This window comes from Streptomyces sp. NPDC058525, assembly GCF_042719495.1.
In the GTDB taxonomy this organism is placed as follows: domain Bacteria; phylum Actinomycetota; class Actinomycetes; order Streptomycetales; family Streptomycetaceae; genus Streptomyces.
Genome location: NZ_JBHXNP010000007.1, coordinates 55496 through 113166, shown reverse-complemented (window position 1 = coordinate 113166; position 57671 = coordinate 55496). Strand labels below are relative to the sequence as shown.

Sequence of the window (57671 nt, the reverse complement as noted above, 5' to 3'; positions counted from 1 at the left end):
CGCTGCGCACCCAGCAGGTCCTCGCGTACGAGACGGACGTGCCGCACACCGTGGACCCCTTCGCCGGGTCGTACGCGGTGGAGCGGATGACGGACGACCTGGAGGCGGCCGCGCTCGACCTGATGGGGCAGGTCGAGGCCCGGGGCGGTGCGGTGGCCGCGATCGAGGCCGGGTTCCAGAAGGCGGAGATCGAGCGCAACGCCTACCGCATCGCGCGGGAGACCGACGGCGGGGAGCGGGTGGTGGTCGGGGTCAACCGCTTCGCCCTGGAGCGGGAGGAGCCGTACGAGCCGCTGCGCGTGGACCCCGAGATCGAGGCGCGGCAGTGCGCGGCGCTGGTCCGGCTGCGCGCGGAGCGGGACGCGGAGGCGGTGGGGGCGGCGCTGGCCCGGCTGCGGGAGGCGGCCGCGGAGCCGTCGGTGAACGTGCTCTATCCGATGAAGGAGGCGCTGCGGGCGCGGGCGACGGTGGGGGAGGTGTGCGGGGCGCTGCGCGAGGTGTGGGGCACCTACACCCCGGCCGATTCCACCTGGTGACACCTCCCTTCTGACAGGTGCGTCCTTATGGGACACTCCTGCGCATGCTGGGTGTGACAGATCTTCCGACTTATCTCGCCGGCCTGGTGCTGATCGTTCTGCTGCCGGGGCCGAACTCGCTCTATGTGCTGTCCGTCGCCGCGCGCCGCGGGGTGAAGGAGGGCTACAAGGCCGCCTGCGGGGTGTTCACCGGGGACACCGTGCTGATGGTGCTGACCGCGGCGGGCGCGGGGGCGCTGCTCCAGGCGAGCCCGCTGCTGTTCACCGTGGTGAAGTTCCTCGGCGCCGGCTACCTGGCGTGGCTGGCCGTGGGGATGATGCGGGCCGCCTGGGGGATGTGGCGGAACCGCAAGGCGCGGCAGGAGGAGCTGCTCACCGGCGCGGAGCCGGCCGGCGGCCTGGAGCGGCCGTACCGGCGGGCGCTGGTGGTGAGCCTGTTCAACCCGAAGGCGATCCTGTTCCTGCTGTCCTTCTTCGTGCAGTTCGTGGACCCCGGCTACGCCTACCCCGCGCTGTCGTTCCTGCTGCTGGGCACGCTGTCCCAGCTGGCGAGCTTCCTCTACCTGTCCACGCTGATCTTCACCGGGACCCGGCTGTCCGCCGCGTTCCGCCGCCGCAAGCGGCTGTCGGCCGGGGCCACCTCGGCGGCGGGCGTGCTGTTCCTCGGGTTCGCGGCCAAGCTCGCCGTCAGCTGAGGCCGGGGGCCCGGCCCGGCCGGGCCCCCGGCCTCAGCGCAGGACGCGGCGCAGCCGGCGGGCCATGCGCCGCACCGCCCGGCTGCGGGGCAGGAACGACAGCTGGGCGGGGATGCCGCCCGGCAGCCCGAGCGCGGTGAGCCGGCGGCGGGTGAAGTACCGCCAGGTGCGGCCGGTCAGGTGCCGGGACAGGTAGGCCTCGGCCGCCGGCCGCCGGGCGGCGAGGATCTGCGGCTGCATGGTGAACCCGACCGCCGTCAGCAGCCCGGCCGGCTCCGCGCGGACGTGCTCGGGCGTCGGGGGAGTCCAGGCGCGCACGGCGTCCGCGTCGGCCAGGTCGGGGAGCAGGGCGTCCACCAGGGCCAGCGGTACGCGGTTGCTGTTGGGGTACGGGGTGAGGCGGGCCAGTATGGCGTCCGTGCCGGTCCGCGCCACCGGGAGCCCGTACAGCGTGGCGGCGGTCAGCAGGCCGGTGGAGAAGCAGCCGACGACCAGGGCCGGGCGCAGCCGCTGGTAGAGGGTCTCGGCCAGGAACGGAGTGTCGACCACCGTCATCCGGGCGCCGAGCCGCCCGGCCTCCTCCTCCGCGCGGCGGGAGTAGGCGACCGGGGCGCTGGGGTGCGGTTTGAAGACCAGCTCGGTGTGGCCCAGGGCGTGGGCGCCGCGGACCATCGAGACGTGCAGCTCCTCCTCCTGCTCGGGGGTCATGAGGTCGAGCGCCGACAGGTACTGGCCGAGCAGGAGGGCGGGGGACTCCCCGATGCCGTCCAGGGCGGTGTCCTGCGAGGGCAGCTCCGCCAGCACCTTCAGGAACGCCTCCGACGGCACCAGTTCGACCCGCACCCCGAACTCGGTCAGGAGCAGCGGCTCCAGCCCGGGTACCAGGTCCAGGTGCAGGACGCGGCGCACGCGCATCCCGAGCTGCGGGTCGAGGCGGATGCGCGTGGGGCCGTAGCTCATCAGGCCGTCGGCGTACACGTCGACGGCGGCGCCGGGGAAGATCCGGCACAGGGCCTGGGCGGGCGGCACCTGGAGGGACTCCACGATCAGTTCGACGCGGTCCTCGCCGAGGCCCCACAGGGCGCGCAGCTGCCGTTCCCACAGCGGGACGTCCTCCGCGCGCGGGTTCCAGGTGCTCGGGTGCTGCGGCTCGATGACCCGGTTCCAGTCGAGGACCTCGTCGAAGCGGGGGCGCAGGGCGTCGAATCCGGGCATGTCCGCCACCCCGGGGCTGACCTCGGCGGTGACGGAGTGGTTGCTGGTCAGCAGGATCCGGCGGGCGGAGGGCGGGAAGACGCCGGCGTCGATGCCGGCGGCGAGGGTGGCGGCTCCGTAGAGGGTGGAGGCCAGGAAGAGCTGGGTGGGCATCAGGCGTTCGCCCCCGGGGCGGTCGTGCGGCGGCGGCCGCGCACACGGCGCAGCAGGGTGGAGCGCTCCACGTCCATCGAGTCCAGGACCAGGTCGAGCACGTCCTGCGGCATGCGGCCGAGCGCGTCCGTGCTCATGGAGCGGAGTTTTCTGGCCACGTCCGGTTCGAACCTCTCGATGGATCCGAAATGATGCGCGATAATCGCGCAATATGTTCGGACGGCTTTCGGGAGCAGCAGGTCGGATTCTACGTCCGCCGCGGTATCCGAGAGCACTTGATCAAATGCGCGAATGAAATCGAGCTGCCGTTCGTCGCCGATCTGCGTCAATGAGGTGGCAACCCCGCGCCGGTAGAAGATTCCGGGCATTCCGACCGCGGCGAAGGATTCCGCCTCCCGGTGCAGCCGCCAGATCCACGGCCGGTCCTCCGCGGTCCGCAGGCCGTGGGTGAAGTGCAGCAGCCCGCGGTCCAGCAGCCGCCGGTGGTACATCCCGGCCCAGGCGTACGGGTAGTCCACCGAGGTGGCCCGGTCGGCGGGCAGGATCGCGGTGCGCGGATCGGCGACGACCGCCTCCGGGCCGTACGGGACGCGCTGCACGGTCCTCGACCTGCCGGTGCACTTCACATGGTCGGTGCGGACGAAATCGCAGTTCAGGGCCTCTATGGCGGTCAGGGTGCGGGCCAGGTGGCCCGGGGCCAGCCAGTCGTCCCCGTCCAGGAAGGCGAGGTACTCGCCGCTCGCCGCGTCCAGACCGGTGTTCCGGGCGGTGGCCAGGCCGCCGTTGCGCTCGTGTCTGAGGAGCACCGCCCCGGGCAGCTCGCGCACCGCCCGCTCGAGCAGGCCGGGGGTCCCGTCCGTCGAACAGTCGTCGACGAGCAGGAATTCGAAATCGTCCCGGGCATTGAGTTCGAGACTCTTCAGGGCATCTGGTGCATATGTCTGCACGTTGTAGAACGGCACGACAACAGAGAGCTTGGGCACCCGTGAGACATTAGGACGCCGCCCGGCATTCACTGTGACCCCGACTCGGATTCCACGTGAACGGCGTGCGGCGGGCGCGTTAACCCGCGCGCTTTCGCATTCCGTCGACGCGTTGTTAACCCGCTGTTGTGCGTTCGTTGGGCCGATCACCGAATTTGCGGAATAGCTTCTGCCGCGTGCCAGAACGCAAACGCGTCGCCGTTATCGCCGATTCCGACACGCGATGGAAATGGGGCGCACTCACCGCCCGCCGTCTCGTGCCCGACCACCAGCTCGCCGGATTCCTGCTGCGCGGACGTGCCACACCCACCGCGCGCCAGCTCGGCGAAGTGGGTGTCCAGGGTGACCGGCCGACCGAGGTGACCTGCGCGGAGTTCCTGACCGAGATCGGCCGGGAGCGCTACGACGTGGTCGTCCTCGCCCTCGTCGGCGGGGCCGTCCAGGCCGTCCTGCACGGGGCCCGCGCCCTGTGGCCCGAGCCGGCCGGCCGCCCCGTCCTCGTCACCGGGTACGTGGGCGTCGTATACGAGAAGCTCGCCGACGGCCTGCTGCTGCGGCACGGCGCCGACCTCGTGCTGGCCAACTCCCGCCACGACGCGGAGCGGTTCCGGGCCGTGTACGAGGGGGTCGGCGCGGACGCGGGCGCCGTCACCGAGACCGCACTGCCCTTCCTCGGCGGGGCGCCGTACGAGCCGGCCGGACCGCGGACCCACACGGTCGTCTTCGCCGTCCAGCCCTCCGTGCCCGACAGCCGCGCCGACCGCACCTACCTGCTGGAGCGGGCCGCCGGGCACGCGCGGCTGCACCCGGACCGCGAGGTGCTGATCAAGCTGCGCAGCCGCCCCGGCGAGCACACCACGCACCTGGAGGAGCAGCCCTACCAGCGGCTCGCCGCCAAGCTCCCCGGCGGCCTCCCGCCCAACTGCCGCCTGGTGTACGGGAACATGGGCGAGGTCCTGGACGGCACCGACCTGCTGGTCACCGTCTCCTCCACCGCCGCCCTGGAGTCCCTGCACCGCTCCATCCCGACGGCCGTCCTCACCGACCTCGGCATCCGCGAAGCCCTCGGCAACCACCACTTCCTGGGCTCCGGCTGCCTGGCCTCCTGGGACCAGCTCGACGCCGGACTGCTCCCGCGGGCCGACGCGGACTGGCTGGCGGCCCAGGGCGTCACCGGAGCCGGGGACCCGTACGCGGCCGCCCGGGCGAAGGTCGCCGCGCTGCTGGCCGAGCCCGTCCTGCCGGCGCCCGACCCGTACTACACGCTCACCACCGCACCCCGGTACCTGCCCGGGATCCTCGCCCGGCAGCACCTCGCGCCCGACGGCACCCCGCTGCCCGGCGCGGTGCGCGAGACGGCGGGACAGTCCCGCCTGCGCCGCAGGCTCCGCGCCCATCTGCGCGACGCCGCCCGCGGGGCCTACCGGCACGGAGTGCAGCGCGTGGCCCCCGTGATCCGCCGGATGGGGGAGCTGTGAGCCCCCGCGTCCTCGCCGTCATCCCGGCGCGCGGCGGCTCCAAGGGGGTCCCCGGCAAGAACCTCGCCGAGGTCGCCGGCACCCCGCTCGTCGCCCGCGCCGTCCGGGCCTGCCTCGCCGCGCCGACCGTCACCGACGTGGTGGTCTCCACCGACGCCGCCGGCATCGCGGCCGCGGCCCGCGCCGCGGGCGCCGGCGTGATCACCCGCCCCACCGCGATCTCCGGCGACACCGCGAGCAGCGAGGCCGCCCTCCTGCACGCCCTCACCGCCTTCGAGGAACTGCACTCCGTGTCCGTGGACGTGGTCCTCCTCGTCCAGTGCACCAGCCCCTTCCTGGCCGCCTCCGACGTCGAGGCGGTCGCCGCGGCCGTCGCCTCCGGCGCCGCCGACTCGGCCCTGACCGCGGCCCCCTTCCACGGCTTCCTCTGGCGCGAGGACCCCGACGGCTTCGGCACCGGGGTCAACCACGAGACGACGTACCGCCCCCGGCGCCAGGACCGGCCCCAGGACCTGCTGGAGACCGGCGCCGCCTACGCCATGGACGCCGCCGGCTTCCGCACCGCCCGCCACCGCTTCTTCGGACGCACGCTCCCCGTCGCCACCGACCCCGCGCGGGTCCTGGAGATCGACGACCCGCACGACCTGGAGCGCGCCCGCCTGCTCGCCCCCCTCCTCGACGTACGACCCGACCCGCAGCGCACACCCCACGCGGCACCCGGCACACCCGCCACACCCGCCACACCCCACGCCACACCCCACGCCGCACCCGAAACACCCGCTCTCGTACCCCCGCACCGAAGGACGTCACCTGTCATGACCGCCTCCCCCAACACCCGCCTCCGTACCTTCGGATCGCGCACTGCGGGCCCCGGCCGGCCCGTGTACGTCGTCGGCGAGATCGGCATCAACCACAACGGCGACCTCGGCAACGCCTTCGCCCTGATCGACGCCGCCGCCGAAGCCGGCTGCGACGCCGTGAAGTTCCAGAAGCGCACCCCCGAGATCTGCACCCCCCGCGACCAGTGGGACATCGAGCGCGACACCCCCTGGGGCCGCATGACCTACATCGACTACCGCCACAAGGTGGAGTTCGGCGAGGACGAGTACCGCGCCATCGACGAGCACTGCGCCACCCGCGGCATCGACTGGTTCGCCTCCCCGTGGGACACCGAGGCCGTCGCCTTCCTGGAGAAGTTCGACCTCCCCGCCCACAAGGTGGCCTCCGCCTCGCTGACCGACGACGAGCTGCTGCGCGCCCTGCGCGCCACCGGCCGCACCGTCGTCCTGTCCACCGGCATGTCCACGCAGAAGCAGATCCGCCACGCGGTGGAGGTGCTCGGCAGCGACAACATCCTTCTCTGTCACGCCACTTCGACGTACCCGGCCAAGGCCGAGGAGCTCAACCTGCGGGTCATCAACACCCTCCAGGAGGAGTACCCCAACGTCCCGATCGGCTACTCCGGCCACGAGACGGGCCTGCAGACCACGCTGGCCGCCGTTGCCCTCGGCGCCACCTTCGTCGAGCGCCACATCACCCTCGACCGCGCGATGTGGGGCTCCGACCAGGCCGCCTCCGTCGAGCCCGGCGGCCTCACCCGCCTGGTCCGCGACATCCGCACCATCGAGACCGCCCTGGGCGACGGAGTCAAGCGCGTCTACGAGTCCGAGCTCGGCCCCATGAAGAAGCTCCGCCGCGTGCAGGGTGAGCTCGCGGCCGTCTGACCTGCGGTCCGCCCCGCGGTCCACCCTGAGATGAGGAGTACGCGGTGACCCCTTCCGGCCCCACGCTGGCTTTCGTCGAGAGTCCGGTCCAACTGCTCAACGTGCTGGAGTGGATCCACGCGCGCGCCGCCGCCCCGGCGGACGGCCGTCCGCTGCTCGACGGCGTTCCCAGCCAGGTCCGCAGCGCGGGGCCGGTGCGGATCGTCGTACTGCCGCCCACCGACCCCATGTCCCGCGGCCAGCTGCGCCGGATGGCCGCGCTCGCCCGCGACGAGGGGCACGAGGTCCGCTGGCAGGAGGCCCGCGGCGGCCGGCTCGCACCGCTGAAGGCGCTCGCCGCCCTGGCGGGCGACGTCCGCGCGGCGCACACGGTCGTCGTGGGCGACCCCTTCTCCCGCTACGTCCAGCTGCTGCTCACCCTGGTACGGGCCGAGCGGCTCGTGGTGGTCGACGACGGCACCGCCACCATGGAGTTCATCGCCCAGACCGCCCGCGGCGAGCGCCTGGTGCGCTGGCACCGGGTCGGCGGCGGCGGGCTCGCGGGCCGGGTGCGCGAACTGGCGTACGCACCGGTCTCGGCGACCGCCCGGCGCCGCTTCACGGCCGCCGAGGCCACCGGCACAAAAGCAGCCCGGCACGTCGAGGTGTTCACCTCGATGCCCGTGACCGCCCACGGCGCCATGACGCTGCGGATCAACGACTTCGCCTGGACCCGGGCCCGCTTCGGCCCGCCGCGCCTGACCAAGGGCACCGACCTGGTCGGCACCTCGCTCGTGGAGACGGGCGTGGTGGACCCGGCCTGCTACCTGGACGCGGTGCGCACCCTGACCCGTGTGCACGGCGCCACCCGCTACTTCGCGCACCGCCGGGAGTCCCCGGAGAAGCTGCGCACGCTGAGCGAGGCGACCGGGCTGGAGATCGTACGTCCCGACCTGCCGCTGGAGCTGATCGCACGGCGCGGTCCGGTCGGCCGCACCATCGTCAGCTTTCCGTCCACCGTCGTCCACACCCTGCCGTACGCGCTCACCGGCACCGGTGTGACCGTGGCCGTATGCGATATCGACCCCGACTGGCTCACCGGGTCCGCCTCGCCGCGCGCCCGCGGCTTCCTCGCGGGGGTCACCGACAGCGCCCGTGATGTGCGCAGACTGCCCGCTCAGGCCGCTCCCGCGGCCGGATGAGCGGGCGAGTGTACCCCCGGGCGCATCCGGTCATGCGTCCAGAGGCCGGGTTTCTTTCCCCTAACGGCATGAACTTTTCGTGATCCTCAGCCAGTTGGGCCATTGGTGCGCCTACCCTTCAACAGGTGAACCAGTTGATGTCCCGCGAGTCCCAGACCGCCCAGCCCGCCGTGTCCGAGCGGCCCGAGCTGCCCGGCAAGCTTCCGGACCACCTGCGTGCCGAACTGATCGCCTTCCGCCGGGACTTGCACATGCACCCGGAGCTCGGACACCAGGAATTCCGCACCACGGCGGCGATCAAGGCCCGGCTCGAGAAAGCCGGCCTGCGCCCACGGGTGCTGAAGTCCGGAACCGGCCTGATCTGTGACGTGGGGACCTGGGAGTCAGAAGGGGCGCGCAGCTCGTTTGAGGGTGGTGGTGGGCGACGGGCGGGCGTGCGGCCGATGCTGGCCCTGCGCGCGGACATCGACGCCCTGCCCATCCCGGATGCCAAGACGCACGTCTCGTACCGCTCGACCTTCCCGGACCGCGCCCACGCCTGCGGGCACGACGTGCACACCGCGATCGTGCTCGGCGCCGGACTGGTCCTCGCCGAGCTCGACCGCCAGGGCCTGCTGCCCCGTCCCGTGCGCCTGCTCTTCCAGCCCGCCGAGGAGGTGCTCCCGGGCGGGGCGACCGAGGCCATCGAGTCCGGGGTGCTGGACGGCGTGGGCAAGATGATCGCCGTGCACTGCGACCCCCGGGTCGACGCCGGGCGGATCGGGCTGCGGCCGGGCCCCATCACCTCCGCCTGCGACCGGCTGGAGGTCACCCTCTCCGGCTCCGGCGGGCACACCGCGCGCCCGCACCTGACCACCGACCTGGTGACGGCCGCAGCCCGGGTGGCCGTGGACGTCCCGGCGCTGCTGACCCGGCGGATGGACGCGCGCTCGGGGATGTCGGTCACCTGGGGCCGGATCGAGGCCGGGCACGCCTGCAACGTCATCCCGATGCACGCCGAGCTGTCCGGAACCGTACGGTGCCTGGACCTGAACGCCTGGCACGAGGCGCCGGACATGATCCACGCGGCCATCGACGAGGTCGCGACGATGCACGGGGCCAAGTTCGAGATCAACCACGTGCGCGGGGTGCCCCCGGTCGTCAACGACCCGGTGGTCACCGAACTGCTCCGCGAGGCGATGACGGTCCGCTGTGGCGCGGGGTCGGTCGAGGACACCGAGCAGAGCCTGGGCGGCGAGGACTTCTCCTGGTACCTGGAGCACGTCCCGGGTGCCATGGCCCGCCTCGGCGTCCGCCGGCCCGGGGACACCGCCAAGCACGACCTGCACCGGGGCGACTTCGATGTGGACGAGTCCGCGATCGCCGTCGGCGTCGAGTTCTTCACGGCCGCGGCGCTGCTGGACGCGCGGCGTGCGGGGGTCGTCAGGTAACGGCCGTGAGCACGTCACCCGGGCTTCCGGTACAGCATCCGCACTGATCGCGGCGGAGGTGTCCAGCCCTTGGTACACAAGGGCTGGGCACAAGACCAGTTACCGATTGGTCACTGTCCGGTTCGCGACGATCCGATAACGACTCATGAACGGGCCTTTAACTGACATCTACGCGCGTTACGATCGCCGCGAAACCAGCGCCGGTCGTGGCGCTTCGGTCAGGTTTTGAAGGAGCCTCCCCTTGCGCCGGATCACCAGGATCGCCACCGTGGGCCTCGCGTCCGCCGCGCTGGCCCTCTCGGCCACCGCCTGTGGCGGTAAGAAGTCGTCGGACACCGGATCTTCGGACTCGAAGGAAGCCAGCGCCGCCATCGCGTACGACATCGGTGGCCGCGGCGACCAGTCGTTCAACGATGCCGCGTACGCCGGCCTGCAGAAGGCCGAGTCGGAGCTGAAGATCAAGGGCGCCGAGGCGGAGCCCACCGACGGCGAGGGCGAGGCCGACAAGGTCCAGCGCCTCACCGAGCTCGCCCGCAAGGGCAACAACCCGGTCATCGGCGTCGGTTTCGCGTACGCCCCGGCCATCAAGAAGGTCGCGCCGAAGTTCCCGGACACCACGTTCGGCATCATCGACGACACCTCGGTGACCGGCCCGAACATCGCCAACCTCGTCTTCAACGAGGAGCAGGGCTCCTACCTGGCCGGCGTCGCCGCCGCCAAGGTCTCCAAGACCGGCACGGTCGGCTTCATCGGCGGTGTCGAGGTTCCGCTGATCAAGAAGTTCGAGGCGGGCTTCACGCAGGGCGTCAAGGACACCAACCCGAACGCCAAGGTGCTGTCCCAGTACCTGACCCAGCCGCCGAACTTCGACGGTTTCGCCAAGCCCGACCTCGGCAAGGCCGCCGCGCAGGGTCAGCTCGACGCGGGCGCCGACGTGGTCTACGCCGCCGCCGGTCTGGCCGGCTCCGGTGCCATCGAGGCCGCCTCGGCCAAGGGCAAGTGGGCCATCGGCGTCGACTCCGACCAGTACAACCAGGCGGGTCTGGCGAAGTACAAGGACGCGATCCTGACCTCGGTCACCAAGGACGTCGCGGACTCCGTCTTCGACCTGATCAAGTCGGTCAAGGACGGCAAGCCGACCACCGGTGAGATCCGCTACGGCCTGGACAAGAACGGCGTCGGCCTGGCCGACTCCAACCCGAAGTACAAGGAGATGACCGACGTCATCGCCGCGGTGGAGAAGGCCAAGGCCGACATCATCGCCAAGAAGATCAACGTCAAGACCGCGCCGTAAGGCCTTTCCTGACAGGTAGTTCTGGTCTCCGGGGTCCGGGAAGCGGTCTCTATCGCTCCCGGGCCCCGAGCCGTGTTCCGTGTCGCTTGTGGCCGGTCGGCCTCAAGTTTTCACTTCCGACAGTGCTACGCGCGTAGAAGCATCGTGGACGCGATACTTTCACTCCCCGCCCTGTCCCCCTGCCTCCCGCTCCTTCCGCGCCAAGGAGAGTGCGTCATCAACGCGTCCAGCCCGCCCCCCGCCGTAGAACTGCACGGCATCACCAAGCGCTTCCCCGGCGTCGTCGCCAACAAGGACATCGCGATCACCGTCCGCAAGGGCACGGTCCATGCCTTGATCGGCGAGAACGGCGCCGGCAAGTCGACCCTGATGAAGATCCTCTACGGCATGCAGAAGCCGGACGAGGGCACCATCGCCATCGACGGGGAGCAGGTCTCCTTCAGCAGCCCCGGCGACGCCATCGCCCGCGGCATCGGCATGGTCCACCAGCACTTCATGCTCGCCGACAACCTCACCGTCCTGGAGAACGTGGTTCTCGGCGGCGAGAAGCTGTACGGCATCGGTGCCAAGGCCCGTAAGAAGATCCAGGAGATCTCGGACGCCTACGGCCTCGGCGTGCGTCCCGACGCCCTGGTCGAGGACCTGGGCGTCGCCGACCGCCAGCGCGTGGAGATCCTCAAGGTCCTCTACCGCGGCGCCAAGATCCTCATCCTCGACGAGCCGACCGCCGTGCTCGTGCCGCAGGAAGTGGACGCGCTCTTCGACAACCTGCGCGAGCTCAAGGCAGAGGGCCTGACGGTCATCTTCATCTCGCACAAGCTGGGCGAGGTGCTGAAGGTCGCCGACGACATCACGGTCATCCGGCGCGGCACCACGGTCGGCACCGCCGACCCGAGGACGGCCACCACCAAGCAGCTCGCCGAGCTGATGGTCGGCGCCGAACTCCCCTCGCCCGAGACCCGCGAGTCCACGGTCACCACCACGCCGATGCTGGAGGTCAGGGGCCTGACCCTGGCCGAGACGGGGGTCCCGACCGCGCCCGTGGCGATGACCCCGGCCGACGGTGCGACCGACGACACGTACGTGCACGAGAACGTGCCCGTGGGCCGGCTGGTGCTGAACGACGTCACCTTCACCATCCACAAGGGCGAGGTCCTCGGCATCGCCGGTGTCGAAGGCAACGGCCAGACCGAGCTGATCGAAGCGCTGATGGGCATGAACACCCCCGACGCGGGCGTGGTCAGGCTGGACGGCGCGGACATCACGAGCGAGCCGGTGCGCAAGCGCCGCGTGGCCGGCATCGGCTACATCCCCGAGGACCGGCACCGGCACGGCCTGCTGCTGGAGTCCCCGCTGTGGGAGAACCGCATCCTGGGCCACGTCACCGAGGCGCCCAACTCCAAGCGCGGCATCCTCGACATCAAGGCGGCCCGCAAGGACACCGAGCGGATCGTGCGCGAGTACGACGTCCGCACGCCCGGCATCGAGGTCACCGCGGCCTCGCTCTCCGGCGGCAACCAGCAGAAGCTGATCGTCGGCCGCGAGATGAGCCACAACCCGAAGTTCCTGATCGCCGCCCACCCCACCCGCGGTGTGGACGTCGGCGCGCAGGCGCAGATCTGGGACGCGATCCGCGAGGCCCGCCGCGAGGGCCTGGCCGTCCTGCTCATCTCCGCGGACCTGGACGAGCTCATCGGCCTGTCCGACACCCTGCGGGTGATCTACCGCGGCCGCCTGGTCGCGGACGCCGACCCCGCGACCGTCACCCCGGAGGAGCTCGGCACCGCCATGACCGGCGCCGCCTCGGGGCACCTGGAAGCAACCGACAACCACTCCGCCGCCGGTACCGAGCCCGGTACCGATGCACCGGAGGACGAGGCCCGATGAAGAAATTCGACAAGGACCGGCTGCTCCTCGGCTTGGCCGGGCCCGTGCTCGCCCTGGTCAGCGCCTTCCTGCTGACCGTGATCGTGCTGGCGGCGACGGGCATCGACCCGATCGAGCCGCTGCGCCTGATGGTGGAGAACGCCGGCTACGAGGACGTCCAGGTCCTCATCGTGAACCAGGCCGGCACGTACTACCTGGCCGCCCTGGCCGTGGCCATCGGGTTCAGGATGAACCTGTTCAACATCGGCGTCGACGGCCAGTACCGCCTCGCGGCGATGCTCTCCGCCGTGGTCGGTACGGCCGTGGTCCTGCCCGGCCCGCTGCACCTGCTGCTGATCATCCTCGTGGCGATGCTCGTCGGTGCCTTCTGGTCCGGCATCGCCGGTGTCCTCAAGGCCAAGCGCGGGGTCAGCGAGGTCGTCTCCACGATCATGCTGAACGCCATCGCGACCAGCCTGATCGCCTGGCTGATGCTGCCGAAGAACCTCGGCGTCCAGCTCGAGGGCTCCAACGACCTCACGACCGGCGACATCGCCGAGTCGGGCTGGTTCCCGGCGGTCTCCCTCGGCGACGGGCTGGAGATCTACGGCTTCACCTTCGTGGCCTTCGCCCTCGGCATCGTCTACTGGTTCGTGCTCAACCGGACCCGCTTCGGCTTCGACCTGCGCGCCACCGGCGCCAGCGAGTCCGCCGCGCAGGCCTCCGGCGTCGACGCCAAGAAGATGATCATCACCTCGATGCTCATCTCCGGCGCGGTCGCCGGCCTCGCCGGCATGCCGCAGCTGCTCGGCGAGACGCACACCTACAACCTGGCCTTCCCGGTCGGTGTCGGCTTCACCGGCATCACCATCGCGCTGCTCGGCCGCAACAGCCCGGTCGGCATCCTCTTCGCCGCGTTCCTGATGGCCTTCATCGACAAGGCCTCGGCCTCGCTCGACCAGGCCGGCTACGCGAAGGAGATCGGCACGATCATGAAGGGCCTGATCGTCATCGCGGTCGTCGTCTCGTACGAACTCGTCCGCCGCTACGGCATCCGGCGCCAGCAGCAGAAGGTCGGCGAGGAGCTCGCCGCCGGGCACGCCATCAAGACCGACAAGGAGGTCGCGGCGTGAGCACCAGCACTGTCTCCGCGACGGCCGCCGCCCCGAAGAAGTCCGGCGGCCGCAAGAAGCTCACCCTGCCCTGGATCATGCTGATCATCGCGGGCGGCCTCGCGCTGGTCTCGCTGGTCCGCCTGATCAGCGGGGCCAACGACCTGACCTCGGTCGGCCAGGTATCCGGCGCCCTGTCCCTCGCCGTCCCGATCGGCCTCGCCGGCCTCGGCGGCCTGTGGGCCGAGCGCGCGGGCGTCGTCAACATCGGCCTCGAGGGCATGATGATCCTCGGCACCTGGTTCGGTGCCTGGGCCGGCTACCAGTGGGGTCCCTGGACCGGTGTGCTCGTCGGCATCGCCGGCGGCGCCCTCGGCGGCCTGCTGCACGCGATCATCACCGTGACGTTCAACGTCAACCACATCGTCTCCGGTGTGGCCATCAACATCCTGGCGCTGGGATTCACCCAGTACCTGTCGAACTTCACCTTCGCCGAGGCCCCGGGTGGCTCCTCCAAGCAGTCCCCGCAGGTCGAGCCGATCTACAAGATCACCGTGCCGGGGCTGTCCGACTGGATGTCCGATCTCCAGGGCAAGCACTGGTTCTTCGTCTCGGACCTCGCCGGCGTCATCGGCGGCCTGGTCACCGAGCTCTCGCTGCTGACCGTCGTCGCCCTGCTGCTCATCCCGGGCACCTGGTGGGTGCTGTGGCGGACCACCTTCGGCCTGCGGCTGCGCTCCTGCGGTGAGAACCCCATCGCGGCGGAGTCCCTCGGCGTCAACGTCTACAAGTACAAGTACATCGCCGTGATCGTCTCGGGCGCCCTGGCGGGCCTCGGCGGCGTGTACCTGTCCGAGGTCGCCAGCCCCATCTACCAGGAGGGCCAGACCGGCGGCCGCGGCTACATCGGCCTCGCCGCCATGATCTTCGGCAACTGGATGCCGGGCGGCATGGCGCTGGGCGCGGGCCTGTTCGGCTTCATCGACAGCCTCAAGCTGCGCGGTGGCGCGACGAACGTCCACGCGATGCTGCTGCTGATCGCGATCCTGCTGGTGCTGGTCTGCGTCTGGCAGCTGTACAAGAAGAAGCACCTCCAGGCCGGCATCTCGGCGGTCTGCGCCGCGCTGCTGTTCCTCTGGTACGCGGTCACCGACTCGGTGCCCAGCCAGTTCGTGGACGCCGCCCCGTACGTGACCACCCTGCTGGTCCTCGCACTGTCGGCGCAGCGGCTGCGGATGCCGAAGGCGGACGGCATGCCGTACCGCAAGGGCCAGGGCAAGTGACAAGCGCGCCCACCGTCGACTGGGAGGCCCTGCGCGAGGCCGCCCGGGACGCCATGTCCCGGGCCTACGCCCCGTACTCGGGCTTCCCGGTCGGTGTCGCGGCCCTGGTCGAGGACGGCAGGACCGTCGTCGGCTGCAACGTCGAGAACGCGAGCTACGGACTCAGCCTGTGCGCCGAGTGCGGCCTGGTGTCCTCCCTCCAGGCCACGGGCGGCGGCCGGCTGACGCACTTCACCTGCGTCGACGGCCGGGGCGAGATCCTCGTCCCGTGCGGCCGGTGCCGGCAGCTGCTCTTCGAGTTCGGCGGACCGGAACTGCTGGTGGAGACCCCGAAGGGGATCCTCCCGCTGGCGGAGATGTTGCCGCAGGCCTTCGGGCCGGACCACTTGAGATAGCCGTGCCGACGGCCCTCCGCCCTGCCGGGCGGAGGGCCGTCGTACTTCCGCAAACCCCTCTCTCTATGCGCGTAGAAGGAAGCACCACATGGACGTCATCTCCGTCATCCGGACCAAGCGGGACCGCGGTGAGCTGAGCCCCGAGCAGATCGACTGGGTCATCGACGCGTACACCCGCGGTGTCGTCGCCGACGAGCAGATGTCGGCGCTGGCGATGGCCATCCTGCTCAACGGGATGAACCGGACCGAGATCGCCCGCTGGACGGCGGCGATGATCGCCTCCGGCGAGCGCATGAACTTCGACTCCCTCTCCCGCCCCACCGCCGACAAGCACTCCACCGGCGGTGTCGGCGACAAGATCACGCTGCCGCTGGCCCCGCTCGTCGCCGCGTGCGGCGCGGCCGTGCCGCAGCTGTCCGGCCGCGGGCTCGGCCACACCGGCGGCACCCTGGACAAGCTGGAGTCCATCCCCGGCTGGCGCGCGCTGCTGTCCAACGAGGAGATGCTGCACGTCCTGGACACCACCGGCGCGGTCATCTGCGCGGCGGGCGACGGCCTGGCCCCGGCGGACAAGAAGCTCTACGCCCTGCGCGACGTGACCGGCACGGTCGAGGCCATCCCGCTGATCGCCTCCTCGATCATGTCGAAGAAGATCGCCGAGGGCACCGGCTCGCTCGTCCTCGACGTCAAGGTCGGCAGCGGCGCCTTCATGAAGAACATCGAGGACGCGCGCGAGCTGGCGCGGACCATGGTGGGCCTGGGCACCGACTCGGGCGTCAAGACCGTCGCCCTGCTCACCGACATGTCGACCCCGCTCGGCCTGACAGCCGGAAACGCGCTGGAGGTCCGCGAGTCGGTGGAGGTCCTCGCGGGCGGCGGCCCGGCGGACGTGGTCGAGCTGACCATCGCCCTGGCCAAGGAGATGCTGGACGCCGCGGGCATCAAGGACGCCGACCCGGCGAAGGCCCTGGCCGACGGCTCCGCGATGGACCACTGGCGCCGGATGATCGCGGCCCAGGGCGGCGACCCGGACGCGGCCCTGCCCGTGGCCCGCGAGCAGCATGTGGTCACCGCCTCCGCCTCCGGCGTCCTGACCCGCCTCGACGCGTACGCGGTGGGCGTCGGCGCCTGGCGTCTGGGCGCGGGCCGCGCCCGCAAGGAGGACCCGGTGCAGGCGGGCGCGGGCATCGAGCTCCACGCGAAGCCGGGCGACACGGTGACCGAGGGCCAGCCGCTGATGACCCTGCACACGGACACCCCGGAGAAGTTCGACTACGCCCTGGCCTCCCTGAAGGGCTCGTACGACGTCGCCCCGGCGGGCACGGCCTTCACCGCCACGCCGATCGTGCTGGACCGCATCGCCTGACCTGCGGCTTCCCTTTCGAGTGAACGGGACCGGTAGACCCTTGCCGGTCCCGTTCGGCATGCTGGGATCGGTGACGAACCGATAGGAGCACACCATGAGCGCACTCGCAGTCGAGCACCAGCCCCCGAGCGGTGACGACTGGGACGCGGTTGTCCGTCTTTGGGAGGAGACGGACGTGCCGGAGGGCTGCAAGGTGGAGATCATCGAGGGGATCGTCACCGTGGCACCACCGCCCGCCAACAACCACAACTTGATCGCTGTGTCGGTGCAGCGACGCCTGTTCACCGTGATCCCCGACGACTGGGAGGTCTTCCAGACCCTCAACGTGGCCGTCCCGAGCCGCATCGGGCTCTACGTCCCGGACCTCGTGGTGCTACCGAGCGAGGTGATCCCCACGGGGGAGAACTACGTTCCCGCAGGAGCCGCCGAGCTGGTCGTCGAGATCACATCGAAGTCGAACGCGGTCAACGACCGCGTCTCCAAACTCAACGGGTATGCCGCGGCGGGCATCCCGCTCTACCTGCTCATCGACCCGCACGCCACGGGCAGCCCCACCATCCACCTGTACGGCGAGCCCAGCGACGGCAAGTACCGCCTGCTGCACGCGGGCAAGTTCGGCGAGGCCGTCCATCTCCCCGAGCCGTTCGACCTGACCCTCGACACCTTCGGCTATCCCCGCCCGTAGGCGGATGCCGCCCTGCCGATGAGTTCCGGGCGGCGGGCGAGTCATCCCCTCGTGGAGATCCGACGACTCGTGCTGCCCAGGCCCGCCCCGACCCCGCAGGACGCCGCGCGGCTGTGCGCGCGCCTCGCCCGGCTGTACGAGGACGGGGCCGTGGCCGTGGAGTGCGACGTGGGGGCCGTCACCGCGCCGGGGCTCGGGACCGTCGAGGTGCTGGGCCGGCTCCGGCTGGCCGCCGGGGACCGGGCCTTCCGGATCGTCGGCGCCGGCCCCGCCCTGCGCGCGCTACTGGACCTCGTCGGCCTCGTCGAGCTGCTCGGGGAGACCGAAGAGGGGGAACCAGCGGGCGGTGTCCAGGAAGGCGTTGAGCCCGACGATCCTGCCCTCTGAGATCTCCAGGACCTGGAGCGCCCACGGGGTGTGGCCCTTCCCGGAGGCGGCCGGGCGGTACTGGCCGAAGGCCGGCATCCCGTTCGCCGTCGTCGGGACCAGGCGGGAGCCCTTGCAGCCTATGCCCTGGTTCAGGTGCCAGGCCGCGATGTCCTCGTGGCCCCGCAGCCACAGGTCGAACGGCGGCATCGACAGCACCGCGTCCTCGTGCAGCAGCGCGGTCAGCCGCGAGATGTCGTACGCCTCGAAGGCGGACAGGTACTGCTCCAGCAGCTTCGCCTGGTCCGCGTCCAGCGGGTCCGCCGGGTCGCTGTCGCGGACCCCGTGCGCGGCCATCGTGGCCCGGGCCCGCTGCAGCGCGCTGTTCACCGAGGCCACCGTGGTCTCCAGCAGCGCCGCGACCTCGTCGGCCTTCCAGGCCAGCACCTCGCGCAGGATCAGCACCGCCCGCTGCTTCGCCGGCAGGTGCTGGAGGGCCGCGACGAAGGCCAGCCGGACGGACTCCTTCGCCAGCGCCATCTCCGCCGGGTCGGCGGTCTGCGGAAGCACCCGGCCGTCCGGGACCGGCTCCAGCCAGGTCACCTCGGGCCGCTCGTTCAGCACGGCGGAGGCCTGGTGCTGCGGGGCGGTCAGGTCCATCGGCCGGGCCCGCTTGTTCCCCGCGTTCAGCAGGTCCAGGCAGACGTTGGTGGCGATCCGGTACAGCCACGACCGCAGCGAGGAGCGGCCCTCGAACTTCTCGAAGCTGCGCCAGGCGCGGATGTACGTGTCCTGCACCGCGTCCTCGGCGTCGAAGGACGAGCCGAGCATCCGGTAGCAGTACCCCGTCAGCTCGACCCGGTAGCGGTCCAGCGCGGTGTCCAGGTCCGTCGGTGTGGTCGCGAGGTCACTCATGGCTGTCGTCGCCCCCAGGTAGGTCCACTCCTTCGGAACCTACCGGAGGGGTCTGACAACGGCAGCCGGAACGGCCGCGCGCCACGGGTCACGTGCCCGGCTTGCGCCCATATACGTAGACGTCCTCGCCCTTGCCGAGCAGGTTCCAGTACGCCTTGGCGTCGGCGGACCGCATGTTCACGCAGCCGCCCGAGCCGGGCGGGTTCCACATGCTCTTGGTGGTCGAGTGGAAGGCGATGCCGCCGTCGAAGAACTGCGCGTACGGCATCGAGACTCCGTAGACCGTCGACCAGTGGTCGATGCTGCGGTGGTAGATCTTCTTCGGGCCGGTCCGGGTCTCCGTGCCGTTCTTGCCGGTGCGGACCGGCACCGGACCGTACTTCAGGACGGCGCCGTCCTGGATCCAGCTGAGCTGCCGCGTCAGGTCGACGCAGGCGATCCGCCCCCGGTTCACCGGGCAGTTGCCGGCCTTGTTGGGGGTCTTGCCCGCCGCCCGCTGGGCCAGCATCGTGCTCATCGTCTGCCAGGTCAGCGGCCCCGCGTACCCCTGCGTCGGGGTGATCCCGTGGCGCGCCTGGAACGCCCTGGTCGCCGTGCAGTCGGCGGCCGACTGCCGCCCGTCCACCGGCCGTCCCAGGAACTGCTCGACCTGCCGCTGGTACGGCCCGGTACCGAGGTTGCAGGAGGCCGCGCCGGCCGGCCCGCCCCCCGCGACCGCCAGCGGCAGCGCCAGCACGACCGCCCCTGCGAACACCGCCGCCGCGCGCCTGCGCGTCCCCATGGCACCCTCCCCTTTCGCCCCGCATTGCGTTCTCCGTGTTGAATGCCCGGAAAAACCTGCGAGTTGCGTGCGGGGGAGACGTATTTCCGACTGGTCACTCAGCGCGCGGCAGCGGCCGAGGCCGGCACGCGCCGCTGCGCGCGGGCCGCGTGGGACCCGTACAGCGTGATCGAGACGACGCCGAGCACGGCCAGCAGCGCGATGCCCACCGTGGCCGCCCACCCCGCCGAGTGGTAGGCGAGCGCGCCCAGGGTGCCGCCCGCGCTGGAGCCCAGGTAGTACGCCGACTGGTAGAGCGCCGAGGCCTGCGCACGGCCCGTGCGCGCCGTCCGGCTCACCGCGGCCGAGGCCACCGCGTGCCCCGCGAAGAAGCCCGCCGTGATCAGCACCAGCCCGAGCAGGATCGCCGCCAGGGACTCCGACAGCGACAGCAGCAGCCCGAGCGCGGTCGTGGTCACGGCCAGGTACAGCGCGCCGCGCCGCCCCATGCGGGCCACCAGCTGCCCGGCCGCCGCCGAGGAGACCGTACCCACCAGGTAGATCAGGAAGATCGACCCCACCACGCCCTGCCCGAGCGAGAACGGCTCGTCCACCAGCCGGTAGCCGATGACGGTGTACACGGCGCCGAAGACGGTCATGAACAGCGCGCCGATCCCGTACAGCCGCAGCAGCAGCGGATCGCGCAGGTGACCGGCGACGGTACGGCCCACCGCACGGGGGTTCAGCGACGCCGGGCGGAAGAACCGGGCCTTGGGCAGCAGCACCAGGAAGGCCACCGCGCAGGCCAGCGCCATCAGCCCGACGGCCAGCAGGCCCACCCGCCAGCCGCCGAACTGCGCCCCCCAGCCGGTCACGAGACGGCCGCTCATGCCGCCGATGGAGTTGCCCGCCACGAACAGCCCGATCGCCCCGACCAGCGCCTTCGGCCTGACCTCTTCCGCCAGGTACGCCATCGCGGAGGCCGGGATGCCGGCGATCGCCGCGCCCTGGACGGCCCGCAGGGCCACCAGCCACTCCAGGTTCGGCGCGAAGGGCACCAGCAGGCCGACGCCCACGGCCACGACCATCGACCAGGTCATCATCCGGGTGCGCCCGAAGCGCTCGGACAGTGCGCTGAGCGGCAGCACGAACAGGGCGAGCGCCCCGGTGGCCGCGGACACCGTCCAGCTGGCCTGACCCGCCGTCACCCCGAACCCTTCGGAGATCGCGGGCAGCAGCGCCTGGGTGGAGTAGAGGAGGGCGAAGGTGGCGAGTCCGGCGGCGAAGAGCGCGAGGCTCATCCGGCGGTAGCCGGGGCGGCCGGGGGAGTGCGGTTCGGGCTGCGGCGACGACGGGGTGGAGGCACCTGTGATCACAGGTGCCCCGGTATGAACGGGAGGCATACGTCGAAGGTAGGCAGGTCTTTTTGATGCGTCCAATGCACGGATTCGCGATAATCGATCCACTCACGCATCACCACAGCTCAGAGCGGCGCCTGTCAATGAACCGTTACGAAGAAGACGCGTCCGTGACACGTCTGCTGGCTCCTCGGCTCGCGTACTTCGCGGCCGTGGCCCGGCACGAGCACGTCACCCGCGCCGCCCACGAACTGGGCGTCCCCCAGTCGACGTTGTCCCGGGCCATGGTCCGCCTCGAACAGGACCTCGGCGTCACGCTGTTCGCCCGCAAGGGCCGCAACGTCGCCCTCACCACGGCCGGCCGCACCTTCCTGGCCTCCGCCGAGCAGGCCCTGGAGGGCATCGCCCGCGCGGCCGAGTCCGTCCAGCAGGACGCCGACCCGGCCTTCGGCAAGGTCGCCTTCGGCTTCCTGCACACCCTGGGCCCCGAGACCGTACCCGGCCTCATCCGCGCCTTCCGCGCCGACCATCCGCGCGTGCGCTTCTCCCTGGTCCAGAACTACGGCGAGGCCATGCTGGAGCGGCTGCGCGCCGGCGAGCTCGACCTCTGCCTCACCTCGCCGCTGCCCGACGCCCCCGACCTGGTCGCCCGCCGGCTCGACGAGCAGCGGCTGCGCCTGGTCGTCCCCGACGACCACCGCCTCGCGGGCCGCAAGCGCATCCGCCTCGCCGAGGCCGCCGAGGAAACCTTCGTCACCCTGGAACCGGGCTACGGCCTGCGCCGCATCACCGACGACCTGTGCGCCGAGGCCGGATTCACCCCCAGGGTCGCCTTCGAGGGCGAGGAGGCCGAGACCCTGCGCGGCCTGGTCGCCGCCGGGCTGGGCGTGGCCCTGCTGCCCCCGCCGGCCGTGGCCCGCCCGGGCGTCGTCGAGCTGACGGTCACGGCCCCGCGCGCCGTCCGCGAGATCGGCCTCGCCTGGCTGGACGGCCACCCCGACACCCCGCCGGTGGCCGAGTTCAAACGCTTCCTGCTGTCCCGCCGGGGCCGCCTGATCCCGGAACTCGAACCGCCCGCCTAGTCCCCGGAGCCGTCCCCGGAGCCGTCACCGGCGTCGTCCCCGGCGTCGTCCCCGGCGTCGTCCCCGGCGGGGGCCTGCGGCGGAGGGGCCAGCAAATACCCCGCCTGGAAGCGGGACTTGGCCCCGATGGCCCGCATGATCTCCGCGATGTGCCGCTGGCAGGTCCGCTCCGACATGCCCAGCCGCCGCGCGATCACCTTGTCCTCCAGCCCCTCGGACAGCAGCCGCACGATGGTCTGCCGCAGCTCGTCCGAGATCGACCGCGCCGCCTCCGGGCTCACCGTCGTGGAGAACGGCTCCGCGCCCAGCCAGGACCGCTCGAAGGCGGCCCGCATGAAGTGCACGACGTTCGGCTCGCGCACCACCAGCGCCGCCCCGCGGCGGTCCGGGACCGCCATCAGGCCCGTGTGGTCGTCGAAGACCAGCATCCGCATCAGCCCGTCACCCAGCGTCCGTACCTGCGCGCCCAGGGCCGTCACCCGTTCGACGTACGCAGCCGTGGGCCGCGAGTACCGCGCCGTGTGCTGGTAGAGCGTCCGCATCCGCACCCCGCGCGCCAGCAGCGACTCGTCCCGCCCGATCGACTCCTCCAGCGTCTCCAGCGGCCGCCCGCCGCCCGGCTGCGAGGTCAGCAGCTCCCGCTCGCACGTCGCGACCAGCTCCGCGATCAGCCCCCGTACCGCCCCGAGGTCCGTCACCAGCTCCAGGCGGTCCGAGCCGCCCAGGTCCCGGTGCGCGGTCCCCGCCTCGTACGCCGGCACCAGCGCCTCCAGCCGCCCCCGCAGCCGGTCCATCTCGTCGTGGGTCTCCCGTACGAGCTGGGCCAGCGGGGCGAGCGCCCGCGCCGCGGCGGCCCTGGGCGCGACCGCGCTCCACCGGTCGGGCTCGCCGCCGGGCGCCCGCTGGAGCAGGTGCGCGGCGGCCAGCTCCGTGATCGCGGCGGCCGCGCGCACGCCCAGGGCCTCGGTGGCCTCGGCGGCGTCGAAGGCGTGCCGCTCGACGGCGTACGCGTAGAGGCGCCGGGCCGCGGGGCTCAGTGCTTCTTCTTGATCGGCTGGCATATGCCTATTCGTCCCGGCCTGTGTCTGTTCGTAAACCCCTCGTATTCCCGCAAGGCGGCAAGACGACCCCTGTCAGGCGGCTTTCGGCATATGCCGAGAGGGCAGAGTGGTCGCACGGCGTGAGGGGGGAGCGCGGTATGCGGCAGGGGACACCCAGTGAGGGACGGGGGCCCGTGGCTGTCCTGCTGAGCCCGCGACCAGCCGTGGTGGCGGCCGCCCGCCGTGCGGGCGCCCGCACCGTGGTGGTCGCGCCGGATCCATCGGTGCCATCCGACCGTGAGGGGGCGGAGCGGCGGGTACGGACGGACTGGCGCGACCACCGGCACCTCGTCGGGGCGGTCGGCCGGATGGAGGCGGTACGGCACGGCCGTGCCGCCGTCTTCGGCTTCGACGCCGCCGGAGCCCTCGCCGCCGCCCGCGCCAACGAGGAGCTGGGCCTGCCGGGCACCCCCACCGCCGCCGTCACCGCCCTCATGGACAAGGCCGCCCTGCGCGCCCGCTCCAACACCCTGCACCCCGGCCGGCCCGTCTCCTTCGCCCGCTGCGGACGCGCCGAGACCCTCCCGTTCGTGGCCACCCTCATCGGCTACCCCTGCGTCATCAAGCCCCGGTCGGGCGCCGACGGCGAAGGGGTCCGGCTGGTCCACGACGAGGCCGAGGCGCGGGCCGCCGCCCACGGCTACCCGGAGATCACCGACCTCCTCGTCGAGGAGTACCTCGAGGGGCCGGAGCTCACCGTCGAAGCCCTCTCGCGCGGCGGCCGGCACCGGGTCCTGGGCTGGTCCCGCCGCCTCACCGGCCCCCGCCTCACCGCCACCGGCCACGACCTGCCGGTCGCCCTGGACCCCTCGACCGCGGAGGCTGTACGGGCCCTCGTACGGGGCGTCCTCGACCTCGCCGGACACCACGACGGCCCCTCCCACACCGAGGTCATCCTCACGGCGCACGGCCCCCGCCTCGTCGAGGCCCACGCCCGCCCCGGCGGCGAGGAGTTCAGCAGGCTGCTGCGGGTCGCCCACGGCACCGACGTGCTCGCCCTCGCGCTCGCCGCCGGGCTGGGCCTGCCCGAGCCGGTGCGCAGCCCGCGCGCCGCGTACGCCGGGCTGCGGTACGTGGACTTCCCGCCCGGCGGCGGCCCCGGCGGGGTCCGGCCGGGCATCGCGGCGGCGCGGGCCGTGCCGGGGGTGGTCCGGGTCCAGCTGGAGATCCCGCCGGGTGCCACGGTCCGCCGCGCCCCGACGGGCGGCCTGCACCACGCCTACGTCCTGGCCACGGCCCCGACAGCGGGCGCACTGGCCCGCATCCTGGACCGGGCATCCGGCCTGATGCGCCCCGCGGCCCGGCGGATCCGTCAGCCCGAGGGCTTCGCGTAGTCGGCGAAGCCGGTCCAGTCCAGCGTGACGCAGGGCTCGTCGCCCAGGACCCAGGCGTCGTGCCCGGGCGGCACCCGCATGTAGTCGCCGGGGCCGAACTCCGCACTCTCCCCGTCATCCATGACGACCTTCATCCGGCCGCTCACCACGTACCCCGTGTGGTCGGCGCGGCAGCTGTCCGTCCCGGCCAGCGGCTTGACGTGGTCCGACCACTTCCAGCCGGGCTCGAAGGTGGCGCGCCCCACGGCGGTGCCGCCCGTCTCCAGCAAGTCCAGCCTGCCCTTGCCGTCGACGAACGGCCGCGTCTCGTCGGCCTGCTCGAAGCTCCTGGACACCATTCCGGCCATGATCCATCGCCTCCGGGAGGCAATCGTCCCGAGTCCACTGTCCACGGTACGCGCGATGGCCCCGCCGTACCCCGTACCGCCCGGAGGCCGGCCTCACCGCCGGAGCGAGCGCCCGTACCCGGAGGCCAGCGGCATGCGCAGGCCCAGCGGCGGGGGAGCGGCCAGTGCGTCGGTCACCGGCCGCGAGTACCGCCCCGAGCACACCGCGCCCAGCACGAAGTCCACGGCCAGCGCCACGACTTCCGGCTGGTGCTCGCGCAGTCCGTGCCCGTCCGAGTGGACCTCGAACCGGCACGTGGAACGATTCGCCTTCTTGGCCCGGGCCGCCAGCCGGAACGACGCCTCCGGATCGCTGCGCGCGTCGTTCGTGCCGTGCACGATCAGCACCTGCCGCCCTGACAGCTGTTTCACCGGTTCCGGCGAGTCCGTCACCGCCGCGCCCCCCAAGCAAGGGGCGAGCGACACCACCGAGTTGACGGCCGAGTGGCCCGCCGCCCGCAGCGCGGCCAGGCCGCCCGCGCCGTACCCGGCCAGGCAGACGGGCACGTCCCCGTACCGCCGTACCGCCTCGTCCGCCGCCCACCCCGCCTGCTCCTCGCGGGAGGCTCCCCCGCCGTGGATGACGGTGTGCGCGACCAGCCCTTCCGTACCGCCCGCCCGGGCCAGCGCGCGCCCGAGCGGGCGCAGCGGACCGGGGGAGAATCTGGACGCTCCGGGAAGCAGGAGCACCACCCCGTTGACCGGGGTTTCCGTCGAACCCGAGCCGGTTCTCGCGCCGGCCGCCCGCCCCAGGCGGGCCCCGCGCGCCGGCGGCGCATGCTGTGCCATGGCGGAACAGTCTCAGACGCCGGGGTGTACGACATCCGTCCGTGCGGTCTCTGTTACATATCGGCGCACGCGGCCGTCACCCGCTCTACGCGCGTAGGAGTTAGAGTGCCCAGATGACGAGCGAGACCCCCAACCTGCCGACCCCGGATCAGATCCGCCGCTCCCCGAAGGTGCTCCTGCACGATCACCTCGACGGTGGGCTGCGCCCCGGGACCATCATCGAGCTGGCCCGCGAGGTCGGCTACGAGAACCTCCCCGAGACCGACGCCGACAAGCTCGGCATCTGGTTCCGGGAAGCCGCCGACTCCGGCTCCCTGCCGCGCTACCTGGAGACCTTCGCGCACACCTGCGCGGTCATGCAGACGAAGGCGGCCCTCTTCCGGGTCGCCGCCGAGTGCGCCGAGGACCTGGCCGAGGACGGCGTCGTGTACGCCGAGATCCGCTACGCCCCCGAGCAGCACCTGGAAGCCGGCCTGACCCTCGAAGAGGTCGTCGAGGCCGTGAACGACGGCTTCCGCGAGGGCGAGCGCCGCGCGAAGGCCAACGGCCACCGCATCCGCGTCGGCGCCCTGCTGACCGCGATGCGCCACGCCGCCCGCGCGCTGGAGATCGCGGAGCTGGCCAACCGCTACCGCGACAACGGCGTGGTCGGCTTCGACATCGCCGGCGCCGAGGCCGGGTTCCCTCCCACCCGCCACCTCGACGCCTTCGAGTACCTCAAGCGCGAGAACAACCACTTCACGATCCACGCGGGCGAGGCCTTCGGCCTGCCCTCGATCTGGCAGGCCCTGCAGTGGTGCGGCGCCGACCGGCTCGGCCACGGCGTGAAGATCATCGACGACATCGAGGTCGCCGCCGACGGTTCGGTCAAGCTGGGCCGCCTGGCCTCGTACGTCCGGGACAAGCGCATCCCCCTGGAGATGTGCCCGACCTCGAACCTCCAGACCGCCGCGGCCGCCTCGTACGCCGAGCACCCGATCGGTCTGCTGCGGAAGCTGCACTTCAGGCTCACGGTCAACACCGACAACCGTCTGATGAGCGGCACCAGCATGAGCCGCGAGTTCGAGCACCTCGTGGACACCTTCGGCTACACGCTGGAGGACATGCAGTGGTTCACCGTCAATGCGATGAAGTCCGCGTTCATTCCTTTCGATGAACGACTGGCCATGATCAACGAGGTCATCAAGCCCGGTTACGCGGAGCTGAAGTCGGAGTGGCTGTTCCAGCAGACCGCTTCCACCAGCGGTTCTGTCTCGGCCTAGGCCATGGCATGACGTACGGAAAGCGCCCGGGAGGAGCAATTCCCGGGCGCTTTCTCGTATTTGATGATGTTTGCGGGCGGGGGTTTGAAGTGGCTAGCTTTCGGAGCCGCTCAATTCCCCGTCGCAAGGACACGTTTTCATGAAGCAGTCAGCTGCCAAGATCCTCGGTACCGCCGCTCTCGGTGCCGCGTTCGCCGCCGTCGCCGCGGGTACCGCCTCGGCCGTTCCGGCCGTCGGCCTCACCGACGCACTGGGCACCGCCACCGGAGCGCTCCAGGGTGTGACCAGCCAGCAGCAGATGGGCTCCGAGGAGGGTGGACCGAGCGACCCCACCAAGGCCGTCACCGGCCTGCTGGGCCCGGTCACCGGAGCCCTCAACGGCTGACGCTGTCGCGATGCGAACGCGCCCACGGCGGTCGCACACCTCTTCGACGGAGTGTGTGTGCCGCCGTGCGGTGTGTCACGATCGCCACCAACTGCCCGCCGACATCCGCGGTATGAGGTCCTTGGTCATGCGCATGAAGGTACGAGCGACCGTGGTCGCGCTGGTCCCCGCCCTGCTGCTCGCCGCGGTCGGATGCGGCTCGAACAGCCCCGACAGCGCCCCGCCGGGCAAGGGCCCGGACCCCAAGGGCTCCGCGAGCCCCGCCTCCGGCGCGCCCGGAGCCCCCGCCGCGCCCCCCGGCGGCTCCGCCGCGCCCAAGACCGGCGGCACCAAGGCCGAGCGGTCGGCGCTGGAACAGGGCGACCTGCCCGGCTACCAGATCTCGGCGCAGGGCAAGAACCCCGGCGCCCCGGACGGTCAGCCGCAGGCCGACAAGAAGGCCTGCCAGCCGCTGGCCGACATCATGGGCGACAAGCCGGACCCGGCCGCACGCGAGACCGTCAACCGGGGCGTCGGCTCCCAGAAGCAGGTCGGACTCGCCGTCTCCGCCTCCGTCAGCTCGTACACCGAGAGCGACGCCAAGGCGCTGATCGCCCGCCTCAAGGCAGCCGTGCCCGCCTGCCGTACGGGCTTCACCGCCACCGTCGAGAAGCAGACCGGCAGCTACCGCGACGTGCGGGCCGCCGACTACCGCACGGCCGGCGACGAGAGCGTCAGCTGGACCACCACCGCGGCCGCCCAGGGCGTCTCGGCGCAGGTCCACCTGGTCGTCGTGCGCGAGGGCGACACCATCGTGCGGCTGATGGCCCTCAACGTGGCCGCGGCCCAGCAGAAGACGCAGGTGCCGCAGGAGGTCGCCGACAAGCAGCTCGAAAAGGTCCAGCGGACCGGCTGATCCCGGCCGGCCCCCGGCCCGCGGGCGCGGGCTACCAGGCGGTGGAGGCGGACTTCTCGTTCGGCAGGAGCAGCCACAGCGCCAGGTAGATCAGGAACTGCGGGCCGGGCAGCACGCACGAGACGACGAATATGACGCGCATCGTGTTGGCGGAAATTCCGAAACGCCGGGCCAGTCCGGCGCAGACGCCGCCGATCCAACGACCGTCACGGGGGCGGACAATGGCGCTCATGGGGTTCTCCTTCACCGGGATCGCTGTTCTGCTGTTCTGAAGACCAGCTCAGCTTGCGATGTCTCAATACTCCCGGGGAACCGCGGAGAGAACCTCGGTCCACGGACCGAGCCCGACCCTGGAAATTCTCGGGGTGGTCCCCTGATAAGCGGTGCGTGAGCGCCGGATCCGGGCGCGCAGCGCCGGTACGACGGCCGCGTGCGCGAGCAGCACGCCGACGGTGTTCAGCAGGACCGAGTCCACGTCGACCACCTGGCCCGGTACGGCGCTCTGGAGCATCAGGATGGACACCGAGACCAGCGCGCCCGCGGCCGCGGTCCGGGCGAGCGAGGACCACGCGGACAGCGCCGACGGCGCGAGCCGCCCGCTGATCAGCGGCAGCAGCACCCCCAGCGGGGCCAGCAGCGCCAGCCCCTCGCCGATCCGGCGGGCGCCCTCCAGCGGCCCCTGCGCGAGGTCCGCCCGGATCCCGTCCAGCAGGGTCAGGTTCGCGGCCTCGGCCCAGGGCACGTCCAGTGGTCGCAGCGTCAGCCAGCCGACGACCAGGAGGTGGGCGGCCAGCAGGACGACGCCCAGGAGCCGGAACCGGAGATGAATGGCGGTGGCGGCGCTGCCGCCGGCCTCATGACGCTGCACACCTGCGAGGACGCACCGGCCGGTAGCACCGGTTCCGCCCCGGGAGGGGTGTGGTGGGGAGCACGTACGAGGGCGCGTACGGAGCCGCGCGCGGACCCACGTACGGAGCCGCGCGCGGACTCACGCACGGAGCCGTGCGCGGACCCGCGCGCAGGGCGTGCGGAGGGGGGTGCGTTTCCGGTGCTCGGGGGAGGGTCAGGCCGTCGCGAGGAGCACGATCAGCAGCACCGCGCCGGCCACGGCGGGCGCGATGATCTCGTACGACCACTGCACGCGCACGCTGCCCTGGGCCCCGGCCCGCGAGGCCCCGCGCTCGGCGAGCTCCCGCAGCTCGTCCACGACCTTGTCGGCGCCCGCCCGCTGCGGCTCGGCCGGCGCCGCCGGCTTCGCGCCGTCCGGGGCGGACATGCCGCGGCCGGTGAGCCCGCCGCGCCGGCTGAGCCGGCCCCGGCTGGCCTTCTTGCGCTCCCGCATCGAGACGGGGACCGACCAGAGCTGGTACTTCGAGCCCTCGGCCAGCACCTCCGCCGAGTACCCGGCGCGCACCGCGTCCACCGCCGCCCACGGCAGCTCGATGACCCGGAAGGGGTTCCGTACGCGCATCCGGTCGTCATTGGCGAACACGGCGGGACGGATCGTGAAGGCCACGATCAGCGGGACCACGCACAGCGCGAGCGCGAGGGCGACCCACGGGGTGTTCCCGGAGCCGCGCACCACCGCGTCCCCGCAGAGCCAGGCGGTCAGCGCGAGCAGCAGCACCCCGGTGACCACGGACGCGGAGGAGCGGTAGACCCGGTCGTCGTAGACGGGCTCGTCGGTCGGCTGCTGCTGGCTGCTCATGGGGCCGATTCTGCCCCACGCCAGAGCCTGTCGGTCGGGAGGTGTCGATTCCATAGCGGATTCGGGGGCGGGGGTGACAGGTCGCTACGCGCGTAGATATGCTCATGTGGTGACCATGCCCACCACCCTCACCGCATTCGCTGACGTGACGACGTCCGACAGTGCGCTGCGCCGCTTCCTGCACGGGCTGCCCGGCGTCGACGCAGTCGGACTGGAGGCCCGCGCGGCCGCCCTCGGCACCCGTTCGATCAAGACGACGGCCAAGGCGTACGCCATCGATCTGGCCATCTCGATGATCGACCTGACGACGCTGGAAGGCGCGGACACCCCGGGCAAGGTCCGGGCGCTCTCCGCCAAGGCCGTCAACCCCGATCCCACCGACCGTACGACGCCCATGACCGCCGCGGTCTGCGTCTACCCCGACATGGTGGCCACCGCGAAGGCCGCCCTGAACGGCGCCGACGTCAAGGTGGCCTCCGTCGCGACCGCCTTCCCGGCCGGCCGCGCCGCGCTGCCCGTCAAGCTCGCCGACACCCGTGACGCCGTCGCCGCCGGCGCCGACGAGATCGACATGGTCATCGACCGTGGCGCCTTCCTCGCCGGCCGCTACCTCGACACGTACGAGCTGATCAAGGCCGTCAAGGAGGCCTGCGTCCGTCCCGACGGCACCGCGGCCCGCCTCAAGGTCATCTTCGAGACCGGCGAGCTGTCGACGTACGACAACATCCGCCGCGCCTCCTGGATCGGCATGCTCGCGGGCGCCGACTTCATCAAGACGTCGACGGGCAAGGTGGGCGTCAACGCCACCCCGGCCAACACGCTCCTCATGCTCGAGGCCGTCCGCGACTTCAAGGCGCAGACTGGAATCCAGATCGGCGTGAAGCCGGCCGGCGGCATCCGGACCACCAAGGACGCGATCAAGTTCCTGGTCCTGGTCAACGAGACCGTGGGCGAGGACTGGCTGAGCAACCACTGGTTCCGCTTCGGCGCCTCCAGCCTGCTCAACGACCTGTTGATGCAGCGCCAGAAGCTGAGCACCGGCCGTTACTCCGGTCCCGACTACGTGACGGTGGACTGATCACCATGGCATCCCTCTTCGAGTACGCACCGGCTCCCGAGTCCCGCTCGGTCGTCGACATCGCCCCCTCCTACGGGCTCTTCATCGACGGCGAGTTCACCGACGCCGCCGACGGCAAGGTCTTCAAGACCGTCTCGCCGTCGTCGGAGGAGGTCCTCGCCGAGGTCGCCCAGGCGGGCGCCGCCGACGTGGACCGCGCCGTCAAGGCCGCCCGCAAGGCCTTCGAGAAGTGGTCCGCGCTGCCCGGCTCCGAGCGCGCCAAGTACCTCTTCCGCATCGCCCGGATCATCCAGGAGCGCAGCCGCGAGCTCGCCGTCCTGGAGACCCTGGACAACGGCAAGCCGATCAAGGAGACCCGCGACGCGGACCTCCCGCTGGTCGCCGCGCACTTCTTCTACTACGCGGGCTGGGCCGACAAGCTCGACCACGCGGGCTACGGCGCCAACCCGCGCCCGCTGGGCGTGGCCGGCCAGGTCATCCCCTGGAACTTCCCCCTCCTGATGCTCGCGTGGAAGATCGCCCCGGCGCTCGCCACCGGCAACACGGTGGTCCTCAAGCCCGCCGAGACGACCCCCCTCTCCGCCCTCTTCTTCGCGGACATCTGCCGCCAGGCGGGCCTGCCCAAGGGCGTCGTCAACATCCTCACCGGGTACGGCGACGCGGGCGCGGCCCTCGTGGAGCACCCGGACGTCAACAAGGTCGCCTTCACCGGCTCGACGGCCGTGGGCAAGAAGATCGCCCGCCACGTCGCCGGCACCGACAAGAAGGTCACCCTGGAGCTGGGCGGCAAGGGCGCCAACATCGTCTTCGACGACGCCCCCGTCGACCAGGCCGTCGAGGGCATCGTCAACGGCATCTTCTTCAACCAGGGCCAGGTCTGCTGCGCCGGATCCCGCCTCCTGGTCCAGGAGTCGATCCACGACGAGCTGCTGGACAGCCTCAAGCGCCGCCTCTCCACGCTGCGCCTGGGCGACCCGCTCGACAAGAACACCGACATCGGCGCGATCAACTCCGCCGAGCAGCTCGCCCGGATCACCGCGCTCGCGGAGACCGGCGAGGCCGAGGGCGCCGAGCGCTGGTCCCCGGCGTGCGAGCTGCCGTCCGCCGGCTACTGGTTCGCCCCGACGCTCTTCACGAACGTCACCCAGGCGCACACCGTCGCCCGCGACGAGATCTTCGGCCCGGTGCTGTCCGTGCTGACCTTCCGCACGCCCGACGAGGCCGTCGCCAAGGCCAACAACAGCCAGTACGGCCTGTCCGCGGGCATCTGGACGGAGAAGGGCTCGCGCATCCTCGCGGTCGCCGGCAAGCTCCGTGCGGGTGTCGTCTGGGCCAACACGTTCAACAAGTTCGACCCGACCTCGCCCTTCGGCGGATACAAGGAGTCGGGCTTCGGCCGCGAGGGCGGCCGCCACGGCCTGGAGGGCTACCTCGATGTCTGAGTCTTCTGCGACCCGTCTGAACGTCTTCAAGACCTACAAGCTGTACGTCGGGGGCAAGTTCCCCCGCTCCGAGAGCGGCCGGGTGTACGAAGTGACCGACTCAAAGGGCAACTGGCTGGCCAACGCACCGCTGTCCTCCCGCAAGGACGCGCGGGACGCGGTCGTCGCGGCCCGCAAGGCCTTCGGCGGCTGGTCGGGCGCCACGGCCTACAACCGCGGCCAGATCCTCTACCGCATCGCCGAGATGCTCGAGGGCCGCCGCGACCAGTTCGTCCGCGAGGTCGGCGAGGCGGAGGGCCTGTCCAAGTCGAAGGCCGGCGCCGTCGTGGACGCGGCCATCGACCGCTGGGTCTGGTACGCGGGCTGGACCGACAAGATCGGCCAGGTCGTCGGCGGGGCCAACCCCGTCGCGGGCCCGTTCTTCAACCTCTCCACCCCGGAGCCGACCGGTGTCGTGACCGTGATCGCCCCCCAGGACTCGTCGTTCCTGGGCCTGATCTCGGTGATCGCCCCGGTCATCGCGACCGGCAACACGGCGGTCGTGATCACCTCCGAGAAGTCGCCGCTGCCGGCGCTCTCCCTGGGCGAGGTGCTGGCCACCTCCGACCTGCCCGGCGGCGTGGTCAACATCCTCTCCGGCAAGGCCGCCGAGATGGGCCCGCACCTGGCCTCCCACCAGGACGTCAACGCGATCGACCTGGCGGGCGCCGATGTCGCGCTGGCCAAGGAGCTGGAGATCGCGGCGGCGGACAACCTCAAGCGCGTCCTGCGTCCACAGCCTGTGGACGACTGGACCGCGGACCCGGGCACGCACCGCATGACGGCGTTCCTGGAGACCAAGACGGTCTGGCACCCGACGGGGTCGCTGGGCTCGGGCGGGTCCTCGTACTAGTCCTCGTACGGGAAGACCCCCACGAACCGGCCCCGGCAGCGTCCCTCCCCCAGCTACCGCTGGGAGGTACCCCCAGCGCTGCCGGGGCCTCCCCGTGCCGTCTGCGCGTGCGCTCGCCTACTTCTTCTACTTCTTCAGAACCGGCCCGAGCAGCGAGGACGCGGCCGCCTCGGGCAGCTCGCCGACGGACGGGCCCTGCGTCAGGATCCCCGTGACCATGGTGGTGCCGACGGCCGGGAAGTCGGCTACGCGGGTGGCGACGCCGTTGTCCAGCGGGTCCACGCCGGTGTGGGCCAGCGGGTTCACCTTGAGGTTCGCGATCGGGTCGGTGACCCCGGCCAGCGCCGCCGGGACGTCGAGCTCACCGGCCTGGGCGCCGCCCGCGGCCATCGCGAGCGCGGCGCCCGCCATCGAGAGCGTGAGGCCTGCGGTGCGCAACGGGGAGCTGTGCGGAGCTGCGTGACGTGCCATGGGTTCCCGCCTGTGGTCTCGTAGTCGCGTGCGCACGCAGCGTAGTTGACGTGTGATCCTTGATACCAACCGGCCACCGGAGGGGTCCCCTACAGGGATTAATGGTTCAGACTGGTGTCCCGTGAGCTGTTCTTCTCCCTTGCCGACGCGCGTCGTGCTGCTGACCGGACCCTCGGGCTCCGGCAAGTCCTCGCTGGCGGCCCGTTCGGGACTTCCCGTACTGCGGCTGGACGACTTCTACAAGGAAGCGGACGACCCGACCCTTCCGCTGGTCGAGGGGAGCTCCGACATCGACTGGGACTCCCCGCAGTCCTGGGACGCGGACACCGCCGTGGCGGCCATCGAGGAGCTGTGCGCGACGGGCCGTACCGAGGTCCCCGTCTACGACATCGCGACGTCCTCCCGGGTCGGGACGGAGGCGCTGGACATCTCCCGGACGCCGCTGTTCATCGCGGAGGGCATCTTCGCCGCCGATGTCGTCGCCCGCTGCCAGGAGCTGGGACTGCTCGCCGACGCGATCTGCCTGCGGGGGCGGCCGTCGACGACGTTCCGGCGGAGGCTGGCGCGGGATCTGCGGGAGGGGCGCAAGTCGGTGACGTTCCTGCTGCGCAGGGGCTACCGGCTGATGCGGGCCGAGCGGGGCATCGTGGCCCGGCACACGGCACTCGGCGCCCACCCGTGCGGCCGCGACGAGGCCCTCGGCCGCCTGGCCGCCGCCGCGGCCGGCCGCCACCGCCCGGCCACGACCCCGGCCTAGCCGAGTTCAGCCTGGGGGCACCTCCCAGCGGTAGCTGGGGGAGTTCGAGGCGTGGGGGTCCCCCCGGACGGAGTTTGGGGGAGGGTCCGGGGCGGAGCCCCGAATCCTCGAGCCGTACCCGTACGCGCGCACGGACCGCCGGACCCGCGGACGCGGAAAGGCGGGACCAGGCGGACCCCCGGCCGCTTGATCCCGCCTGTTCCCCCCGCGGCCCCCGCCCCACCCCCGTGGGACGGGCCCCCTGGCCCGTTGGCTTGTGTGTCCCGCAGTGTCCGTCCCGCAGGGTTAGGCGACGAGCTCCTCGAAGGACTCCGCCTCATCGGCGCCGAAGCTCAGCGCCTCGTCCTCGCGCAGCCGCCGCAGCGACCGCCAGATGCTCGACTTCACCGTGCCGACGCTGATTCCGAGGATCTCCGCGATCTCCGGGTCCGTACGGCCCTCGTAGTACCGCAGGACCAGCATCGTGCGCTGCGGCTCCGGGATCCGGGACAGCGCCTGCCACAGCACCGCGCGCAGCTCCGTACCGCGCATCGCGTCCGTGTCCGAGGCCGTCTCCGGCAGTTCCTCCGTCGGGTACTCGTTCAGCTTCCGCCGGCGCCACGCACTGATGTGCAGGTTCGTCATCGTGCGGCGCAGGTACCCGCCCACGGCCGCCTTGTCGGTGATCCGGTCCCAGGCCCGGTACGTGGAGAACAGCGCGCTCTGCAGCAGGTCCTCCGCCTCGTGGCGGTCGCCGGTGAGGTGGAAGGCCGTCGCGTACAGCGCGGCCCGGCGCTCCTGGACGTACGCCGTGAACTCCGCTTCGGACGTCGAGGACGGCGTGCGCTGTGCGGGAACCGCCTGGTACTGCTTCGCGTCAATGGCTACGACGTGTGCCGGCCGGGGCCGGGCTACCGCGACGTTACGGACACCCGCCCGGCGGTTCACATCGTGCAGCCGCGTGACAACCGCGCTGGTGGTGGTGCTGTGCAGCGTGTTCATCTCGCGCCCCCCGTCGTGGAGTCTGCTTCGGTCCGTTGCTGTGCTTCGGTTGTTGGTAGAAGCCTGCCCGGCCGACTTAACCGGGGTGTCCGCCGACTGTCACAGGCCTGTCACAGGGGTCTCCGCCGGACCCGTCCGGGATCGGGTGCCCCCGCCGGTCGAACTCCCGACTGCCGATGGGACAGAATGAGCCCGTGCCCTTCCTGTTGCTGATCGAGGACGACGACGCCATCCGCACGGCCCTCGAACTCTCCCTGTCTCGCCAGGGCCACCGTGTGGCCACCGCGGCGACGGGCGAGGACGGCCTGAAACTGCTGCGCGAGCAGCGGCCGGATCTGATCGTGCTGGACGTGATGCTGCCCGGGATCGACGGCTTCGAGGTGTGCCGTCGGATCCGGCGCACCGACCAGCTGCCGATCATCCTGCTCACCGCGCGCAGCGACGACATCGACGTCGTCGTCGGCCTGGAGTCCGGTGCCGACGACTACGTGGTCAAGCCCGTCCAGGGGCGGGTCCTCGACGCCCGCATCCGTGCCGTGCTGCGCCGCGGCGAGCGCGAGTCCAGCGATTCGGCGAGCTTCGGCTCCCTGGTCATCGACCGCGCCGCCATGACGGTGACGAAGAACGGCGAGGACCTCCAGCTCACCCCGACCGAGCTGCGGCTGCTGCTGGAGCTGAGCCGCCGTCCCGGACAGGCCCTCTCCCGCCAGCAGTTGCTCCGCCTCGTCTGGGAGCACGACTACCTCGGCGACTCGCGGCTCGTGGACGCCTGCGTGCAGCGGCTGCGCGCCAAGGTCGAGGACGTGCCGTCCTCGCCCACCCTGATCCGCACCGTCCGCGGCGTCGGCTACCGCCTGGACTCCCCGCAGTGATCCCGGCGCTGCTCGCGGGCCGGCGCTGGACCAGCCTGCGGCTGCGGCTCCTCATCGTGTTCGCGCTGGTCGCGCTGACGGCCGCGGTCTCCGCTTCGGGGATCGCGTACTGGCTCAACCGCGAGGCGGTCCTCACCCGTACCCAGGACGCGGCCCTCGGCGACTTCCGGCAGGAGATGCAGAACCGGGCCGCGGCACTGCCCGCCGACCCGACCGCGCAGGAGATCCAGCGGACCGCCGAGCTGATGGCGGGCAGCAGCCCGGGCTACAGCGTGCTGCTGGTGCAGGAGGGCAAGGAAGGCCAGGTGTCCGGTACGGCCGGGCCCGACGTGTTCGGGCTGGGCGACGTACCGAAGTCCCTGCGGGACGCGGTCAACGACCGGCAGAAGACCACGGCGGCCAACGACTCCGAGTACCACATGTACTGGCAGCGGACGAAGCCCGGCGGGAATCCGTACCTGGTCGGCGGGACGCGGATCGTGGGCGGCGGGCTCACCGGCTACATGTACAAGTCGCTGGCGCAGGAGCGGGACGACCTGAACGCGCTGGCCTGGTCGCTGACGATCGCGACGGGCCTGGCGCTGCTGGGTTCCGCGCTGCTGGCGCAGGCCGCGGCCCGTACGGTGCTCAAGCCCGTGCAGCGGCTGGGCGACGCGGCCCGGCGGCTCGGCGAGGGCGAGCTGGACACCCGGCTCGACGTGTCGGGGACCGACGAACTGGCCGACCTCTCGCATACGTTCAACAAGACGGCCGAGGCGCTGGAGAAGAAGGTCGCCGACATGAGCGCGCGGGAGGAGTCGAGCCGGCGCTTCGTCGCGGACATGTCCCACGAACTGCGCACGCCGCTGACGGCGTTGACGGCGGTGGCCGAGGTGCTGGAGGAGGAGGTCGACGACCTCGATCCGATGATCGCACCGGCGGTGGCGCTGGTCGTCAGCGAGACGCGGCGCCTCAACGACCTCGTGGAGAACCTGATGGAGGTCACCCGCTTCGACGCGGGCACGGCCCGGCTGGTCCTGGACGACGTGGACGTCGCCGACCAGGTCACGGCGTGCATCGACGCGCGGGCCTGGCTGGACGCCGTCGAACTCGACGCCGAGCGCGGCATCGTGGCCCGGCTCGACCCGCGCCGCCTCGACGTCATCCTGGCCAACCTGATCGGCAACGCCCTCAAGCACGGCGGCTCGCCGGTGCGGGTGCGGGTGGTCGTGGAGGGGGACTGGCTGGTGATCGCGGTGCAGGACAACGGTCCGGGCATCCCGGAGGACGTCCTGCCGCACGTCTTCGACCGGTTCTACAAGGCGAGCGCCTCGCGGCCGAAGTCGGATGGGAGCGGGCTGGGCCTGTCGATCGCCGTGGAGAACGCGCACATCCACGGCGGAGACATCACCGCGGCCAACGGGCCCGGGGGCGGGGCGCTGTTCACGCTGCGGCTGCCGGTGGACGTGGGGAAGGTGATCGCGGGTGACCAGGACGCGTAGGGCTCTGCCGGTGGGCTCGGCACTCGTCGCCCTGTTGGCCCTGCCGGCCCTCGCGGGCTGCGGGATCAGGGCGACGACCGTACCCGTGGACGTGGGCGCGGCGCCCTCGCGGGTGTCGTGCGACACCCCGGCGCAGCAGGGCGGACAGGGCGGTGTGCAGGGCTTCCGGGCCACGGTGGAACTGGTCTGCGGATCGCAGCTGGTGGGCGTGGAACGGGTGGTGCCGGTACCGGAGAAGCGGCCGCTGAAGGACCCCGTCGCGCTGGTCGTGCAGGCGCTGCTGGAGGCGCTGGAGAAGCCGCCGTCGGGGGAGGAGCGGGACGCCGGGTTCTCCACCGGGGTGCCGGCGGGACTCACGGCGGGAGCGCCCAGGCCGGGCGATCCGGCGGGCACGGTGCGGCTGAGCCGCAAGCCGGAGGACCTGCCGCCGGTGGCCCTGGCGCAGATCGTGTGCACGCTGGCGGGCAGCGAGGCGGTGTCGGCGGGACCGGGCCCGGTGGTCCTGGGCGGCCCGGACGCGGATCCGCCGCGGGCATGGGAGTGCACGGACGCGGTCCGCTCCCGCCCGGAGTCGATCCCGACCCTGGGCGAACTGGTCCGCCCGGCCTCATTCCCGGGAGCCCCACCCCGCTGAGGCGGCCGGAAGGGGGCGGGCGGGCATGCGGCCGTACGACGTCTCGTGGCCCGGGCCCGCCCTCTCCCCTCGAGGGTCGGGGGCCGGTCGGCGGCTGCCCACCGGCTCCCGCCTGCCGCACCGCTGCCGGGCATGAGGCCGTACGTCGTCTCGTGGCGCGGGCCCGCCCTCTCCCCCTCGAGGGTCGGGGGCCGGTCGGTGGCTGCCCACCCGCCCCCGTCTGCCGCACCGCTGCCGGGCTCCGCCCCGGACCCTGCCCTCGCGCCTCGAACTCCCCTGGCTACCGCTGGGAGGTGCCCCCAGGCGGGGCAGGTTCTGCCCTGCGGGCAAGCCGGCCGCGCTCAGCGGACGGCGTCGGCAAATCCAGCCTCGCCGGCGATTGAGGCGCGGGTCCGGGCAGAGCCCGGTTTCGGGAAGGGGCGGGGTGGGGGAATGCCCCGCGCAGCGGCCCCGATACGCCGACGGCCCCCCGAGCCGGAGCTCAGGGGGCCGAACGGGCGCCGGACCGACGGACGGAGTCCGGCGCGGTGGCGCGAAGCCGGGGAGGTGCCTCGGCGCCGAGCCGTGCGAGCGGCGGCGGGGGAAATCAGATGCCCGCCGCTACCGCCAGGTCCTTCTTGATCGCGTCCAGGATCTCCTGGCCGCGCGTACGGGCCGGGGCGAGGTCGGAGGCCTCGGGGACCGGGACCACGACCTCCAGGTAGCACTTCAGCTTCGGCTCCGTGCCCGAAGGCCGCACGATCACCCGGGCCTTGTACGCACCGTCGAGGTAGTACCGCAGGCCGTCCGTCGGCGGGAGGGACTCCGTGCCCCGCGTCAGGTCCTCCGCCGAGACGACCCGCAGGCCGGCCAGGGAGGTCGGGGGCTCCGCGCGGAGCGCGGCCATCGCGGAGGCGATGACCGACAGGTCCGAGACGCGGACCGACAGCTGGTCGGTGGCGTGCAGGCCGTGGGCCATCGCCAGGTCGTCCAGCAGGTCGGTCAGGGTACGGCCCTGCTCCTTGAGCTCGGAGGCCAGCTCGGCCACGAGCAGCGCGGCGGTGACGCCGTCCTTGTCGCGGACGCCCTCGGGGTCGACGCAGTAGCCGAGCGCCTCCTCGTAGCCGTAGCGCAGGCCCTCCACGCGGGCGATCCACTTGAAGCCCGTCAGGGTCTCCTCGTAGCCCACGCCCGCCGCTTCCGCGATCCGGCCCAGGAGCGAGGACGAGACGATGGATTCCGCGAAGACGCCCCGTGCGCCCTTGTGGACCAGGTGGGCCGCCAGCAGCGCGCCGACCTCGTCGCCGCGCAGCATCCGCCAGCCGCCGTTGTCCGGGACGGCCACCGCGCAGCGGTCGGCGTCCGGGTCGTTGGCGATGACGATGTCCGGGCGGACCTCGGCGGCCTTCGCGAAGGCCAGGTCCATCGCGCCGGGCTCCTCCGGGTTGGGGAAGGCCACGGTCGGGAAGGCAGGGTCCGGCTCGGCCTGCTCGGCGACGAGCACCGGCTCCGGGAAGCCGTGCCGGGCGAAGGCCGCCATGACGACGTCCTTGCCGACGCCGTGCATGGCCGTGTAGACGCTCCGCACGCCCCGGGCGGAGCCGGGGGTCAGGACCGCGTCCGTACGCGCCAGGTAGGCCTCCAGGACCTCCTCGTCGAGCTGCAGCCAGCCGTCCGCGGGGCGGGGTACGGAGTCGAGCGTCTCGACGCGGGCGATCTGCGCCGCGATCTCGGCGTCCGCCGGGGAGACGATCTGCGAGCCGTCGCCGAGGTAGACCTTGTAGCCGTTGTCCCGGGGCGGGTTGTGGCTCGCGGTCACCTCGACGCCGGCGACGGCGCCCAGGTGCCTTATGGCGTACGCGAGGACGGGCGTCGGCAGCGGGCGGGGCAGGACGGCCGCGCGCAGGCCGGCGCCGGTCATCACGGCCGCGGTGTCGCGGGCGAAGTCCGCCGACTTGTAGCGGGCGTCGTAGCCGACGACGACCAGGCCGCCGTCGTGGCCCTGGGCCTTCAGGTACGCCGCGAGGCCCGCCGCGGCCCGGATGACCACCGAGCGGTTCATCCGCATCGGGCCCGCGCCGATCTCGCCGCGCAGACCGGCGGTGCCGAACTGCAGCGTGCCGGAGAACCGGTCCGCGAGCTCCGCCGTGTCGCCCGCCTCGATGATCTTGGCGAGCTCGGCCGCCGTCTCCGGGTCCGGGTCCTCCGCCAGCCAGGCCTGCGCCCGGGTGATCAGGTCGTCCTGTTCCTGCACTACTTCCGCCTTGTCTCTCGTACGGTGCCGGTGCCTGTGCCGTCTCAGATGCGGGCGAGGACCTGGGTCAGCAGCTTGCCCATGCGCGCGGCCGAGTCACGGCCGGCCTGGAGCACCTCTTCGTGGTTCAGGGGCTCGCCGGAGATGCCCGCCGCCAGGTTGGTGACCAGGGAGATGCCCAGCACCTCGGCGCCGGCCTCGCGGGCGGCGATGGCCTCCAGCACGGTGGACATGCCGACCAGGTCGGCGCCCATGACGCGGATCATGTTGATCTCGGCCGGGGTCTCGTAGTGCGGGCCGGGGAACTGCACGTAGACGCCCTCTTCGAGGGTCTCGTCGATCTCCTTGCACATCGCGCGCAGGCGCGGCGAGTAGAGGTCGGTGAGGTCCACGAAGTTCGCGCCGACGATCGGCGAGGTGGCCGTCAGGTTGAGGTGGTCGCTGATCAGGACCGGCTGGCCGGGCTTCATGCCCTCGCGCAGACCGCCGCAGCCGTTGGTGAGGACGACGGTCTTGCAGCCGGCGGCGACGGCGGTGCGGACACCGTGGGCGACGGCGGCGACGCCGCGGCCCTCGTAGTAGTGGGTCCGGCCGAGGAAGAGCAGCGCGCGCTTGTCGCCGATCTTGTACGAGCGGATCTTGCCGCCGTGGCCCTCGACGGCGGGGGGCGGGAAGCCGGGCAGCTCGGTGACCGGGAACTCGGCCTCGGGGGCGCCGAGCGCCTCTGCGGCGGGGGCCCAGCCGGAGCCCATCACGAGGGCGACATCGTGGGATTCCGCGCCGGTCAGCTCGCGGAGGCGGGCGGCTGCGGCGTCGGCGGCGGCGAAGGGGTCGGTAACAGATGCGTTCACGCGGAAGAGCGTAGCCGCTCATTGCCTACGCGCGTAGATGGCACAGCTCACGGTGTTCGGATCGTTGCCTTGTCGTTTCCACCGAATCGTCCCCGGGCGGGCCTGGCGGGCCGGGAATCCGCCGAAAGGGGGTCCGGAATCGTCCCGCGCGGGACCCGCACCGCTCAGCAGGGGCGCTTGCGCAGTTCCATCACGTAGTCGTGCGGAGCGCCCGCGGACTCGGCGGCGTCCGCGATCTCGCCGAGGTAGCGCGCCGAGGGCAGGCCGCCCTCGTAGCCGTTCAGGACGTACACCCAGGCCGCCTCCTCGCCGTCCAGCGTGTGCACGCGCACCCGCATCCGGCGGTAGATGTCGAGCCCGACACCCTCCCAGCGGTCCATCGAGTCCTCGTCGAGCGGCGCGATGTCGTAGAGGGCGACGAAGACCTGGTGGCGCGGGGCCTCGACGATCGTCGCGAGCGCGCCCTCCCAGCCCATCTGCTCGCCGCCGAAGGTCAGCCGCCAGTCGTTGATCCAGCCCGTGCCGCGCAGCGGCGAATGGGGTGCGCGGCGCGTCATCAGCCGCGGGTCGAGGTTGCCGGCGTACGCGGCGTAGAGCGACATGTGGTCGAGGGTACGGGAGGGGCGGCGGTGGCGGCGCTCCCGGCCGGGCGCGGGCTGCGGTCCCGGCGGGGCGGGGCCGTGGTCCGGGCGCGGCCCTGGTCCCGGCCGGGCGCGGGCTGCGGTCCCGGCGGGGCCGGGCCGTGGTCCCGGATGGCGGGACCGTGCGCGAAGCACCTTGAAGCGTGCGGGACAATGGGGCACGGAATGCATCCCCCGGGGAGACCCCCCGGAACACCGGCCGGGGCGGCAGCCGGCCGGGTAGACGTGAGGCGGACTTTTCGTGACCCGGATCGTGATCATCGGCGGCGGACCCGGCGGGTATGAGGCGGCCCTGGTGGGGGCCCAGCTCGGCGCGGAGGTGACCGTCGTGGACTGCGACGGTCTGGGCGGGGCCTCGGTCCTGACCGACTGCGTGCCTTCCAAGACCCTCATCGCGACCGCCGAGGTCATGACGACCTTCGACTCGTCGTACGAGGAGCTCGGCATCGTCGTCGCGGACGACACCCCGCACATCGAGCAGGCCGCCCGCGTCGTCGGCGTGGACCTCGGCAAGGTGAACCGGCGCGTCAAGCGCCTCGCCCTCGCCCAGTCGCACGACATCACCGCCTCCGTCACCCGGGCCGGCGCCCGCGTCGTACGGGGCCGTGCCAAGCTCGGCGGCCCGCAGGGCATCGACGGCACCCGCGACGTCATCGTCACGGCCGCCGACGGCACCGAGACGATCCTGACCGCCGAGGCCGTGCTGATCGCCACCGGCGGCCACCCGCGCGAGATCCCGGACGCCCAGCCCGACGGCGAGCGCATCCTGAACTGGACCCAGGTCTACGACCTCGACGAGCTCCCCGAGGAGCTCATCGTGGTCGGCTCCGGCGTCACCGGCGCGGAGTTCGCCGGCGCGTACCAGGCCCTCGGCTCCCGCGTCACGCTGGTGTCCTCCCGCGACCGCGTGCTGCCGGGCGAGGACCCCGACGCGGCCGCCGTCCTCGAGGACGTGTTCCGGCGCCGCGGCATGAACGTCATCGGCCGCTCCCGCGCCGAGTCCGCCAAGCGCGTCGGCGACCGGGTCGAGGTCACGCTCTCGGACGGCCGGGTGCTGACCGGTACGCACTGCCTGATGGCGGTCGGCGCGATCCCGAACACCAAGGACATGAACCTGGAGGAGTCCGGGGTCCGGCTCAAGGACTCCGGGCACATCTGGACCGACAAGGTCTCGCGCACCTCCGCGCCCGGCGTGTACGCCGCGGGCGACGTCACCGGCATCTTCGCGCTGGCCTCCGTCGCCGCCATGCAGGGCCGCATCGCGATGTACCACTTCCTGGGCGACGCGGTGGCCCCGCTGAACCTCAAGACGGTCTCCTCGAACGTCTTCACCGACCCCGAGATCGCGACCGTCGGCTACACCCAGGCCGACGTGGACGCCGGCAAGATCGACGCCCGTGTGGTGAAGCTGCCGCTGCTGCGCAACCCGCGCGCCAAGATGCAGGGCATCCGCGACGGCTTCGTGAAGCTGTTCTGCCGCCCGGGCACCGGCATCGTCGTCGGCGGAGTGGTCGTCTCGCCGCGCGCGAGCGAGCTGATCCACCCCATCTCGATCGCCGTTGACAACAACCTGACGGTCGAGCAGATCGCAAACGCGTTCACCGTGTACCCCTCCCTCTCGGGTTCGATCGCCGAGGTGGCCCGCCAGCTGCACACGCGGAAGGCCGGCGGAGAGGCCTGATCCGGCCCCAACCGCCCCACCCCGCAAGGGAGTTGGGGCGGTAGGCTGCCGGGTGGCGGGATGTTCACCCAGGCCTCGGGGCGCGTATACCACTAGTCGACCCGCCATATGGACAACTTCGGTATTCCGGCGCAAGGAGCTGAAACCAGACGGTCGTTGGGGTTACTGTCAGTTTCGTGTTCGCTGCAGAACGTCGCCAATTGATCCTCGAAATGGTGCGGGCCAACGGAGCGGTGTCGCTCCGGGAGCTCGCCCGCGTCGTCCAGACCTCCGAAGTGACCGTACGGCGGGACGTGCGGGCACTGGAGGCAGAAGGACTCCTCGACCGCCGACACGGCGGTGCGGTCTTGCCGGGCGGTTTCACGCGGGAGTCCGGCTTTCCGCAAAAGTCCCATCTCGCGACGGCGGAGAAGACCGCCATCGCCGATGTCGCGGCCTCCCTCGTCGAAGAGGGCGAGGCCGTCGTCGTCGGCGCGGGCACCACGACCCAGGAGCTGGCCCGCCGGCTCGCCCGGGTGCCCGGCCTCACCGTCGTGACCAACTCCCTCCTGGTCGCCCAGGCGCTGGCCCACGCCAACCGGGTGGAGGTGGTGATGACCGGCGGCACCCTGCGCGGGTCCAACTACGCCCTCGTGGGCAGCGGGGCCGAACAGTCCCTCCAGGGGCTCCGGGTCTCCCGGGCGTTCCTGTCGGGCAGCGGCCTGACGGCCGAGCGCGGCCTGTCCACGTCCAACATGCTCTCCGCGAGCGTGGACCGGGCGCTGGTGCAGGCGGCGGCGGAGGTGGTCGTCCTGGCGGACCACACGAAGCTCGGCACGGACACCATGTTCCAGACGGTGCCGACGGACGTGATGACCCGCCTGGTCACGGACGAACCCCCACCCCACGACGACCGCGCGGCCACGGAGCTCCAGGCCCTGGCCGACCAGGGCGTCCAGATCACGGTGGCGGGCGGCGCGGCCAGCGCCTCAGGCGGCGTGGACGGCATGGGCACCCGCCGCCCCCGCCGCGACTCCCCCCTCCCGGTCCAACGCCGAGGCGGCCCAACGGCCCAACTCCGCAGCGCGTCGGCCCTGTCGGACCCGGGCGAACGGGAACGCGCGAGGGTGGCGGACATGCGGCGGCGGTGAGAAAGCTTGGGCCCCTCCCGATCTTCGGGAGGGGCCCAACCGTTACCTCGGCCGGGGGATTCCTTCCCCCGGCATCGTTAGGAGCATTAGCGCTCCCGCCTGGGGTGAGGGGTTAGTCCGACAACCGCTTGTCGGTTTTCGGCCGACCGCTTACGAATGGTATGGGAGCTTGAAGTCCAGCTCTCGTGCAGCGTCCTCGTACGTTGCAATCATTTCGGAAATAGTAGTGGCGATCTCCTGCAGCGGAAACTGGGCTTCTTCGAGATCGCCGGCGGTCAGGCAGTCGGTCAGCTCCTTCACAGTTTCCTGGAGGATTTTCAATGAATCCCCCTGAATGGCTGCTGCAGGTGAGTTTCGGTTCGGGATCTGAACCACGGCGTAGTTTCCAGAGACGGCTAGGATGGGGCCGATGGTTCCGTTCTGATTCACTGAGCCCTCCTGGGATGGAACATGATGTACGGCTCTGTGTCGACAAGAGGCCCCGTAAAGATGTCTTGGCGTCTTCCTCTGCCCAGGGACACGTCTGCCTTGGGGAGCGAACTCGATATTCTACTCTTGGTTCGGCTGTTTATGCCGGTGATTACGTAATCCCAGTCAGATTCGGCGTGGTAGCCATCAGGGTTGGTGGCGGACCGAGCCCCCTTGGCTCGACTTCCTACTACCGCGATCGATACCCCGCGGCTGTCGGCAGCATTCTGAATTCGCTTGATCTCGGATACTGACAGCCCTTCCAAAACTGCGCCGTTTGCCACAGTCGGGCCGCAATTATGGGTGAGGACGGGAGTAGCGCCCGCCAGCACATAGTACGTGTGCTCGCTTGCGACGGTGAGGTTCCGGACCTGCTTCTGCTGAGTCCAGTGCTTGACTCCGCTTACCTGCACCCAGGTGCCGGCCGACGTCTGAAGCCACTGGCCGACCGTGAGGTCGCTGGCCCGCAGCCACTTGTCCAGAGACGGAGCCCAGAACGGGTGGCCGTCGGTCGCGGTGACGGACTCGGTGGCACCGCCCATTTCGCCGTCGATGTCGATCGTTATCTGGACGAGGTTCTTCTGACCCTCTCCGATGATCTGACTGACAACCGGCTGAGCCGAACTGGCACTGGACTCCGCCTTGGTGGCCAAAACCTCGTCGCCAAGCTCTACGCTCTCAATCGGCTTGGAGGACCCGTCGGCCATGAGGATCTTAGTGCCCGGGACAAAGCTGTTGGTGTTACAGGCGTCGTCGGGGGCCTTCATGTCGCCGCCGCCGTCCTTGTCCGGCGCCGACTTTTTCGGGCCATCGGCCTTCTTCGTCTGCGCGGACTTCGACGACTTGCCGCCGCTATCGGCCTTCTTTGCCTTGGTTGAGGATGCCTTGCCTTGCTTGGCTGCCGTTGCCTTGGCCTCGTCGGCCTTCTTTGCAGCTGCGGCGGCTGCCTCCTGGGCAGCTCTGCGTGCCGCGGCGGCTTCCTCCTCCAGCTTTCTCGCTCGCTCGGCGGCTTCCTCTATTTGGCGTTTCCACTCGGCCAGGTCCTCGGCGTACTTGGCCATGGCCTGCTGGTATTGCTCGACGCGCCGGAGAATGTCGCGTGCCAGAGCGAGTTTCTGCGACCAGCTGTTGAAGGCCTCCCAGGCCCTGTCCAGCGCCTTGATGATGCGCTTGGCGCGGCCCGCGAAGGGCAGTGCCGCGTCCAGGGCGAGTCCGGCGCAGGCTCCCCACGAACCGCTGAGACAATCGCGGATGTCGTTGTAACCCGAGGCGTCTTTCAGGATGCCCATCGCGATCTCGAGCGCGATGTCCAGGGCGCTCTTGCCTTGGATCATATTGGCCCAGGCCGCCTCCGCGTCCGTGAAGTCCTTGATCGGCATCACGGGAGGCGCGATCGACAGACCGCTAGGGTCGCTGAAGGTCACCGGCGAGTTGTTGGCGTAGACGTACGGGTTCTGCTGTTTCGGTTCGTTGAAGTCGATGATGGGGTCGACCGACAAGAACCGGCCTGTAGCCGGGTCGTACTCCCGAGCACCCAGATGGACGGTGCCGATGGAGTCGTCGACCTCTCCGCCGACGAAGCCCTTCTTGCCCGGCCAGACGGACGGGGCCGCGCCGCGCACCTCGCCGTACGGGGTGAACTTCCGGCGGGTGACTGCAGAGGACTTGGCGTCCACCGCAGTCGTTGCGGTGCCGTTCTGGTCGCCCATCAGGTACGACGTGGAGATCACGCCGTCCTTGGCCGTCTTGACCATGACCGGACCGGCCGGGTGGGCGTAGTAGCGCGTGCCCTCCAGCTTGCCCGCCGCTGTCAGTTTGACCTCCGTTCCCGGCAGGTACAGCGTGGTACCCGTCTTGTCACGTTTGATCAAGCGGTTGCCACCGGCGTCGTAGACGAAGCCGGTGGTGTCGGTGCCCTTAGTGACCCTCTCCAGCTGGCCCGCAGTGTTCCAGTCCAGGGTCTGCGTGTCGCCCTGGATGGTCCGGGTCTTCGTGTTGCCTGCCGTGTCGTAGGTGTACGACTCGGTGCGCGAACCGCCCGGTCCGGTGGTGTCAACCTTCTTCAGACCGTTGGCGCCAGCCTGTCCCGGAGTGCCGTAGGTGTAGGTGCGCGTGACGTCCTTGGTGGGGTCACCGGTCGTGGAGTGCTGGACATCCTTCGTGCGGTTGCCCGCCGCGTCGAAGCTGTAGGAGCTCCAGTACGGGTTCGGGCCGCCGACCTGCGGCTTGGAGCCGGGGCCGGACGCGTTCGGCTGGGCCGCGCAGTCGTCCGTCGCGGTCCAGGCCTCGTTCATACGGCGCAGGTAGTCGTACGCGTAGCACTGCACGTCGGCAGTGGCGGTCGGTCCTTCCTTGTCAGTGATCTTGAGGATGTTGCCGACGTCGTCGTACTTGAACGTCGTGTCGTTGATCGCGCCCGGCGCCTTCTCCCGGCTGTTGACGGTTCGGGTGACACGCCGCGTCTGCTCGTCGTAGTAGTTCGTCGTGTAGACCTGCGACAGGGCAGGACCCGTATAGGTGCGGAGTACGTCGCCCATCGGCGAGTAGTCGACCTTGTCGACGAACGTCTTCCCCTCGATGCCCATCATCGTGGGCAGCTCGAAGTGGTTGTACTGCATCTCGGTGAGTTCGATGGGCAGGCCGGCCACGGCCGGCTGCTCCGACCACTCGACCAGGCCGGTGTTCTCCCGGTATCCGGTGGTGAACTCGTACGTGCCGGCGAGTGCCTCCTCACCCTTCGAGGAAGGGATGGTGACCTTCGTACCCGTCGGGCGGTACTCGGTGTCGTACCCGGTTACTTCCTGGGTGTACGCCTTTCCGTCCACGAATCGGGTCGAGGCCACGGGCAGGCCGATGGCCCCCGGCAGGGTGTCGAATGTGGTCGAGGTGAGCTTCGGGCCCGTCACCGAGCCTTCGTGCATGGCGACGGTGCGGCCGAGGGCGTCGTACTCGGGAACGAGTACCTTCCCACGGGCGTCGGTCATGGTGGCCACGCGGTCACCCTGGCCGTACGTCATCGTCGACGTGCCCTTGTCCGGGTCCGTCAACTTGGTCTGGCGGCCGCGGATGTCGTACTCGAAGCCCCACTTGTCGCCCGCCTGGTTGACGACCGACTCCAGTGCTCCGCGCTGGTTGTACGCGTACGTCGTCTTGTCGTACGCGCCCGTCGGGGAGTCCGACTTGAAGAAGCGGAGCTCCGTCTTGCGGCCCGCGCCGTCCAGGAAGGCGCGGGTCGGGGTCTCGCCCTTCGGGGGGTCGACCGTGATGTTGTCGCCGCCGTACGTCGTCGTCGTACGCGACGTCTCCTCGCCGAACTTGCGCGAGATCTGGGCGGTCGAGCGGCCCGACCCGTCGTACCGGGTCATCGTCGAGGACGGGACCTCGTTGTCCTTCGGGGCGAACTGGACCCCGGAGGCCGTACCGGCCGTGTAGTAGGCGCCGTTGCTCTTCCAGACCTGGCCGAGGCTGTTGTAGAAGGTGTCCGAGATGACCCGGCCACCGCTCAGTGCCTCCATCTGGGTCTGGCGGATGCGCAGGCTGCTGTCGTAGATGTCGTAGCTGGTGCGGTAGGTGCCGTCGTCCAGCAGTGCCTTGTTGGTGATGACGACCGGACCGTCGGTGCGGACGTCGTACGAGAACATGCCGTTCGGCGACTTGTTCTGCGGGTTGCGGGACGGGGACCACACCTTCGACAGGCGGCCGAGGGAGTCGTACTCCATCACTTGCCGGCGGCCGTTGGTGTCCTGCTTCGCGAGGATCGAGCCGCGGCCCTGGTCGGTCTCCGTGGTCTGGGAGTGGCCCAAGTGGTTGGTGGTGACTACCTTGGTGACGATCTGGCCCGACGCCGGCGTGTAGTCCAGCTTCGTGGTCTTGCCGAAGACGTCGGTGCTGGTCTTCGGGCGGCCGTACGCGTCGAAGGTCGCGCTGCCGTCGACCTGGTAGGTGGGGTTGCCGCCGGAGTAGCCCGTCAGGGACTCCGTCGACTTCACGTTGCCCGCCGCGTCGTAGGACATCTTGATGTCCGACGTCACGTCCGCCGGCTTCTGCACGCCGGTGGCGTCGCAGGCCTTCGCGACCGTCTCCACCCGCTTCTGGCGGGCGATGATCCAGCGGGTCTCGTCCGCGTCGTACCAGTAGCGGCTGCAGCTGTCGTCGGACGGGTCGGCGACGTCACCGCGGTTCGAGACCCATTCGGCGAGGCCGCGGGCGTCGTACTTGGTGGTCATCGCCGTACGGCGCCAGCCGCGGCCGTCCGACAGCAGGATGCGGGAGTTGACGCCCGTCGTCTGCTGGACGAACGCCTGCTGGGGCTCGATGTCCTCCGCGGTCGTCTCGCCCTTGCGCAGGCGGGTCGCCGTGGGGCCGTGCAGCCACGGGGTGTAGGTCGTGGCCGCTTCGAGCGCGCCGCCCTCGCCGTTGTACGCCAGGACCTCGCGGGTCTGGCCGGCGTAGAGGCGGTGGTCCGCCATCTCGACGCCCTCGGAGTCCTTGACCTTGACCGAACGGGTGCCGCCCGCAGGCGTCGCCCGGTCTCCGTCGAGGCCGCGGAAGAACAGCGTCTCCGTCTGGGAGCGCTTGTCCGGGGCCTGGCCGATGAAGGTCCGGACCCGCTCGTAGCCGCGCCACTGGGACCAGGTGCGCGTCTTCGGACGCATCATCTCGGTCTCGTCGTCGAACGCCCACGCCGGGTCACCGATGAACTCGTACTCGGTGCGCCGCGACGGCGAGTTGCCGTTGCGGTCGTCCTCCTGGACCCAGTCCACGACGTGCTTGTGGAACCAGTCGGTGGAGTAGATCTTCCGCTCGCGCGCGGGATCGGTGGGATCCGGCAGCTCGGAGACCACCGGGTAGCAGCGCAGCGTGTTGGCCTCCGGGGAGGCCGGCATCACGCGCGGGTTCGCCGCCCGGCACTGGTTTTCCTTGTAGTGCGCCAGGATCGTCGAGCCGGTCTCGGTGTCGATCGCCTCGATCCGGTAGCGGCGGTACGCGGGCTTGCCGTCGCCCAGGCCGTCCACGCGGTTGTCGAGCTGCTTGCCGCGGAACTTCACCGGGGGCAGGTCGAGCGGTGCGCCGTTCTTGCCGTAGTGCTTGATCTCGGCGAGCCACAGCGGGTAGTCCGTGCCGTCACCGGTCGCCGGGAAGGTCTGCTTCAGCGTCCAGGTGTCGACCGCCTTGGGAGCGGTGCCGTTCCAGACGAAGGTGCTGACCTCGGTCAGCCGCTTGCGGGTGAAGAAGGTCGGGGTGAACCGGCCCTTGCACTCCTCACCACTGGCGCACAGCTGGTCGCCCGGGGTGTCGGGCCACTCCTTGGCGATCTCCCACGCGACCTCCGGCTTCAGCTTCGCTTCCGCGCAGTCGAAGGCGTCCGTCTTGATGCAGCGTTCTTCGACCTTGAACTTGACCTGGGCCGGGGCATTGGCGAACAGGTTGTCGCTGCGCAGGCCGTAGGAGATGTGGTCCAGCCAGCCGGACCGGTCGTACGGGCGGGCGGTCGAACCACCTGCGATCTTGTAGTTCGATCCGTAGTGGTTGACCTCCTTCTCGTACCAGTACGTCATCGCGTTGCCGCGCGGGTCCACGACGTAGTCGAGGTTCCAGCGGTACGTCTGGTCGCAGACGGCGTCGGCGAACGTCGCGGTGTAGCAGGGCTCGCCCGGGTGGTTGCCGTAGACGGGCACGTTCCAGGCGGACTTGGTGACGGGCTTGCCCGCGGTCCAGCCGGGGACCCTGTTCAGGCCGAAGTAGAACTGGATGCCCTGGGGGTTGGTGAACCGCCAGTGGTCACCCTCCTTGTCACCGTTCTGCGCGCCCTGGAGCAGCTCGATCTTCGAGCCGTCGTCCTTGGCCGGGCGCCACTTCTTGGTGACGTCGTCCAGGACGAGCGGCGTGGAGCCGCCGTTGAGGGACATGGTGACCATCGGAGCGCCGTGGCAGAGGTCGCCCGTGTCGTCCTTCGGGTTGTTGTACCCGGAGTCCTTGCGCTTGTCCTGGCTGCACGGGACGTAGCCCCGCTCGATGTAGTTCGAGGCCAGGTCCCAGCCGTCGCCGACCCACGAGGTCTGCTGGGTCGCGGCGCTGGTGCGGCCGTCGATCTGGGAGCTGGAGTAGCCCAGCGACAGCGACGGGCTCGGGCCGCCGAGGGAGGCGGGGATCTCCAGCGGGTAGGACCAGGAGAAGTCACCGGCCGAGCCGCCGGCCTGCCAGGACCCCGAGGGGTTCAGCGAGGTGGCCTTGTACGTGCCGTTCGCGCCGTCGGCGCCCGGGGAGGCGGCCAGGGTCATCCCGCCGGCGGCGGGGGCGGCGGCCGGACCCGCGGCGGCCAGGCCCGCGAGGGCCGGGGCGTTGAGGAAGGCCTTGCCCGCGGGCTTCGGCGCCGTGGCGGGCTTGGCCGGGGCGTCGAAGGTGGCGACGAGCTTGCCGGTCTCCGCGTCGTTCCTGGTGGTGACCGGCGTGCTGCCCTGGCATTCGGGCTTCTGCGGGGTGGTCAGCGCACAGGTCGGGATCGCGGTGAAGCGGAGGCGGGATCCCCAGCTGCCGCCGTAGGCGTTCTTGAAGGCGGCGTAGTCGAGCTCCACCGAGACGGGAGCGGCGGAGCCGCCCGTGTCGGTGCGCTCGACCGAGAGGAGCAGGCTGCTCGTCAGGCCGGCGCGCTCGGCGGTGGCCCGGTCGTGCAGGTCCACCTTGACCTTGACGTCGGTGGGGGCCGCCGCCGCGGCGTCCGCGGCCGCGGACATGCCGGCCGCGGACCGCTGGGCGGCGGCGGGCGACTTCGTGAGGTCCGCGGAGGCGACCGACACCGGGAGCTTGCCCGCCTTGACCGCCTGGCCCGCGACGCCCGCGTCGCGCGCCGGGAGCGCGAACGCCCCGGCGGAGGAGGACTTCAGTGACGTGGCCGGCGCTGCGGGTGTGCTGGGCAGGGTGATCTCGGCGGAGCCCGCCGCGGGCCACGCGATCTTCGGGGCCCCCTTCCAGGCCTTCGTCTGCGACTCGGCGGGACCGGGGGCGGGCTTGCCCTTGACGGGTTCGCCGGTGACCTTGGTCAGTTTCTGGTTGCCCGGCAGCGCGGGCCCGGCGGCGGCCGCGTCGATCGCGGTCAGCCCCGTGGTCAGCATGGCGAGGCCGAGGACGGGTATCGGCCACCGCCAGACACGCCTCAAAGGCGCACGCATCGCGTGCGCCTGGGATCGTCTCAAAATTCGAACACTCCAGTCTGGAAGCGCGGATTCACAGGTTTCTGCGCTATGGATAATCGCGCTGAACCTAACAGTGGAGGGGCCGCTCACTGAAAAGCGAGCGGATTCCCGGGCCGGTAAAGGATCCGGCGTCCATGCAGGTCAGAGCGCTAACCGGAATGAAGTATTCGGAATTTGGCATTCCGCGAGAATGTCTGATAATGCGCCGCGCGGAGCTTGCGCCCGAAACGGGTATCACTTCGGACTTTGGTCGGTTCGACTGCTACAAATCAATCGAACACCTGTGACCTGTCGCCGAGAAAGGCCGAAAACCGGCCCCCAGGGCGGAGAGGTCCATCGATCCATTTCGGCCGCTCCTGTCACGGAGCCGCCGGAACCGACCCCGAGGACTCAGTCAGTGAGACCCTTCCCGACGCGTCCGCGCGTCGCCGGCCCGCCCTCCCGCAGGGCACCGGTACTCACCCTGGCGACCGCCCTGGTCGCCACCCTGATCGGCAGCGCGGTGCCCGCATCCGCCGCCGCGGCGCCAGCCGCCGACAAGCCCAAGGCCGCGTCGCCCACCGAGGCGGAGGCCACGGCCAAGGCGGGCACCGAGGCCAAGCGCACCGGCAAGCGCGTCGAGATCACTTCGAAGCGCACGGAGAACGAGGAGATCTGGGCCAACCCGGACGGATCCTTCACCTCCGAGCAGTCGCTGGTGCCGACGCGCGTCTACCGCAGCGGCAAGCTGGTCCCCCTGGACACCGGCTTGCAGAAGCTGAAGGACGGGCGGATCGCCCCCAAGGCGACCCGCAGCGAGCTCACCTTCTCCGGCGGCGGCAACGCCCCGCTCGTCACCATGCGCAAGGACGGCCGGGACGTCACCCTCACCTGGCCGAAGCCGCTCCCCGCGCCCACGCTGGACGCCAACAGCGCCACGTACGCCGAAGTCCTGAAGGGCGTGGACCTGCGGGTCGCAGCGGACGCGACCGGCTTCTCCCACCAGCTCATCGTGAAGACCCGCGAGGCCGCGGCCGATCCGGCGCTGGCCTCCCTCGACTTCGGTCTCAAGGGCAACGGCGTCACCCTGCGCAAGGAGCAGAACGGCGAGCTGAAGGCCCTCGATCCCGCGGGCCAGCCCCTGTTCTCCTCCGTCAAGCCGCAGATGTGGGACTCCAGCGCGGACCAGCCCGCGCCCACCACCCCGGCGGCCGCGGCCAAGTCCTTCTCCGAGTCCGCCCTCAAGCCCTCCGCGGGTGCCCAGGCCGCCCCGGAGGCGGGCACGCGCGCGCCCGCGGTCGACGACCGGACACCCGCCGTCGACGGCATCGCCCTGCGCAGCAAGGAGGCCGACCTGGGCGTCGACCTCAAGGGCGACAAGCTCACCCTCACCACGGACCGGAAGCTCCTGACGGCGCCGGACACCAAGTTCCCGGTCGTCATCGACCCCAAGTGGCGGGACGACTGGAAGTCGGCCTGGGCGCTCGCCTACAAGCACAACGGGATCGCCGGCTCGGCGGGCAACTCGTACTGGAACGGCGGCAACCTCAGCAACGACGCCCGCGTCGGCTGCTCCAAGGACCCGGCCTACGGCTATGCGGTGGTCTGCGCGAAGACGTTCTTCCAGATCGGCATGGGCGACCTGGCCGGCAAGCAGATCCTCGACGCCACCTTCCGCATCCAGCAGAGGCACGCGGGTTCCTGGAACTGCCAGTCCGGCGACATCCAGATCTGGGACACCGATACCATCACCGGCAGCACCAGCTGGAACAACCAGCCGACCTGGAAGCGCATGGTCGACTCCTCCAGCCAGTCCTACGGCGGCCGCAACTGCACCAGTGACGGCTCCCTCCTGGAACTGGACGTGACCTCCGCGGTCGGCGACGCCGCCCGCTGGAACTGGCCCGCCTGGACCATGGGCCTGAAGTCCTCCAACGACACGGTCGACGTCTCCTGGCGCAAGATGAACCCGGACAGCGCCCGCATCTCGACCCGGTACAACACGCTGCCGAACGCCCCGACCGACCGGTCGATGCAGCCGGAAGTGGCCTGCCAGGGCGGTGTGATCGGCAAGACCGACATGGTCGAGCTGCGCGCCCGCATCAGCGACGCCGAGGACAACGGCCTGAAGGCCGAGTTCCACTACTGGAACGCCGAAAACTACGGCACCCTCAAGGCGCCCAGGATCGACGTGGCCAGCGGCGGTGTCGCCCTCGTGCGGATCCCGCTCAGCGAGCTCACCGGCAACTCCTATCGGTGGGACGTACGCGGTCTCGACGAGGCCGGCGCGGGCCCCTGGGCCGGCCAGTGCGTGTTCTCCATCGACCGCAGCCGCCCCAGTGCGCTGCCGGGCGTCACCTCGGTCCAGTTCCCCGAGAACGACGACGTCAACACCGCCTACGCGCGCACCGAGGGCACCTTCGCCCTGAGCAACGGCGGCGTCTCCGACGTCACCCAGTACCAGTGGTACACGGCGGGCGACCCGACCGTCCGCACGGTGACCGCGGCGGCCAACGGTGCGGCACAGATCAAGTACACCCCGAACGCGGCCGGTCCGCACGCCCTCTACGTCCGGAGCCTCGACGCGGCGGGCAACCGCTCCGACGTGAAGCCGTACCACTTCTACGCCAAGCGCAAGGCCGAGCGCGACAAGCACGGTGACCTCAACGGCGACGGCATCATCGACATCTGGAGCGTGGACCCTGGATCGGGCCGCCTGTGGATGGTGCCGGGCAAGGGCAACGGCACCTTCGGCGAGCCCCGGCTGGTCGAGAAGGGCAACTTCGCCAACGCCGTCTCGCTGAGCCAGTGGGGGAGCTTCGGCGAGGACTACTACGAGGACCTCGTCGTACTGCGGCCCTCGGAGGACCCCACCACCAACAAGCTCTACGTCTACCGGGGCGCCGGTGACGGTACCCTCCAGGACCCCGAGGCCCACCGGATCGAGCTGACGGCACGCAACAACGTCCACTGGGCCCAGGCCCAGGCCCAGCAGGCGCTGGCCATCGGCAGCGTCAACGACGACAACCTGGACGGGAAGATCGGGGAGGACGACCACCCCGACATGCTGGTGAAGGAGAACGGCACCCTCTGGCTGTACTTCGGTACCGGCGGGGCCAGCCTGCTGCCGCGCAACCTGCCGCCCGTCCCGCTCGGCAACGCCGACTGGCAGAACATGACCCTGATCGCCCCCGGCGACCTCAACGGCGACACGCTGCCGGAGATCTGGGCCCGCGACAAGACCACCGGCAAGATCCACCAGTACACCAGCCGCAAGGCCTCCGACAGCGCGTCACCGGCCGCCCTCGACCTGACGGTGTACGGCGACCCCGCCGTCCGCACGAGCGCCATCGCCACCGGTTTCACCGGCGCCGCCTTCCCGCACCTGGCCAGCCTCGGCGACTTCGAGAAGGACGGCTTCGCCGACCTGTGGTCGCGCAACGCCAGCGGCGTCGTCAACAAGTACCCCGGCCGCCAGTCGCTCGACGGATCCGTCTTCGGTTCGGCCGTCCAGGTCGCCGTGAGCGGCACGCCCTGGAGCGAGTGCGCGTACGTCGACTCCGCAACGTCCACGGCCCAGGTCAAGCTGTGCGGTCCGATCCTGGCCAAGTTCAAGGCCAAGGGCGGTGTCACGCACTTCGGCAAGCCCTCGGGCAACGTCACCGAGACGGCTGACGGCGGCCGGTTCGTGCACCTGCGCACGAACGGCGCCGCCAGTGACAACGCCTCGATCTACTGGCACCCGAGCACCGGTGCCTGGCTGACCATGAACGCCATCCGCCAGAAGTGGATGTCGCTCGGAGCCGAGAAGGGCTTCCTCGGCTACCCGACCTCCGACGAGAACCTCACCTTCGACCAGGTCGGCTGGTTCTCCACCTTCACCGGATCCGGCGGCAACGGCGCCATCTACTGGGCGCCCGAGACCGGCCCCTGGTCCCTCCACGGCACCATCTACAGCAAGTACCTCGCGACCGGCGGCCCCGGCGGCTGGCTGGGCTACCCGACCACCGACGAGGTCAACCACTCCGACGGCATCGGCCGTTACAACCACTTCCGGCACCGCAAGGAGACGTACGACACCGCCTCCATCTACTGGACGACCGAGACCCAGAAGGCCTGGTCCGTGCGCGGCGCCATCCGCCAGAAGTGGCTGAGCCTCGGCGCCGAGAAGAGCTTCCTGGGCTACCCGCAGTCCGACGAGTACGACGTCGCCGGCGGCCCCCGCGAGGACTTCAAGGGCGGCTACATCCGGCACAACCGCACCACCGGCGCCACCGTCGACCACAAGCCGGGCGACCGCACCGCCCACCTGCGCAACGACCTGGCCGGTGACTTCAACGGCGACGGCCGTTCCGACATGGCCACCGTGTACGACTTCGGCAGCGGCACGACCGCGCTCTACGTCCTGCCCGCCAACGAGGGCGGCGGCTTCATGGCGCCCGTCCTCGCCTTCAACAGCGGCGTCGGCAACTTCAACGCCGCCAGCGCGCAGTGGGTCGTCGGCGACTTCAACGCCGACGGTCGCGACGACCTGGCCGCGCTGTACGACTACGGCGACGGCGACGGCCCCAACGGCCTGTTCACCTTCCTCGGCCAGGCGGACGGGACCTTCAAGTCCCTGCCGCGCAGCGCCTACGTCGGCGCGGGCAACTGGGACGCGTTCAAGGCGAAGCCGGTCGCCGGCGACTTCAACGGCGACGGCCGCGACGACGTGGCCATGTTCTACGACCACGGCGGCTCGACCGGCGCCCACACCTTCCTGTCCAAGCCGGACGGCACGTTCAACGCCTCCTTCGGCAGCTGGCGGTCGGGCAACGGCAACTGGTACTGGAACGAGTCCAAGCAGGTCGCGGGCGACTTCAACGGCGACGGCCGGGACGACATCCTCGCCCTGTACGGCCACGGCGACGGATCCGTCGAGGCGTACACGCTGCTCGGCAAGCCCGACGGCGGCCTCGCGGACCCCGTGAAGTCGTGGAACCGCAAGCCGGGTGACTGGTCGTACAGCGCCAGCAAGCTGACCTCGGGCGACTTCAACGGCGACGGCCGCGCCGACGCCGCCATCATGTTCGACTACGGCCTCGGCCGATCGGCCCTGTTCACGCTGACGGGCAAGCCCGACGGCGGGGTCAACGAGGACTTCGTGAGCTG

General features: G+C 71.1%; 47 protein-coding genes and 1 pseudogene (2 of these 48 running past the window's edge). 30 read left to right on the top strand and 18 right to left on the bottom strand.

The genetic code is table 11. From position 1 onward, the window contains the following. On the top strand, positions 1 to 536 hold the final stretch of the coding sequence (locus ACFWP3_RS06055; protein WP_384216643.1) for a methylmalonyl-CoA mutase. It extends 1048 nt beyond the left edge of the window; 536 of the gene's 1584 nt are visible here — the last part of the coding sequence; its start codon lies off the left edge, out of view; its stop codon occupies positions 534 to 536. 44 nt (positions 537 to 580) lie between these two features. Continuing rightward, a complete protein-coding gene (leuE, locus tag ACFWP3_RS06050) occupies positions 581 to 1231 on the top strand; it encodes a leucine efflux protein LeuE (protein WP_384216642.1) in 651 nt (216 codons plus the stop codon). Between the two features lie 33 nt (positions 1232 to 1264). Here the strand turns inward: leuE and ACFWP3_RS06045 are convergent, their stop codons facing one another. Both ACFWP3_RS06045 and ACFWP3_RS06040 read right to left on the bottom strand, forming a co-directional pair. Next, complete coding sequence (locus tag ACFWP3_RS06045) at positions 1265 to 2599, bottom strand: polysialyltransferase family glycosyltransferase (RefSeq protein WP_384216640.1); 1335 nt, start codon at positions 2597 to 2599, stop codon at positions 1265 to 1267. Further along, positions 2599 to 3582, bottom strand: a complete 984-nt coding sequence (locus ACFWP3_RS06040) for a glycosyltransferase family 2 protein (RefSeq protein ID WP_384216638.1) — start codon at positions 3580 to 3582, stop codon at positions 2599 to 2601. The genes ACFWP3_RS06045 and ACFWP3_RS06040 overlap by 1 nt, the downstream gene beginning before the upstream one ends. Positions 3583 to 3758: 176 nt before the next feature. Here ACFWP3_RS06040 and ACFWP3_RS06035 point away from each other — a divergent pair, with 176 nt between their 5' ends. From ACFWP3_RS06035 to ACFWP3_RS05975, 13 genes and pseudogenes are all read left to right on the top strand, one after another. After that, a complete protein-coding gene (locus ACFWP3_RS06035; RefSeq protein WP_384216637.1) occupies positions 3759 to 5060 on the top strand; it encodes a DUF6716 putative glycosyltransferase in 1302 nt (433 codons plus the stop codon). Continuing rightward, positions 5057 to 5434: pseudogene (locus tag ACFWP3_RS06030) on the top strand (cytidylyltransferase domain-containing protein); the annotation flags it as partial. The gene ACFWP3_RS06035 and the pseudogene ACFWP3_RS06030, both read left to right, overlap by 4 nt. A gap of 441 nt (positions 5435 to 5875) precedes the next feature. Further along, a complete protein-coding gene (locus ACFWP3_RS06025; protein WP_384216749.1) occupies positions 5876 to 6784 on the top strand; it encodes an N-acetylneuraminate synthase family protein in 909 nt (302 codons plus the stop codon). Positions 6785 to 6828: 44 nt separating this feature from the next. Beyond that, positions 6829 to 7965 carry a hypothetical protein gene (locus tag ACFWP3_RS06020; RefSeq protein ID WP_384216634.1) on the top strand — a complete coding sequence of 379 codons (1137 nt, stop codon included), beginning with the start codon at positions 6829 to 6831 and terminating at the stop codon, positions 7963 to 7965. Positions 7966 to 8102: 137 nt separating this feature from the next. Then, entirely contained in the window at positions 8103 to 9395 is a 1293-nt protein-coding gene (locus ACFWP3_RS06015) for an amidohydrolase (protein WP_384216747.1), read from the top strand. A gap of 241 nt (positions 9396 to 9636) precedes the next feature. Then, on the top strand, positions 9637 to 10689 hold the full coding sequence (locus ACFWP3_RS06010) for a BMP family protein (protein ID WP_384216633.1): 1053 nt from the start codon (positions 9637 to 9639) through the stop codon (positions 10687 to 10689). A 144-nt stretch (positions 10690 to 10833) separates the two neighbouring features. After that, entirely contained in the window at positions 10834 to 12576 is a 1743-nt protein-coding gene (locus ACFWP3_RS06005) for an ABC transporter ATP-binding protein (protein WP_384216631.1), read from the top strand. Next, the gene (locus tag ACFWP3_RS06000) at positions 12573 to 13688 is read left to right on the top strand and encodes an ABC transporter permease (RefSeq protein WP_384216629.1); all 1116 of its coding nucleotides are present in this window, start codon (positions 12573 to 12575) and stop codon (positions 13686 to 13688) included. Before ACFWP3_RS06005 ends, ACFWP3_RS06000 begins: the two co-directional genes overlap by 4 nt. Next, entirely contained in the window at positions 13685 to 14950 is a 1266-nt protein-coding gene (locus ACFWP3_RS05995; RefSeq protein WP_384216627.1) for an ABC transporter permease, read from the top strand. Before ACFWP3_RS06000 ends, ACFWP3_RS05995 begins: the two co-directional genes overlap by 4 nt. Continuing rightward, positions 14947 to 15345 (top strand): cytidine deaminase, encoded by a 399-nt coding sequence (locus ACFWP3_RS05990; RefSeq protein ID WP_069921639.1) that lies wholly within the window; start codon positions 14947 to 14949, stop codon positions 15343 to 15345. Before ACFWP3_RS05995 ends, ACFWP3_RS05990 begins: the two co-directional genes overlap by 4 nt. Before the next feature lie 88 nt (positions 15346 to 15433). Then, complete coding sequence (locus tag ACFWP3_RS05985; RefSeq protein ID WP_384216625.1) at positions 15434 to 16711, top strand: thymidine phosphorylase; 1278 nt, start codon at positions 15434 to 15436, stop codon at positions 16709 to 16711. A gap of 94 nt (positions 16712 to 16805) precedes the next feature. Continuing rightward, a complete protein-coding gene (locus ACFWP3_RS05980) occupies positions 16806 to 17396 on the top strand; it encodes a Uma2 family endonuclease (protein ID WP_384216623.1) in 591 nt (196 codons plus the stop codon). 51 nt (positions 17397 to 17447) lie between these two features. After that, a complete protein-coding gene (locus tag ACFWP3_RS05975; protein ID WP_384216621.1) occupies positions 17448 to 17783 on the top strand; it encodes a hypothetical protein in 336 nt (111 codons plus the stop codon). Here ACFWP3_RS05975 and ACFWP3_RS05970 read toward each other — a convergent pair. From ACFWP3_RS05970 to ACFWP3_RS05960, 3 genes are all read right to left on the bottom strand, one after another. Beyond that, entirely contained in the window at positions 17679 to 18677 is a 999-nt protein-coding gene (locus ACFWP3_RS05970; protein WP_384216619.1) for a sigma-70 family RNA polymerase sigma factor, read from the bottom strand. The two genes, ACFWP3_RS05975 and ACFWP3_RS05970, sit on opposite strands and share 105 nt — an antisense overlap. A gap of 88 nt (positions 18678 to 18765) precedes the next feature. Then, positions 18766 to 19458, bottom strand: a complete 693-nt coding sequence (locus ACFWP3_RS05965; RefSeq protein ID WP_384216617.1) for a L,D-transpeptidase family protein — start codon at positions 19456 to 19458, stop codon at positions 18766 to 18768. Between the two features lie 98 nt (positions 19459 to 19556). Next, positions 19557 to 20840 carry an MFS transporter gene (locus ACFWP3_RS05960; RefSeq protein ID WP_384216615.1) on the bottom strand — a complete coding sequence of 428 codons (1284 nt, stop codon included), beginning with the start codon at positions 20838 to 20840 and terminating at the stop codon, positions 19557 to 19559. A 98-nt stretch (positions 20841 to 20938) separates the two neighbouring features. On the opposite strand from ACFWP3_RS05960, the gene ACFWP3_RS05955 reads away from it, so the two are divergent. After that, complete coding sequence (locus ACFWP3_RS05955) at positions 20939 to 21877, top strand: LysR family transcriptional regulator (RefSeq protein ID WP_384216614.1); 939 nt, start codon at positions 20939 to 20941, stop codon at positions 21875 to 21877. On the opposite strand, the gene ACFWP3_RS05950 is transcribed toward ACFWP3_RS05955, so the two are convergent. Continuing rightward, a complete protein-coding gene (locus ACFWP3_RS05950) occupies positions 21874 to 22938 on the bottom strand; it encodes a LuxR C-terminal-related transcriptional regulator (RefSeq protein WP_384216612.1) in 1065 nt (354 codons plus the stop codon). The genes ACFWP3_RS05955 and ACFWP3_RS05950 overlap by 4 nt on opposite strands. Before the next feature lie 173 nt (positions 22939 to 23111). Between ACFWP3_RS05950 and ACFWP3_RS05945 the strand changes: the two genes are divergently transcribed. Further along, complete coding sequence (locus tag ACFWP3_RS05945) at positions 23112 to 24311, top strand: ATP-grasp domain-containing protein (protein ID WP_384216610.1); 1200 nt, start codon at positions 23112 to 23114, stop codon at positions 24309 to 24311. Here the strand turns inward: ACFWP3_RS05945 and ACFWP3_RS05940 are convergent. Beyond that, entirely contained in the window at positions 24290 to 24658 is a 369-nt protein-coding gene (locus tag ACFWP3_RS05940) for a cupin domain-containing protein (RefSeq protein WP_384216608.1), read from the bottom strand. The two genes, ACFWP3_RS05945 and ACFWP3_RS05940, sit on opposite strands and share 22 nt — an antisense overlap. 93 nt (positions 24659 to 24751) lie before the next feature. After that, entirely contained in the window at positions 24752 to 25486 is a 735-nt protein-coding gene (locus tag ACFWP3_RS05935) for an alpha/beta hydrolase (RefSeq protein ID WP_384216606.1), read from the bottom strand. Positions 25487 to 25599: 113 nt separating this feature from the next. Here ACFWP3_RS05935 and ACFWP3_RS05930 point away from each other — a divergent pair, with 113 nt between their 5' ends. The 3 genes from ACFWP3_RS05930 to ACFWP3_RS05920 all read left to right on the top strand — a co-directional run bounded on the left by ACFWP3_RS05930 (position 25600) and on the right by ACFWP3_RS05920 (position 28028). Next, complete coding sequence (locus tag ACFWP3_RS05930; RefSeq protein WP_384216604.1) at positions 25600 to 26748, top strand: adenosine deaminase; 1149 nt, start codon at positions 25600 to 25602, stop codon at positions 26746 to 26748. Between the two features lie 139 nt (positions 26749 to 26887). Further along, a complete protein-coding gene (locus tag ACFWP3_RS05925; protein ID WP_384216602.1) occupies positions 26888 to 27133 on the top strand; it encodes a hypothetical protein in 246 nt (81 codons plus the stop codon). 133 nt (positions 27134 to 27266) lie between these two features. After that, positions 27267 to 28028 carry a hypothetical protein gene (locus ACFWP3_RS05920; RefSeq protein ID WP_384216600.1) on the top strand — a complete coding sequence of 254 codons (762 nt, stop codon included), beginning with the start codon at positions 27267 to 27269 and terminating at the stop codon, positions 28026 to 28028. A gap of 31 nt (positions 28029 to 28059) precedes the next feature. Here ACFWP3_RS05920 and ACFWP3_RS05915 read toward each other — a convergent pair whose 3' ends face one another. The 3 genes from ACFWP3_RS05915 to ACFWP3_RS05905 form a co-directional block, all read right to left on the bottom strand. Beyond that, the gene (locus ACFWP3_RS05915; protein ID WP_384216598.1) at positions 28060 to 28260 is read right to left on the bottom strand and encodes a PspC domain-containing protein; all 201 of its coding nucleotides are present in this window, start codon (positions 28258 to 28260) and stop codon (positions 28060 to 28062) included. A 63-nt stretch (positions 28261 to 28323) separates the two neighbouring features. After that, complete coding sequence (locus tag ACFWP3_RS05910; RefSeq protein WP_384216596.1) at positions 28324 to 28896, bottom strand: VanZ family protein; 573 nt, start codon at positions 28894 to 28896, stop codon at positions 28324 to 28326. A gap of 195 nt (positions 28897 to 29091) precedes the next feature. Then, positions 29092 to 29736 carry a PH domain-containing protein gene (locus ACFWP3_RS05905; protein ID WP_384216594.1) on the bottom strand — a complete coding sequence of 215 codons (645 nt, stop codon included), beginning with the start codon at positions 29734 to 29736 and terminating at the stop codon, positions 29092 to 29094. A gap of 115 nt (positions 29737 to 29851) precedes the next feature. Between ACFWP3_RS05905 and deoC the strand changes: the two genes are divergently transcribed. Genes deoC through ACFWP3_RS05890 form a run of 3 tightly spaced genes read left to right on the top strand, consistent with a single transcriptional unit; the run spans position 29852 to position 33148 of the window. Continuing rightward, entirely contained in the window at positions 29852 to 30814 is a 963-nt protein-coding gene (gene deoC / locus ACFWP3_RS05900) for a deoxyribose-phosphate aldolase (protein WP_384216745.1), read from the top strand. A 5-nt stretch (positions 30815 to 30819) separates the two neighbouring features. Beyond that, entirely contained in the window at positions 30820 to 32256 is a 1437-nt protein-coding gene (locus tag ACFWP3_RS05895) for an aldehyde dehydrogenase family protein (protein WP_384216592.1), read from the top strand. After that, positions 32249 to 33148: an aldehyde dehydrogenase family protein gene (locus tag ACFWP3_RS05890; protein WP_384216590.1), complete on the top strand. Its 900-nt coding sequence runs from the start codon at positions 32249 to 32251 to the stop codon at positions 33146 to 33148. Before ACFWP3_RS05895 ends, ACFWP3_RS05890 begins: the two co-directional genes overlap by 8 nt. 126 nt (positions 33149 to 33274) lie before the next feature. Here ACFWP3_RS05890 and ACFWP3_RS05885 read toward each other — a convergent pair whose 3' ends face one another. Beyond that, positions 33275 to 33619: a hypothetical protein gene (locus ACFWP3_RS05885; RefSeq protein WP_384216588.1), complete on the bottom strand. Its 345-nt coding sequence runs from the start codon at positions 33617 to 33619 to the stop codon at positions 33275 to 33277. A 55-nt stretch (positions 33620 to 33674) separates the two neighbouring features. Between ACFWP3_RS05885 and ACFWP3_RS05880 the strand changes: the two genes are divergently transcribed. After that, complete coding sequence (locus tag ACFWP3_RS05880) at positions 33675 to 34376, top strand: uridine kinase (RefSeq protein ID WP_384216743.1); 702 nt, start codon at positions 33675 to 33677, stop codon at positions 34374 to 34376. A gap of 285 nt (positions 34377 to 34661) precedes the next feature. On the opposite strand, the gene ACFWP3_RS05875 is transcribed toward ACFWP3_RS05880, so the two are convergent. Next, a complete protein-coding gene (locus ACFWP3_RS05875) occupies positions 34662 to 35357 on the bottom strand; it encodes a SigE family RNA polymerase sigma factor (RefSeq protein WP_361753672.1) in 696 nt (231 codons plus the stop codon). Between the two features lie 194 nt (positions 35358 to 35551). Between ACFWP3_RS05875 and afsQ1 the strand changes: the two genes are divergently transcribed. The 3 genes from afsQ1 to ACFWP3_RS05860 are packed head-to-tail and all read left to right on the top strand — an operon-like array spanning position 35552 to position 38344. Continuing rightward, on the top strand, positions 35552 to 36229 hold the full coding sequence (gene afsQ1 / locus ACFWP3_RS05870; protein WP_063754818.1) for a two-component system response regulator AfsQ1: 678 nt from the start codon (positions 35552 to 35554) through the stop codon (positions 36227 to 36229). Next, positions 36226 to 37710 carry an ATP-binding protein gene (locus ACFWP3_RS05865; protein WP_384216585.1) on the top strand — a complete coding sequence of 495 codons (1485 nt, stop codon included), beginning with the start codon at positions 36226 to 36228 and terminating at the stop codon, positions 37708 to 37710. The genes afsQ1 and ACFWP3_RS05865 overlap by 4 nt, the downstream gene beginning before the upstream one ends. Further along, positions 37694 to 38344 carry a hypothetical protein gene (locus ACFWP3_RS05860; protein WP_384216583.1) on the top strand — a complete coding sequence of 217 codons (651 nt, stop codon included), beginning with the start codon at positions 37694 to 37696 and terminating at the stop codon, positions 38342 to 38344. Before ACFWP3_RS05865 ends, ACFWP3_RS05860 begins: the two co-directional genes overlap by 17 nt. A gap of 586 nt (positions 38345 to 38930) precedes the next feature. Here ACFWP3_RS05860 and ACFWP3_RS05855 read toward each other — a convergent pair. The 3 genes from ACFWP3_RS05855 to ACFWP3_RS05845 all read right to left on the bottom strand — a co-directional run bounded on the left by ACFWP3_RS05855 (position 38931) and on the right by ACFWP3_RS05845 (position 42030). Then, on the bottom strand, positions 38931 to 40577 hold the full coding sequence (locus ACFWP3_RS05855) for a phospho-sugar mutase (protein ID WP_384216581.1): 1647 nt from the start codon (positions 40575 to 40577) through the stop codon (positions 38931 to 38933). A gap of 44 nt (positions 40578 to 40621) precedes the next feature. After that, positions 40622 to 41428, bottom strand: coding sequence for a purine-nucleoside phosphorylase (locus ACFWP3_RS05850; protein WP_215148388.1), 807 nt, complete (start codon positions 41426 to 41428; stop codon positions 40622 to 40624). Between the two features lie 164 nt (positions 41429 to 41592). After that, the gene (locus ACFWP3_RS05845; RefSeq protein ID WP_069921661.1) at positions 41593 to 42030 is read right to left on the bottom strand and encodes a gamma-glutamylcyclotransferase; all 438 of its coding nucleotides are present in this window, start codon (positions 42028 to 42030) and stop codon (positions 41593 to 41595) included. A gap of 280 nt (positions 42031 to 42310) precedes the next feature. Between ACFWP3_RS05845 and ACFWP3_RS05840 the strand changes: the two genes are divergently transcribed. Both ACFWP3_RS05840 and ACFWP3_RS05835 read left to right on the top strand, forming a co-directional pair. Continuing rightward, positions 42311 to 43750 carry an NAD(P)H-quinone dehydrogenase gene (locus tag ACFWP3_RS05840; RefSeq protein WP_362598395.1) on the top strand — a complete coding sequence of 480 codons (1440 nt, stop codon included), beginning with the start codon at positions 42311 to 42313 and terminating at the stop codon, positions 43748 to 43750. 176 nt (positions 43751 to 43926) lie between these two features. Next, positions 43927 to 44880 (top strand): DeoR/GlpR family DNA-binding transcription regulator, encoded by a 954-nt coding sequence (locus tag ACFWP3_RS05835; protein WP_384216578.1) that lies wholly within the window; start codon positions 43927 to 43929, stop codon positions 44878 to 44880. Between the two features lie 150 nt (positions 44881 to 45030). On the opposite strand, the gene ACFWP3_RS05830 is transcribed toward ACFWP3_RS05835, so the two are convergent. Continuing rightward, positions 45031 to 45309, bottom strand: a complete 279-nt coding sequence (locus tag ACFWP3_RS05830) for a DUF6959 family protein (protein WP_384216576.1) — start codon at positions 45307 to 45309, stop codon at positions 45031 to 45033. After that, positions 45306 to 52517 carry an RHS repeat-associated core domain-containing protein gene (locus tag ACFWP3_RS05825; protein ID WP_384216574.1) on the bottom strand — a complete coding sequence of 2404 codons (7212 nt, stop codon included), beginning with the start codon at positions 52515 to 52517 and terminating at the stop codon, positions 45306 to 45308. The genes ACFWP3_RS05830 and ACFWP3_RS05825 overlap by 4 nt, the downstream gene beginning before the upstream one ends. Positions 52518 to 52938: 421 nt before the next feature. On the opposite strand from ACFWP3_RS05825, the gene ACFWP3_RS05820 reads away from it, so the two are divergent. After that, on the top strand, positions 52939 to 57671 hold the 5' portion of the coding sequence (locus tag ACFWP3_RS05820; protein WP_384216572.1) for an FG-GAP-like repeat-containing protein. It continues 199 nt past the right edge of the window; 4733 of the gene's 4932 nt are visible here — the first part of the coding sequence; its start codon is at positions 52939 to 52941; its stop codon lies off the right edge, out of view.

What these genes read in the sequence shown, in the direction of transcription:
- leuE (WP_384216642.1), top strand. Translation starts at nt 581, where the DNA reads ATGCTGGGTGTGACAGATCTTCCGACTTATCTCGCCGGCCTGGTGCTG.
- ACFWP3_RS06045 (WP_384216640.1), bottom strand. Translation starts at nt 2,599, where the DNA reads ATGCCCACCCAGCTCTTCCTGGCCTCCACCCTCTACGGAGCCGCCACC.
- ACFWP3_RS06025 (WP_384216749.1), top strand. Translation starts at nt 5,876, where the DNA reads ATGACCGCCTCCCCCAACACCCGCCTCCGTACCTTCGGATCGCGCACT.
- ACFWP3_RS06015 (WP_384216747.1), top strand. Translation starts at nt 8,103, where the DNA reads ATGTCCCGCGAGTCCCAGACCGCCCAGCCCGCCGTGTCCGAGCGGCCC.
- ACFWP3_RS06000 (WP_384216629.1), top strand. Translation starts at nt 12,573, where the DNA reads ATGAAGAAATTCGACAAGGACCGGCTGCTCCTCGGCTTGGCCGGGCCC.
- ACFWP3_RS05985 (WP_384216625.1), top strand. Translation starts at nt 15,434, where the DNA reads ATGGACGTCATCTCCGTCATCCGGACCAAGCGGGACCGCGGTGAGCTG.
- ACFWP3_RS05980 (WP_384216623.1), top strand. Translation starts at nt 16,806, where the DNA reads ATGAGCGCACTCGCAGTCGAGCACCAGCCCCCGAGCGGTGACGACTGG.
- ACFWP3_RS05970 (WP_384216619.1), bottom strand. Translation starts at nt 18,677, where the DNA reads ATGAGTGACCTCGCGACCACACCGACGGACCTGGACACCGCGCTGGAC.
- ACFWP3_RS05965 (WP_384216617.1), bottom strand. Translation starts at nt 19,458, where the DNA reads ATGGGGACGCGCAGGCGCGCGGCGGCGGTGTTCGCAGGGGCGGTCGTG.
- ACFWP3_RS05960 (WP_384216615.1), bottom strand. Translation starts at nt 20,840, where the DNA reads ATGCCTCCCGTTCATACCGGGGCACCTGTGATCACAGGTGCCTCCACC.
- ACFWP3_RS05955 (WP_384216614.1), top strand. Translation starts at nt 20,939, where the DNA reads ATGAACCGTTACGAAGAAGACGCGTCCGTGACACGTCTGCTGGCTCCT.
- ACFWP3_RS05950 (WP_384216612.1), bottom strand. Translation starts at nt 22,938, where the DNA reads ATGCCAGCCGATCAAGAAGAAGCACTGAGCCCCGCGGCCCGGCGCCTC.
- ACFWP3_RS05940 (WP_384216608.1), bottom strand. Translation starts at nt 24,658, where the DNA reads ATGGCCGGAATGGTGTCCAGGAGCTTCGAGCAGGCCGACGAGACGCGG.
- ACFWP3_RS05935 (WP_384216606.1), bottom strand. Translation starts at nt 25,486, where the DNA reads ATGGCACAGCATGCGCCGCCGGCGCGCGGGGCCCGCCTGGGGCGGGCG.
- ACFWP3_RS05930 (WP_384216604.1), top strand. Translation starts at nt 25,600, where the DNA reads ATGACGAGCGAGACCCCCAACCTGCCGACCCCGGATCAGATCCGCCGC.
- ACFWP3_RS05925 (WP_384216602.1), top strand. Translation starts at nt 26,888, where the DNA reads ATGAAGCAGTCAGCTGCCAAGATCCTCGGTACCGCCGCTCTCGGTGCC.
- ACFWP3_RS05920 (WP_384216600.1), top strand. Translation starts at nt 27,267, where the DNA reads ATGAAGGTACGAGCGACCGTGGTCGCGCTGGTCCCCGCCCTGCTGCTC.
- ACFWP3_RS05915 (WP_384216598.1), bottom strand. Translation starts at nt 28,260, where the DNA reads ATGAGCGCCATTGTCCGCCCCCGTGACGGTCGTTGGATCGGCGGCGTC.
- ACFWP3_RS05905 (WP_384216594.1), bottom strand. Translation starts at nt 29,736, where the DNA reads ATGAGCAGCCAGCAGCAGCCGACCGACGAGCCCGTCTACGACGACCGG.
- deoC (WP_384216745.1), top strand. Translation starts at nt 29,852, where the DNA reads ATGCCCACCACCCTCACCGCATTCGCTGACGTGACGACGTCCGACAGT.
- ACFWP3_RS05895 (WP_384216592.1), top strand. Translation starts at nt 30,820, where the DNA reads ATGGCATCCCTCTTCGAGTACGCACCGGCTCCCGAGTCCCGCTCGGTC.
- ACFWP3_RS05890 (WP_384216590.1), top strand. Translation starts at nt 32,249, where the DNA reads ATGTCTGAGTCTTCTGCGACCCGTCTGAACGTCTTCAAGACCTACAAG.
- ACFWP3_RS05885 (WP_384216588.1), bottom strand. Translation starts at nt 33,619, where the DNA reads ATGGCACGTCACGCAGCTCCGCACAGCTCCCCGTTGCGCACCGCAGGC.
- ACFWP3_RS05875 (WP_361753672.1), bottom strand. Translation starts at nt 35,357, where the DNA reads ATGAACACGCTGCACAGCACCACCACCAGCGCGGTTGTCACGCGGCTG.
- ACFWP3_RS05845 (WP_069921661.1), bottom strand. Translation starts at nt 42,030, where the DNA reads ATGTCGCTCTACGCCGCGTACGCCGGCAACCTCGACCCGCGGCTGATG.
- ACFWP3_RS05825 (WP_384216574.1), bottom strand. Translation starts at nt 52,517, where the DNA reads ATGCGTGCGCCTTTGAGGCGTGTCTGGCGGTGGCCGATACCCGTCCTC.